Annotated in this window: 54 protein-coding genes and 1 pseudogene (1 of these 55 cut by a window edge); 22 read left to right on the top strand and 33 right to left on the bottom strand. The window is 66.1% G+C overall.

Annotated features, from left to right (window positions below; all coding sequences use genetic code 11):
* The 4 genes in view from GPA25_RS03495 to GPA25_RS03480 are tightly spaced (at most 11 nt apart) and all read left to right on the top strand, a layout consistent with a single transcriptional unit that may run on beyond the window.
* On the top strand, positions 1 to 373 hold the 3' portion of the coding sequence (locus tag GPA25_RS03495) for a (2Fe-2S)-binding protein (protein ID WP_169258972.1). The gene continues 101 nt to the left of window position 1, outside the view; the window shows 373 of its 474 coding nt (coding positions 102-474); its start codon lies off the left edge, out of view; it ends in the stop codon at positions 371 to 373.
* On the top strand, positions 370 to 2580 hold the full coding sequence (locus tag GPA25_RS03490; RefSeq protein ID WP_169258971.1) for a xanthine dehydrogenase family protein molybdopterin-binding subunit: 2211 nt from the start codon (positions 370 to 372) through the stop codon (positions 2578 to 2580). Before GPA25_RS03495 ends, GPA25_RS03490 begins: the two co-directional genes overlap by 4 nt.
* 11 nt (positions 2581 to 2591) lie before the next feature.
* Positions 2592 to 3614, top strand: coding sequence for an XdhC family protein (locus tag GPA25_RS03485; RefSeq protein WP_169258970.1), 1023 nt, complete (start codon positions 2592 to 2594; stop codon positions 3612 to 3614).
* Positions 3611 to 4180 carry a nucleotidyltransferase family protein gene (locus tag GPA25_RS03480; RefSeq protein WP_169258969.1) on the top strand — a complete coding sequence of 190 codons (570 nt, stop codon included), beginning with the start codon at positions 3611 to 3613 and terminating at the stop codon, positions 4178 to 4180. The genes GPA25_RS03485 and GPA25_RS03480 overlap by 4 nt, the downstream gene beginning before the upstream one ends.
* A gap of 138 nt (positions 4181 to 4318) precedes the next feature.
* Here GPA25_RS03480 and GPA25_RS03475 read toward each other — a convergent pair whose 3' ends face one another.
* Positions 4319 to 6430, bottom strand: a complete 2112-nt coding sequence (locus GPA25_RS03475) for a TonB-dependent receptor (RefSeq protein ID WP_169258968.1) — start codon at positions 6428 to 6430, stop codon at positions 4319 to 4321.
* A 442-nt stretch (positions 6431 to 6872) separates the two neighbouring features.
* Here GPA25_RS03475 and GPA25_RS03470 point away from each other — a divergent pair, with 442 nt between their 5' ends.
* The 4 genes from GPA25_RS03470 (at position 6873) to GPA25_RS03455 (ending at position 11422) form a co-directional block, all read left to right on the top strand.
* The gene (locus GPA25_RS03470) at positions 6873 to 8999 is read left to right on the top strand and encodes a TonB-dependent receptor (protein ID WP_169258967.1); all 2127 of its coding nucleotides are present in this window, start codon (positions 6873 to 6875) and stop codon (positions 8997 to 8999) included.
* 7 nt (positions 9000 to 9006) lie between these two features.
* On the top strand, positions 9007 to 9648 hold the full coding sequence (locus tag GPA25_RS03465; RefSeq protein ID WP_169258966.1) for a PepSY-associated TM helix domain-containing protein: 642 nt from the start codon (positions 9007 to 9009) through the stop codon (positions 9646 to 9648).
* Positions 9649 to 9780: 132 nt separating this feature from the next.
* Entirely contained in the window at positions 9781 to 10248 is a 468-nt protein-coding gene (locus GPA25_RS03460) for a rhodanese-like domain-containing protein (RefSeq protein WP_169258965.1), read from the top strand.
* A 262-nt stretch (positions 10249 to 10510) separates the two neighbouring features.
* The gene (locus tag GPA25_RS03455) at positions 10511 to 11422 is read left to right on the top strand and encodes a bestrophin family protein (RefSeq protein WP_169258964.1); all 912 of its coding nucleotides are present in this window, start codon (positions 10511 to 10513) and stop codon (positions 11420 to 11422) included.
* Positions 11423 to 11441: 19 nt separating this feature from the next.
* Here GPA25_RS03455 and GPA25_RS03450 read toward each other — a convergent pair whose 3' ends face one another.
* From GPA25_RS03450 to GPA25_RS03420, 7 genes are all read right to left on the bottom strand, one after another.
* Complete coding sequence (locus GPA25_RS03450; RefSeq protein ID WP_169258963.1) at positions 11442 to 11768, bottom strand: AzlD domain-containing protein; 327 nt, start codon at positions 11766 to 11768, stop codon at positions 11442 to 11444.
* Complete coding sequence (locus GPA25_RS03445) at positions 11765 to 12466, bottom strand: AzlC family ABC transporter permease (RefSeq protein WP_169258962.1); 702 nt, start codon at positions 12464 to 12466, stop codon at positions 11765 to 11767. The genes GPA25_RS03450 and GPA25_RS03445 overlap by 4 nt, the downstream gene beginning before the upstream one ends.
* Before the next feature lie 79 nt (positions 12467 to 12545).
* Positions 12546 to 12995: a c-type cytochrome gene (locus tag GPA25_RS03440; RefSeq protein WP_169259086.1), complete on the bottom strand. Its 450-nt coding sequence runs from the start codon at positions 12993 to 12995 to the stop codon at positions 12546 to 12548.
* A 5-nt stretch (positions 12996 to 13000) separates the two neighbouring features.
* Positions 13001 to 13330 (bottom strand): hypothetical protein, encoded by a 330-nt coding sequence (locus tag GPA25_RS03435; protein WP_169258961.1) that lies wholly within the window; start codon positions 13328 to 13330, stop codon positions 13001 to 13003.
* Positions 13331 to 13372: 42 nt separating this feature from the next.
* Positions 13373 to 13834: a DUF411 domain-containing protein gene (locus GPA25_RS03430; protein ID WP_169258960.1), complete on the bottom strand. Its 462-nt coding sequence runs from the start codon at positions 13832 to 13834 to the stop codon at positions 13373 to 13375.
* Between the two features lie 15 nt (positions 13835 to 13849).
* The gene (locus GPA25_RS03425; RefSeq protein WP_169258959.1) at positions 13850 to 15343 is read right to left on the bottom strand and encodes a heavy metal sensor histidine kinase; all 1494 of its coding nucleotides are present in this window, start codon (positions 15341 to 15343) and stop codon (positions 13850 to 13852) included.
* Positions 15343 to 16014, bottom strand: a complete 672-nt coding sequence (locus GPA25_RS03420; protein ID WP_169258958.1) for a heavy metal response regulator transcription factor — start codon at positions 16012 to 16014, stop codon at positions 15343 to 15345. Before GPA25_RS03420 ends, GPA25_RS03425 begins: the two co-directional genes overlap by 1 nt.
* Before the next feature lie 157 nt (positions 16015 to 16171).
* Between GPA25_RS03420 and GPA25_RS03415 the strand changes: the two genes are divergently transcribed.
* The 4 genes from GPA25_RS03415 (at position 16172) to GPA25_RS03400 (ending at position 22886) form a co-directional block, all read left to right on the top strand.
* Entirely contained in the window at positions 16172 to 16519 is a 348-nt protein-coding gene (locus GPA25_RS03415; RefSeq protein ID WP_169258957.1) for a copper-binding protein, read from the top strand.
* A 114-nt stretch (positions 16520 to 16633) separates the two neighbouring features.
* Positions 16634 to 17974: a TolC family protein gene (locus GPA25_RS03410; RefSeq protein WP_169258956.1), complete on the top strand. Its 1341-nt coding sequence runs from the start codon at positions 16634 to 16636 to the stop codon at positions 17972 to 17974.
* Positions 17971 to 19539, top strand: coding sequence for an efflux RND transporter periplasmic adaptor subunit (locus GPA25_RS03405; protein WP_169258955.1), 1569 nt, complete (start codon positions 17971 to 17973; stop codon positions 19537 to 19539). The genes GPA25_RS03410 and GPA25_RS03405 overlap by 4 nt, the downstream gene beginning before the upstream one ends.
* A gap of 155 nt (positions 19540 to 19694) precedes the next feature.
* Complete coding sequence (locus tag GPA25_RS03400) at positions 19695 to 22886, top strand: efflux RND transporter permease subunit (RefSeq protein WP_169258954.1); 3192 nt, start codon at positions 19695 to 19697, stop codon at positions 22884 to 22886.
* Between the two features lie 317 nt (positions 22887 to 23203).
* Here GPA25_RS03400 and GPA25_RS03395 read toward each other — a convergent pair whose 3' ends face one another.
* The 4 genes from GPA25_RS03395 to GPA25_RS03380 form a co-directional block, all read right to left on the bottom strand.
* Entirely contained in the window at positions 23204 to 23683 is a 480-nt protein-coding gene (locus GPA25_RS03395) for a hypothetical protein (protein ID WP_169258953.1), read from the bottom strand.
* Positions 23680 to 23979 carry a nucleotidyltransferase domain-containing protein gene (locus GPA25_RS03390; protein WP_169258952.1) on the bottom strand — a complete coding sequence of 100 codons (300 nt, stop codon included), beginning with the start codon at positions 23977 to 23979 and terminating at the stop codon, positions 23680 to 23682. The genes GPA25_RS03395 and GPA25_RS03390 overlap by 4 nt, the downstream gene beginning before the upstream one ends.
* A gap of 67 nt (positions 23980 to 24046) precedes the next feature.
* A complete protein-coding gene (locus GPA25_RS03385) occupies positions 24047 to 24433 on the bottom strand; it encodes a type II toxin-antitoxin system VapC family toxin (protein WP_169258951.1) in 387 nt (128 codons plus the stop codon).
* Complete coding sequence (locus GPA25_RS03380; protein WP_169258950.1) at positions 24430 to 24678, bottom strand: type II toxin-antitoxin system Phd/YefM family antitoxin; 249 nt, start codon at positions 24676 to 24678, stop codon at positions 24430 to 24432. The genes GPA25_RS03385 and GPA25_RS03380 overlap by 4 nt, the downstream gene beginning before the upstream one ends.
* Before the next feature lie 471 nt (positions 24679 to 25149).
* Between GPA25_RS03380 and GPA25_RS03375 the strand changes: the two genes are divergently transcribed.
* Both GPA25_RS03375 and GPA25_RS03370 read left to right on the top strand, forming a co-directional pair.
* Positions 25150 to 25596 (top strand): pilin, encoded by a 447-nt coding sequence (locus GPA25_RS03375; RefSeq protein ID WP_169258949.1) that lies wholly within the window; start codon positions 25150 to 25152, stop codon positions 25594 to 25596.
* A 458-nt stretch (positions 25597 to 26054) separates the two neighbouring features.
* Positions 26055 to 27833 (top strand): hypothetical protein, encoded by a 1779-nt coding sequence (locus tag GPA25_RS03370; protein ID WP_169258948.1) that lies wholly within the window; start codon positions 26055 to 26057, stop codon positions 27831 to 27833.
* Positions 27834 to 28229: 396 nt separating this feature from the next.
* On the opposite strand, the gene GPA25_RS03365 is transcribed toward GPA25_RS03370, so the two are convergent.
* From GPA25_RS03365 to GPA25_RS24180, 4 genes and pseudogenes are all read right to left on the bottom strand, one after another.
* Positions 28230 to 29354: an ISAs1 family transposase gene (locus tag GPA25_RS03365; RefSeq protein ID WP_169258947.1), complete on the bottom strand. Its 1125-nt coding sequence runs from the start codon at positions 29352 to 29354 to the stop codon at positions 28230 to 28232.
* A 336-nt stretch (positions 29355 to 29690) separates the two neighbouring features.
* Positions 29691 to 30719 (bottom strand): IS110 family RNA-guided transposase, encoded by a 1029-nt coding sequence (locus tag GPA25_RS03360; protein WP_169258946.1) that lies wholly within the window; start codon positions 30717 to 30719, stop codon positions 29691 to 29693.
* A 513-nt stretch (positions 30720 to 31232) separates the two neighbouring features.
* The gene (locus GPA25_RS03355) at positions 31233 to 32204 is read right to left on the bottom strand and encodes an IS110 family RNA-guided transposase (RefSeq protein ID WP_211162928.1); all 972 of its coding nucleotides are present in this window, start codon (positions 32202 to 32204) and stop codon (positions 31233 to 31235) included.
* 198 nt (positions 32205 to 32402) lie between these two features.
* Positions 32403 to 32543 (bottom strand): annotated as a pseudogene (locus GPA25_RS24180) (helix-turn-helix domain-containing protein); the annotation flags it as partial.
* A 317-nt stretch (positions 32544 to 32860) separates the two neighbouring features.
* On the opposite strand from GPA25_RS24180, the gene GPA25_RS03345 reads away from it, so the two are divergent.
* Complete coding sequence (locus tag GPA25_RS03345; protein ID WP_169258945.1) at positions 32861 to 33094, top strand: type II toxin-antitoxin system Phd/YefM family antitoxin; 234 nt, start codon at positions 32861 to 32863, stop codon at positions 33092 to 33094.
* A complete protein-coding gene (locus GPA25_RS03340) occupies positions 33091 to 33477 on the top strand; it encodes a type II toxin-antitoxin system VapC family toxin (RefSeq protein ID WP_169258944.1) in 387 nt (128 codons plus the stop codon). The genes GPA25_RS03345 and GPA25_RS03340 overlap by 4 nt, the downstream gene beginning before the upstream one ends.
* Before the next feature lie 99 nt (positions 33478 to 33576).
* Here the strand turns inward: GPA25_RS03340 and GPA25_RS03335 are convergent, their stop codons facing one another.
* The 4 genes from GPA25_RS03335 to GPA25_RS03320 form a co-directional block, all read right to left on the bottom strand.
* Complete coding sequence (locus GPA25_RS03335; protein WP_169258943.1) at positions 33577 to 34968, bottom strand: sigma-54-dependent transcriptional regulator; 1392 nt, start codon at positions 34966 to 34968, stop codon at positions 33577 to 33579.
* On the bottom strand, positions 34965 to 36539 hold the full coding sequence (locus GPA25_RS03330; RefSeq protein ID WP_169259085.1) for a sensor histidine kinase: 1575 nt from the start codon (positions 36537 to 36539) through the stop codon (positions 34965 to 34967). The genes GPA25_RS03335 and GPA25_RS03330 overlap by 4 nt, the downstream gene beginning before the upstream one ends.
* A gap of 13 nt (positions 36540 to 36552) precedes the next feature.
* On the bottom strand, positions 36553 to 36750 hold the full coding sequence (locus GPA25_RS24175) for a PP0621 family protein (RefSeq protein ID WP_343034827.1): 198 nt from the start codon (positions 36748 to 36750) through the stop codon (positions 36553 to 36555).
* A gap of 101 nt (positions 36751 to 36851) precedes the next feature.
* Positions 36852 to 38009: a pyridoxal phosphate-dependent aminotransferase gene (locus tag GPA25_RS03320; RefSeq protein ID WP_169258941.1), complete on the bottom strand. Its 1158-nt coding sequence runs from the start codon at positions 38007 to 38009 to the stop codon at positions 36852 to 36854.
* A gap of 134 nt (positions 38010 to 38143) precedes the next feature.
* On the opposite strand from GPA25_RS03320, the gene mtnA reads away from it, so the two are divergent.
* Positions 38144 to 39211, top strand: a complete 1068-nt coding sequence (gene mtnA / locus GPA25_RS03315; protein WP_169258940.1) for an S-methyl-5-thioribose-1-phosphate isomerase — start codon at positions 38144 to 38146, stop codon at positions 39209 to 39211.
* Positions 39208 to 39867: a class II aldolase/adducin family protein gene (locus GPA25_RS03310; protein WP_169258939.1), complete on the top strand. Its 660-nt coding sequence runs from the start codon at positions 39208 to 39210 to the stop codon at positions 39865 to 39867. Before mtnA ends, GPA25_RS03310 begins: the two co-directional genes overlap by 4 nt.
* On the opposite strand, the gene GPA25_RS03305 is transcribed toward GPA25_RS03310, so the two are convergent.
* Together GPA25_RS03305 and GPA25_RS03300 are read right to left on the bottom strand one after the other, a co-directional pair.
* Positions 39864 to 40742: an NAD(P)-dependent oxidoreductase gene (locus GPA25_RS03305; protein ID WP_169258938.1), complete on the bottom strand. Its 879-nt coding sequence runs from the start codon at positions 40740 to 40742 to the stop codon at positions 39864 to 39866. The two genes, GPA25_RS03310 and GPA25_RS03305, sit on opposite strands and share 4 nt — an antisense overlap.
* Positions 40742 to 41626, bottom strand: a complete 885-nt coding sequence (locus GPA25_RS03300) for a 2-hydroxy-3-oxopropionate reductase (RefSeq protein ID WP_169258937.1) — start codon at positions 41624 to 41626, stop codon at positions 40742 to 40744. The genes GPA25_RS03305 and GPA25_RS03300 overlap by 1 nt, the downstream gene beginning before the upstream one ends.
* Before the next feature lie 49 nt (positions 41627 to 41675).
* On the opposite strand from GPA25_RS03300, the gene ybiB reads away from it, so the two are divergent.
* Entirely contained in the window at positions 41676 to 42596 is a 921-nt protein-coding gene (gene ybiB, locus GPA25_RS03295; RefSeq protein ID WP_169259084.1) for a DNA-binding protein YbiB, read from the top strand.
* A gap of 120 nt (positions 42597 to 42716) precedes the next feature.
* Here ybiB and GPA25_RS03290 read toward each other — a convergent pair whose 3' ends face one another.
* Both GPA25_RS03290 and GPA25_RS03285 read right to left on the bottom strand, forming a co-directional pair.
* A complete protein-coding gene (locus GPA25_RS03290; RefSeq protein ID WP_169258936.1) occupies positions 42717 to 43607 on the bottom strand; it encodes a pirin family protein in 891 nt (296 codons plus the stop codon).
* Between the two features lie 103 nt (positions 43608 to 43710).
* Positions 43711 to 44310: an FMN-dependent NADH-azoreductase gene (locus GPA25_RS03285; protein ID WP_169258935.1), complete on the bottom strand. Its 600-nt coding sequence runs from the start codon at positions 44308 to 44310 to the stop codon at positions 43711 to 43713.
* 304 nt (positions 44311 to 44614) lie between these two features.
* Between GPA25_RS03285 and GPA25_RS03280 the strand changes: the two genes are divergently transcribed.
* The gene (locus GPA25_RS03280; RefSeq protein WP_169258934.1) at positions 44615 to 45121 is read left to right on the top strand and encodes a disulfide bond formation protein B; all 507 of its coding nucleotides are present in this window, start codon (positions 44615 to 44617) and stop codon (positions 45119 to 45121) included.
* A gap of 24 nt (positions 45122 to 45145) precedes the next feature.
* Here the strand turns inward: GPA25_RS03280 and GPA25_RS03275 are convergent, their stop codons facing one another.
* The 6 genes from GPA25_RS03275 to GPA25_RS03250 form a co-directional block, all read right to left on the bottom strand.
* Positions 45146 to 45454, bottom strand: coding sequence for a PilZ domain-containing protein (locus GPA25_RS03275; RefSeq protein WP_169258933.1), 309 nt, complete (start codon positions 45452 to 45454; stop codon positions 45146 to 45148).
* Between the two features lie 108 nt (positions 45455 to 45562).
* Positions 45563 to 45787, bottom strand: a complete 225-nt coding sequence (locus GPA25_RS03270) for a YgaP family membrane protein (protein ID WP_211162927.1) — start codon at positions 45785 to 45787, stop codon at positions 45563 to 45565.
* On the bottom strand, positions 45784 to 49038 hold the full coding sequence (locus GPA25_RS03265; RefSeq protein ID WP_169258932.1) for an efflux RND transporter permease subunit: 3255 nt from the start codon (positions 49036 to 49038) through the stop codon (positions 45784 to 45786). Before GPA25_RS03265 ends, GPA25_RS03270 begins: the two co-directional genes overlap by 4 nt.
* 11 nt (positions 49039 to 49049) lie before the next feature.
* Positions 49050 to 50108 (bottom strand): efflux RND transporter periplasmic adaptor subunit, encoded by a 1059-nt coding sequence (locus tag GPA25_RS03260; RefSeq protein ID WP_169258931.1) that lies wholly within the window; start codon positions 50106 to 50108, stop codon positions 49050 to 49052.
* A 55-nt stretch (positions 50109 to 50163) separates the two neighbouring features.
* A complete protein-coding gene (locus GPA25_RS03255) occupies positions 50164 to 50550 on the bottom strand; it encodes a sirohydrochlorin chelatase (protein WP_169258930.1) in 387 nt (128 codons plus the stop codon).
* Complete coding sequence (locus GPA25_RS03250; protein WP_169258929.1) at positions 50547 to 51368, bottom strand: tRNA threonylcarbamoyladenosine dehydratase; 822 nt, start codon at positions 51366 to 51368, stop codon at positions 50547 to 50549. Before GPA25_RS03250 ends, GPA25_RS03255 begins: the two co-directional genes overlap by 4 nt.
* A gap of 144 nt (positions 51369 to 51512) precedes the next feature.
* On the opposite strand from GPA25_RS03250, the gene GPA25_RS03245 reads away from it, so the two are divergent.
* Entirely contained in the window at positions 51513 to 52142 is a 630-nt protein-coding gene (locus tag GPA25_RS03245) for a tetratricopeptide repeat protein (RefSeq protein ID WP_246265298.1), read from the top strand.
* Between the two features lie 37 nt (positions 52143 to 52179).
* Here GPA25_RS03245 and GPA25_RS03240 read toward each other — a convergent pair whose 3' ends face one another.
* Entirely contained in the window at positions 52180 to 53145 is a 966-nt protein-coding gene (locus GPA25_RS03240) for an MBL fold metallo-hydrolase (RefSeq protein ID WP_169258927.1), read from the bottom strand.
* A gap of 113 nt (positions 53146 to 53258) precedes the next feature.
* On the opposite strand from GPA25_RS03240, the gene GPA25_RS03235 reads away from it, so the two are divergent.
* Entirely contained in the window at positions 53259 to 54416 is a 1158-nt protein-coding gene (locus tag GPA25_RS03235; protein WP_169258926.1) for a MalY/PatB family protein, read from the top strand.
* Positions 54417 to 54494: 78 nt separating this feature from the next.
* Here GPA25_RS03235 and ssb read toward each other — a convergent pair whose 3' ends face one another.
* Positions 54495 to 55007, bottom strand: coding sequence for a single-stranded DNA-binding protein (gene ssb / locus GPA25_RS03230; RefSeq protein WP_169258925.1), 513 nt, complete (start codon positions 55005 to 55007; stop codon positions 54495 to 54497).
* Between the two features lie 22 nt (positions 55008 to 55029).
* Positions 55030 to 55951 (bottom strand): MFS transporter (locus tag GPA25_RS03225; protein ID WP_169258924.1); only part of this gene is annotated, 922 nt, incomplete at its 5' end.

Raw genomic sequence — 55951 nt, 5'->3', positions numbered from 1 at the left:
CAAGTTCGGCTGCGGCATGGCGCTGTGCGGCGCGTGCACCGTGCATGTGGACGGCCAGCCAGTGCGCTCCTGTTCGACGCCCGTGTCCGAGGTCGCCGGCAAGCGCGTGACCACCATCGAAGGCGTTGGCGCCGTGCGCGTCGGGGCGGCGGTGCAGGCAGCCTGGCAGAAGCTCGACGTGGTGCAGTGCGGCTACTGCCAGTCCGGCCAGATCATGTCGGCGACCGCGCTGCTGACTTCCAACCCCAAGCCAAGCGATGCCGACATTGACGCCGCGATGAGTGGCAACCTGTGCCGCTGCGCCACCTACGTGCGCATCCGCGCCGCCATCCACGAAGCCGCCCGGACGCTGGCGAAGAGGAGCGCAGCATGAACCGCATCGCCAACGCGTCGCGCCGCGACTTCCTGAAGGCCGGCGCCGGCCTTACCCTCGCCCTCGTCTTGCCCGGCGCTCATGCCGCCAGTACCGGCGCCCCCGGCATCGCCGGTGCCGCGGCGGGCAGCACCGCAGGCAGTGCCGAGTTCGCACCCAACGCCTTCGTGCGCATCGGCACCGACAACAGCGTGACGGTGATCGCCAAGCACCTCGAGATGGGCCAGGGCACCTACACCGGCCTCGCGACGCTGGTCGCCGAGGAGCTCGACGCCGACTGGGCGCAGGTGGTCGTCGAAGCGGCACCTGCCGATGCCGCGCGCTACAACAACCTGTCCTGGGGGCCGGCCCAGGGCACGGGCGGCAGCAGCGCGATCGCCAACTCCTTCGAGCAAATGCGCCAGGCCGGCGCAACCGCGCGTGCGATGCTGGTACAGGCCGCGGCCGAACGCTGGAAAGTGCCGGCCGGCGAGATCCGCGTGAAGGCCGGCGTTGTCAGCCACGCGAAGAGCGGTCGCAAGGCGCGCTTCGGCGAACTCGCCGAGGCCGCCGCCAGCCAACCCGTGCCGCAGCAGGTCACGCTCAAGGACCCGAAGGACTTCCAGCTGATCGGCCGCCACGCGCCGCGCAAGGACAGCGTCGCCAAGACCACCGGGAGCGCGCAATTCACGCAGGACGTGAAGCTGCCCGGCATGCTCGTCGCCGTCGTCGCGCACCCGCCGCGCTTCGGCGCGACCGTGAAGAGCGTCGATGAGCAGGCCGCGCGCGCAGTCGCCGGCGTCGCGGACGTGGTGCGCATTCCGACCGGCGTCGCGGTGCTGGCGCGCGACTACTGGACCGCGAAGAAGGGCCGCGACGCGTTGAAGATCGACTGGGATGAGTCCGCAGCCTATCGCGGCAGCAGCGAGCAGATCCTCGCCGACTACCGCAAGCTCGCCGCCACCCCCGGCGCCATCGCCCGCCGCGACGGCGATGCGGACGACGCGCTGGGCAAGGCGACAAAAGTCTTCGAGGCCGAGTTCGCCTTCCCCTTCCTCGCCCACGCCGCGATGGAGCCGATCAACTGCGTGATGCGCCTCGACGCGAACGGCTGCGAAGTGTGGAACGGCGAACAGTTCCAGACCGTGGACCAACGGACCGTCGCGGGCGTCCTCGGCCTCAAGCCCGAACAGGTGAAGCTCAACATGTTGTTCGCCGGCGGCAGCTTCGGCCGCCGCGCCAACCCGCAGTCCGACTACCTCGTCGAGACCGCCCACATCGTCAAGGCGATCGGCGGGCGGGCGCCGGTCAAGCTGGTGTGGTCGCGCGAGGACGACATGCGTGGCGGCCACTATCGCCCGCTCTACCTGCACCGCCTGCGCGCCGCGCTCGATGCGCAGGGCAAACCGCTCGCGTGGGCGAACAGCATCGTCGGCCAGTCGATCCTCACCGGCACGGCCTTCGAGGCGGTGGGGGTCAAGGACGGCGTCGACGGGAGTTCCGTCGAGGGCGCCGCCAACCTGCCCTACGCCATTCCCCACCTGCAGGTCGAGCTCCACACCACCAACGCGCAGGTGAAGGTGCCGGTGCAATGGTGGCGCGCGGTCGGTTCGACGCATACCGCCTTTGCAACGGAAGTCTTCATCGACGAGCTCGCGGTCGCCGCCGGTGCCGATCCGGTCACCTACCGTCTTGGACTCCTTGGCGCCCATCCGCGCCACGCCGGCGTGCTCAAGCTCGCGGCCGACAAGGCGGGCTGGGGCAAGCCCCTCGCTCCGGCGAAAGCCAGCCGGCGCGCGCGCGGCGTTGCGGTACATGAATCCTTCCACACCTTCGTCGCCCAGGTGGTCGAGGTCACGGTCGCGCCCGACGGCAGCTTCAAGCTCGATCGCGTGGTGTGCGCGGTCGATTGCGGCGTCGCCGTCAATCCGGATGTGATCCGCGCGCAGATGGAAGGCGGCATCGGTTTCGGCCTGGCCGCGGCGCTCTCCGGCGCGATCACGCTGAAGGACGGGCTCGTCGAACAGTCGAATTTCCACGATTACCCGGTGCTGCGCATCGACCAGATGCCGAAGGTGGAAGTGCACATCGTGCCCTCCGCCGCCAAGCCCACCGGCGTCGGCGAGCCGGGCGTGCCACCGATTGCGCCTGCGCTGGCCAATGCGCTGTACGCTGCCACCGGCAAACGCATCCGCACATTGCCGATTGGTGAGCAGCTCAAGGCCTGAGGAGAACCACCATGGACAGCCTGGATCTCGAAGTCCTGACTCGCGCCCGCGCCTGGCTTGACGACGGCCACCGGGTGATGCTCGCCACCGTGGTGCGCACCTGGGGTTCGTCGCCGCGCCCGCCGGGCGCGCTGCTCGCGCTGCGCGACGACGGCCGCGCGGTGGGTTCGGTGTCCGGCGGCTGCATCGAGGATGACCTGATCTACCGCCTGCAGCGCGATGGCATGCCCGAGTCGCCGCAGCATGTGAGCTACGGCGTCGGCGCCGAAGATGCACGCCGCTTCGGCCTGCCCTGCGGCGGCACGATGGAACTGGTGCTCGAACCCTTGCGCGACGCGGCGCCACTCGATGCACTGCTCGCGCGCCTTGCGGCCGGCGAACTGGTCGAGCGCCGGCTGGATATCGCCAGCGGCCGCAGCACGCTCGCTGCCGCACACCCCGAACAAGGCACCGCCTTCGACGGCGAAACCCTCACCAGCGTCTTCGGGCCGCGCTACCGCCTGCTGCTGATCGGCGCCGGCCAGCTCTCGGCGAGCCTCGCGCGCATCGCGCAGGGCCTCGATTTCGCGGTCACGATCTGCGATCCGCGCGAGGAATACCGCGAGGAATGGAATATCCCCGGCACGACGCTGACGCGCGAAATGCCCGACGACGTCGTGACCGCGATGCGCCCCGATGCGCGCATGGCGGTGGTCGCGCTCACCCACGACCCCAAGCTCGACGACCTCGCGTTGATGGAAGCGCTGCGCTCGCCCGCGTTCTACGTCGCCGCCCTCGGCTCGCGGCGCAACAATGCGGCGCGGCGCGAGCGCCTGCGGGAATTCGACCTCAACGCGGAGCAGGTCGCCGCGCTGCGCGGCCCGGCGGGCCTGTATATCGGCAGCCGCACACCGGGCGAGATCGCGGTATCGATCGCCGCCGAACTGGTCGCAGTCAAGAATGGCGTCGCCGCGGAACGCGTGCTCAAGGTCGCGACCGCCAAGGCGGCACTCGACATCGCCGCCGACACCCTGTCGGCCTGCGCGACGCGATGATCCGCGGCATCCTGCTGGCTGCCGGCTACGGCCGGCGCTTCGACGCCAGCGGCCGGCAGGACAAGCTGCTCGCGCCGCTCGCCGATGGGCGGCCGGTGCTGTGGCATAGTGCCCGCGCCTTGTGCGCCGCCCTGCCCGGCAGCCTCGCCGTCGTCAGACCGGGCCATGCGGAGCGTGTGCGCTGGCTGATCGAAGCCGGCTGCGCGGTATTGGAATGTCGCGAGGCCGAACTCGGCATGGGCAGCGCATTGGCACAGGCGGTGCAGGCCAGCGCAGGCGCTAGCGGTTGGGTGGTGGCGCTCGCCGACATGCCGTGGCTGCCGCCCGCGGTGATCCGCGCGGTCGCCGACGCCATCGACGCGCCCGCGCGCGTGGTCGCCCCACTGCATTCGGGACAGCGCGGCCATCCGGTCGGATTCGGTGGGGACTGGGGCAACCGGCTCGCGGCCCTGTCAGGGGACGAGGGCGCACGCACGCTGTTGCGCGAAGCGACGATTCAGTTGCTCGAAACCGATGAACCCGGCGTGCTGACGGACGTCGATACGCCCGCGGATCTGCGCGACTGAAACGCCAGCGATGCGCGCAGAGGACACGCGCTGTCAGGCCAGCCCGGTCCGCGCCCACCGCCGCGCCAGCGGGGCCGGCCATCGTGCCAGGATGGCCGGCCGGCTACCTGGTGGATAGCGCGCACGGCTTGCGGGGTATCAGAACGCGGTGCTGAGGGTCAGCTTCGCGTTGAGCGGCGCCCCGGGGCTGATGTTGGTGTCGCTATGCGCGGTCGGGTAATACTTCTTGTCGAACAGGTTCTCGACATTGAGCGCGAGGCGCGTCTTGCCGCCGGCAAAGCTGTAGTACAGCGCACCGTCGACACGCGTGAAGGCCGGCAGCTTCACCGCGTTGCTGAACGACGTGTAGACCGACGACTGATGTACGACCCCCAGGCCGGCCCCCCAGCCGCCGCCGAAGTCAAAGCGGTTCCACAGCGACGCCATGTGCTCCGGCACGAGGCCGACCTTGCTCCCCTTCGGCGCGCTCGACGTCGTCTGCGTGATCTCGGCGTCCAGATTTGCGTAGCCGGCATAGACCTGCCACCACGGCGTGATCCGCCCCTGCAGGCCGACTTCGACGCCTTCGGTGCGCTGCTCGCCGGACTGCACCAGGCGGCCGCTCGCGGGGTCACGCGGGTCGGCGACCTTCATGTCCTCGCGATCGAGGCGGAACAGCGCGGCAGACAGCGTGAGTTCCGGCGCGAGGTCCCAGCGCGCGCCGATCTCGTAGTTGACCGCCTTTTCCGGCGCCAGATCGTCGGTATTCGCGGCGAGGCTCAGCTGCTCGCCCGACGGCAGGAAGGCGTAACTGTAGCTCGCGTAGTAGGTCTGTGCCGGGGTCGGCGTCCAGATCAGGCCGGCGCGCGGGCTGACTTCGTTATCGGTGCGCGACAGGTCCTGGCGCGTCGTGGTCGTGCGCTTGTCATCGAGTTCGACCTTGAACTGGTCGTAGCGCAGGCCGGCGAGCACCTTCCAGTGTTCGGAGAGCGCGATCTGGTCCTGCAGGTAGGCCGCGAAAGTGTCCGAGGTCACGGTGTTGTTCGCGTCCGTGCCGTTGAAGCGGAAGCTCGTCGCCCTCGCGAACGGGTTCGCCGCCGACACGGTCGCGTTCGCCGCGTTGCCGAAGAAACCGGTATTGCGTTCGTTGTCGCTGTCCTGATGGCCGAGTTCGACGCCGGCGAGCAGAGTGTGCTGCAGTCCGCCGGTGGCGAACCTGGTCGTCAGGTCGGTCTGGTTGAAGAAGTTGGTGCGCAGGTTCGAGCTGTTGTACGCGGAGATGCGGACGGTGCCGGCACCATTGACGGCACCGCCGGCGAAGACGTTCTGGTAGAACTTGTCGTACTGCGTGACACGGAAGCTGTTCTTCAGTTGCACACCGCCGAAATCGTGCTCGAGCACCGCCGAAATCGCGTCCACCATCGCCCGCGACTTGCTCTGGTCGGCGTTGCCGAAGAAGGTGCTGCGGCGGGTGTCGAACGGGCGATCGCCCTGCGACGGGATGCCGCGGTCGGCGGTGCGTTCGTCGTAGAGCCGCTCGTACGCCAGGGTCAGCGCGGTGTTGCCGCCCGGGGTCAGCGTGACGCTCGGATTGAATGCGTAGCGCTTCAGGTCGACGCCGTCGCGGAAACTGTCGGCGCGTTCCGCCATCGCATTCAGGCGCCATGCCGCCGCGTCGTTGAGCTTGTTGCCGACGTCGACGGTGCCGCGCAGCTGGTCGAAACTGCCGACGGTGACGCCGACCTCGGCGACGAGACCGAACACCGGCCGCTTCGTCACGCGATTGACGACGCCGCCGGCGCCACCGCGGCCGAAAGTCATGCCGCCCGGCCCCTTCAGCACCTCGACGCGCTCGAGGTTGTACAGGTCGCGGAAGATCTGCGCGTCGTCACGGATGCCATTGACGAAGAAGTCGGCCGTCGTGTTGTTGCCGCGGATCACCATCTGGTCGCGGTTGCCTTCGCCCTGCGCGGCGGTCGTGCCCGGCACGTAACGCAGCACGTCCGACATGCCGCTCATCGCCTGGTCCTTGATCAGGCTCTCGGGCACGACGGTGATCGACGCGGGCACCTCCTTCAGCGGCGTGTCGGTTTTGGTGAAGGTGGCGGAACGCGTTGCGCGGTAGCCCTGCACCGGGCCGTCGGCGCGCTCGGCCTCGCCCTGGACGAGAACCGGCGACAGCACCGCGTCGGCGGCATGCACGAGACTGCCGGAACCGAGAACGGCGAACATGGCAAACGCGACCGGCTTCAGTCGAAAATCGAACGACATCTATCTTGCTCCTGTGTGAATCGTGGCTGGCTGGGAGAGATGTCGCCTGGCTTGCCGGTGATTGAAAAATTCGTGAGGGATCGCCCTGGAGGTGAAATGCGTTTGTAACAATTGAGAACGGTTCGCATCCTAAACGATAACGATTCGCACTTGCAACTCTTCTGCCGTCACGTTCAGCGGCTCGCCCGGCAGCCTGACCCGGATGTGCCGCGCCGACGACGCCGTTTGCGCCACGCCGGCGCGGGGCTTGGCAATGCGGCTTGAACACTGCATCACTGCTGCACCGCTTCCGTCCGCGCACGAGGATGGGCCGCTGCTCGGCATGCCACAATTGCGATTGATTCGCATTTCTACATCGCGATACAATCCGCACACACTCAGCCAGCCACTCCGCCTTCTCCGGCCGGATCGCCAGCCAGCAACCTTCCCGACCGGAGCTCCGATGCGTCTTACCACCCTCAGCGTGGCGCTTATGGCTGCGCTGCCCGCGCTGGCCGCGGCCCAGGCCACCTTGCCCGCCGTGACCGTCACCGCCGAACAGGCGGGTGCCGCCCCGTCGTACAACCCGCTGGTGTCGTCCTCGGCAACCAAGGGGGCCGCACCGCTGCGCGACATCCCGCAGACCGTGAACGTCGTCGGACCCGAGCTGATCGCCGACCAGGGCGCGCGCTCGCTCGCCGATGCGCTGAAGAACGTGCCGGGCGTGACGCTCAACATGGGTGACGGCCAGCGCGACCAGTTCGCGATCCGCGGCTTCACCGCGATCGGCGACAATTTCCTCGACGGCGTGCGCGACGACGCGCTGTATTTTCGCGACCTGTCGAACACCGAGCGCATCGAGGTCCTCAAGGGCCCGGCCGCGGTGCTGTACGGGCGCGGCTCGTCGGGCGGCATCATCAACCGCGTCAGCAAGCTGCCGACGCCGCAGGCGATCCGCGAAGTCACGCTGCAGCTCGACTCCCAAGGCGAGAAACGCATCAGCTTCGACACCGCCGGCGCGCTCGGCGAGAACGGCCACGCCTTCCGCCTGACCGGCGCCTTCGAGGACTCGACCGGTTTCCGCGACGAGTCCTTCATCAAGCGCGAGGCGATCGCGCCCTCGCTCGACCTCAAGCTCGGCGAGGACACCCGCCTGCTGCTGCAGCTCGCGCACAACCGCGACCGGCGCCCGACCGACTTCGGCATTCCCGACGACTACGGCCGCCCGCTCGACGTCGATCACGACACCTATTACGGCTCGGGCGACGCGGAGCGCGACGACACGACCACGGCGACGATGAATACCGCGACCGCCACGCTGTCGCACCGCATCGACACCGATTGGTCGCTGCGCAACGTGCTGCGCTATTACGACTTCAAACTCGATCGCGACAACACCCTGTACCGCTCCGGCAGTGCCTACACGCTGGCAAATGGCGAACTGTTCATGCAGCGCACCCACGGCCATGTCGTCCGCGACGAACACGGCTGGTTCAATCAGCTGGAACTCACGCAGCGGCTCAAGCTGGGCGGCATGACCCACACTCTGCTGTACGGCATCGAACTCGGCAGCCAGGACAAGAGCCTCGACATCGACAACTGGATCGGCATCGACCGCGTGCCGCTGTTCAACCCCGGCGGCGCGATCCCGCCCTATGCCACGACGGCGCCGAACTCGCGCACCATCGACAATGTCACGCGGCAGGACAGCAGCGCGTTCTATCTGCAGGACCAGATCGCGCTGGGCGAGCGGTGGAAAGCGCTCGTCGGCATCCGCCACGACGAATACCGCCAGAAGACCACCGAGCCCGGCAAACCGGACTTCGCGCGCACCGACCGCGAATGGAGCCCGCGCGCGGGGCTCGTGTGGCAGCCCGATGCGATGCAGTCCTACTACGTCTCGGTGTCGCGCTCCTTCCAGCCTTCGGGCGAGCAGTTCCAGTTGAGCGCGTCCAACGTCGACAGCGATCCCGAGATCACGACCAACCGCGAGATCGGCGCCAAGTGGGACTTCCTCGGCGGCGCGCTGTCCGCCGGCGCCGCAGTCTTCCAGCTGGTGCGCAGCGACATGAAGATCACCGAGCCGGTCACGCGCCAGACCCTCAACGCCGGCAAGCAGCGCACCAACGGCCTCGAACTGTCGCTCTCCGGCCGTCCCGCCGCCGGCTGGCAGATTCACGCCGGCTATGCGTATCTCGATAGCGAAACGGTCAAATCCACTGCCACCGGCGGCACGAATTTCGGCACACAGCGCGTGACCGTGCCCTTCGAAGGCAAGGATGCCGCGCTGACGCCGCGCCACAGCGGCTCGCTGTGGGTGACGCGCGAACTCGGCCGCGGCTGGAGCCTCGGCGGCGGCGTGCACGCGCAGTCTTCGCAATACGCCTCGCCCGACAACCTCGTGCGCCTGCCCGGTTTCGCGGTGTTCGACGCCGCGTTGCTGTACCGCAGCCAAGCCTACGACCTCGCGTTCAACCTCAAGAACGCGTTCGACCGCGAGTACTGGGCAAGCGCGCACGGCAGCGTCAATGGCCTGAACCAGCCGGGCGCGCAGCGCACCCTGCAGGCGACCGCGACCTTCCACTTCTGAGCAAACAATGATCCACCGTCACCCCGGCCCTGCCGCCAGCCGCGGCAACTCGCAGAAATGGCTACGCCGCATCCACGCCTGGTTCGGCCTCGGCCTCGCGGCGATGCTGCTGCTGTTCGCGTGCACCGGCTTCCTGCTGAACCACCGCGCGCAGATGAAGATCCCCGCGCTCGACCGCAAGGAAATCACGCAACTGCTGCCGGTGGAGGCGACGCCGGCCGACCCGCGCGCGCTCGCCGCGGCACTCGCGCCAGCGCTCGGCGTCGATGCGGCCGCCCTCACGCCGCGCGTCGAGCCGGCCCGCGTCGTGAGTTGGGACGGCGGCGAAGTCCGTCAGCCCGAGCGCTGGACCTTGCGCGCCGACACGCCGTCCGAGTCGGTGCAGGTCGAGTACTGGCGCGGCAGTCATCAAGCCGAGGCGAAGCGCACCAAGCCGAATGTGTGGCTGTATCTCGCGCGCCTGCACATGGCGATCGGTACCGGCCCGGCATGGGTGCTGCTGTCGGACGCCGCCGCGCTGGGGCTGGCCTTCCTCGGTTTGTCCGGCTTCTGGCTGTGGGGGCGGCTGCACGGCTCGCCGCGGCGACTCGCGGGGCTCGCGAGCGGCGGGCTGGCCCTGGCCGGCGGACTCGCCTGGCTAGCGGGCTAACGGACCGCTCGGTGACAGGCAGTGGCAGCGGCAGGCACCAGAGTAAGCATATGCTAATATGACGAACTCGGAAGCCAACGGCCGGTCTTAAAACCGTTGACCACCTGCCTCACCCGTTTACCGGAGTTCGCCATGTCGATCCCTGTTCGTCTTCTGAGCCGTCGCGCGCTGCTCCTCGCCGCGGCCGCTGTGCTGCTACCCTTTTCCACCGCCCAGTCCCAGCAGGGCGCGACACCCGAAATCAGCCCCGCCGAGGCACGCGCCCGCGCCAGCACCGGTGAAATGACGCTGATCGACGTACGCACGCCCGAAGAATGGCGCGAAACCGGCATCGCGCCCGGCGCGACGCCGATCAACATGTATCACCCGGGCGGCGCCGAAGGTTTCACCAAGGACGTGCTCGCCCGCGTCGGCGGCAAGCGCGATGCGCCGATCGCCGTCATCTGCCGCAGTGGCAACCGCAGCAGCCAGGTGCAGCGCCTCCTCGCCGCGCAGGGCTTCACCCGTGTGTATAACGTCAGCGAAGGCATGAGCGGCAGCGCCGCCGGTCCGGGCTGGGTCAAGCGCGGTCTGCCGGTCGAAACCTGCAAGACCTGCTGATCGCACACCGGCGATCGTCACCGAAGGAGCCGCGACTCACCACCGCGGTGGGCGCGCTCCACACCGTTCCACGACACCGCGGCCGGATCGCCCCCCCGCCGCCACGGACGACGGTATTGCCGCGGCACGCCGGCCGGCATAGCGGACGCCCGACGCACTCGTCGCACTTCCAGTGTGCAGTGCACAAAATTTTCCATTGCGGCTTCACAAAACCTGCGAAAATTCTCGCTTCGTCGCGCCGCGACATGCCTGCTCCCGAGCCGTGATCGTCCGTCCCCGCCCGCATTGGGTCCGTCTGCTGTTCGTTCGCCGCGGGTCGCTGGTTCCCCGCATTCTCTCCCAACAGTTGTTCATCATCGCGCTCTCGTCCGCGGTCGTGCTGTTCCACGGGCAGCTGTTCCACTGGAAAGTCACGCTGAACTCCGCGCCCTTCTCGCTGATGGGCGTCGCGCTGGCGATCTTCCTCGGGTTCCGCATCAACGTCAGTTATGACCGCTACTGGGAAGCGCGCAAGCTGTGGGGCGCAGTGCTGGTCGAATCGCGCAACCTGGCGCGGCAGGCCTTGACGATGACAGGGCGCGGCGTCGAACCCCGGCCTTTCGTCCTCGGACTGATCGGCTTCGCGACCACGATGCGCAACCAGTTGCGTGGCAGGCCGCGCGACACCGCACTCGAGGGTCTGCTGCCTGCCGACTTGCTCAGTCGCCTGCGCGATGCGCGCTTCGCCCCCGCACTGGTACTGCTGTGGCTCGGCGAATGGCTGCGCGAGCGCCGCACGGCGGGCCAACTCGAACCGATCGCCGCGCAGCAGATGGAACAATCGCTCAACGAACTGTCCGGCGCGCTCGGCGGCTGCGAACGTATCGCCAACACGCCGCTGCCCTTCACCTATTCGGTGATCCTGCACCGCAGCGCCTATCTCTACTGCATGCTGCTGCCCTTCGGCCTGGTCGACTCGATCGGCCTGATGACGCCGCTGGTGGTGGCCTTCGTGTCCTACACCTTCTTCGCGCTGGAAGAGCTCAGCGACGAGATCGAGGATCCGTTCGGCACCTTGGCCAACGATCTCGCGCTCGACACGCTGGTCGCCGGCATCGACGCGAGCCTGCGCGAAATGCTCGGCGAAACGCCGCCGCCGGCGCCCGTGCCGGACGCAAATTTCATCCTGACCTGAAGCCCTGCGGGCCGGCCGGCTACCAGCCCAGCCCCTTGCGCAGCAGCAGCAACACCCCCATGCCGGCGATGAAGGGTAGCCACGGATTACGCGAGCGCGCGGCGGCAACGATCACCACGAGGCCCGCGACGAGCTTCGGATTCAGCGGATCGAACGCGCCCGCATCGAGCAGCAGATCCGGCACGATCAGCGCCGACAAGGCCGCGGCCGGTGCATAGCGCAGCGCGCGCTGCAGCGCCGGCGGCAGGCGCGTGCCCTCGCCGAGCAGGATGAAGCTGCCGCGCGGCAAGATCGTCGCCGCCGCGATCAGGCCGAAGGTGATCCACAGCCACACGCCTTCGATCATGCCTGCCCCCGCCTGTCGTGCCAGTCGGCCGCGAAGCCCGCGGCGATGCCCAGCGCGATGCCGGCGATGACGCCCAGCTTGAGCGGCAGGCCGCGCAGCGCCACCGCCCCGAGCCCGCCGACCAGCGCCGCGACCATCATCGTGCGCAGCTGCGCCATCGGCACCAGCATCACCGTCAGCGCGATCGTCGTCATGAATTCCAGCGACCAGTCCTTCGGAATCACGCCGGCCCCGAGCACCCCGGCCAGCCCGCCGAGCTGCCACACGAACCAGCACCACAGCGCCGGTGCGAGGTAGAAGCCCCAGCGCCATTGCGGGTCATCGGAATTGAAGAGCTTTTCGGAACACAGGATGAACACGCCATCGACCAGCAGATAGCTCGACGCGATGCGCCGCGACCACGACTGGCCATGGAAAGCGGGCGCAATCGCCGCGCTGAAGATCACGAAGCGCAGGTTGAGCACCAGCGCGGTCAGCACGATCAGCCACAGCGGTGCGCCGGACGCGATCAGCGGCAGGGTGCCGAGCTGGGCGGTGCCGGCGAACACGATCAGGTTCATGCCCATCGACTCGAGCGCCGACAAGCCGCTCGAGCGCATCGCCACGCCGGTGACGATGGCCCACGGGATGAGGCCCACCGACATCGGCAGCATCAGCCTGAAGCCCTCGCGGGCGCCGCGCTTGAAGGATTCGTTCATTGGGGACTATCCGGCCGGAGCGGGAAAAGCGCTCAAGGATACCAGCGCCAAGGCCATGCCGGCATCCTGACTTTTCGGCTCAGCGCCGCTGCTGCGCCATCTGCTCGCGCGCGCTCCACACCTCGGCCGGCCAGCTGCTCTGGATGAACGCGAGCACGGCGCGAATGTCCTCCTCGCTGAGCTTTCCGGCAAACGCCGGCATGTCGCTCGCGTAGCCGTCGGGCGCCCACGGCGGCACCATGCCGTCGCGGATGATGTTGATCAGCAATTCGTTCGGATGGTGCCAGGTGTGGCCCGACGCATCGTGCGGCGGCGCCGGCAGGCGTCCGTTGGCCAGTCGCCTGCGCCACTCCGGCTGGCCTTCGCGCTGCGCGCCGTGACACGCGGCGCAATGCTGGCGGTAAAGCGCCTCGCCGCGCACAACCTGCCCGCGATTGGCGGGATCGATGCCGCCGTCGGCCGGCGCGGAACAGCCCGCCAGCGCCAGCAGCACCGTCGCGACAATACCGGCGACAAAACCGAACCGCATCACGCTTACGGCCGGCTGCCGCAGGGATGGCGATCCGCCCCGCAGTGCTGGAAGTCGCCGAGCGGCCGGTTGAAGGTGTATTCGAAGGGCTTGCCGACCAGTTCGTGTGCGGCGTCCCCTGCCGAGCCGGTCGGCAGCGTAAAAGGTAGCGACACGACGAACACCGCCGCCCCGATCACCGTGCCGACGATCCCCAGTGGCCGCACGAGCACCAGATCCGCCGTCATGTCCCCCGCGCGGTCGCCGGTGACCGTGTCCGGTTGCTGCGCGACAACCGTCGCACTGGAGGACAACAGAAGCACCGCGCTGAGCGCGGCCACGAAGCTCTTGTACATGATCCGCTCCCGCGGGGCGCTCCGCCCCATCTCACTCGGCACTCAGTGCGACGCAAATACCCGCGTCTTGCCGTCGCCGGAGAAGCTCACCACCTCGTAGCGGTCGGCCGGATACGGCCCCTCCATCCCGGGCGAACCCTGCGGCATGCCCGGCGCGGAAATGCCTGCGACTTTCGGCTTCTCGGCGAGCAGGCGCTTCACGTCGGCCGCTGGCACGTGGCCCTCGACGACATAGCCACCGACCTTCGCGGTATGGCACGACCCCAGCGCCTGCGGCACGCCCGCCTCGCGCTTCACCGTGCTCATCTCGGTGCTCTTGACTTCCTTGACCTTGAAGCCGGCGGCGCGCATGTGCTCGGCCCATTTGCCGCAGCAGCCGCAATTGGGATCCTTGTACATCACCACTTCGTCGCCGGCGGAGAAGGCCGGCGCGGCGAAGGCCGCGGCGAGCGCGAGTGTCGCGATGAGGGCAAGCGGGCGACGCGACGGGGTATGAGACTTCATGACAATTCCTCGATTTCAGACGGTTGACGATAATTGGTCGGTGCCGGGCGGCGGAGGTTCCGCGCGCCGGGTATTCGCGGCAAGTCCGGTGGCGCCGGCGCTCGCAAGCGGCAGATGGAGCGTGAAGGTAGTGAGGCCGTGCGCGGATTCGACCTCGACGCGGCCGCCATGCGCCTCGACAATCGAGCGCGTGATCGCGAGGCCCAGCCCCGCGCCGTCGCTCTGCCGCGCGCGCGCCGCATCGACGCGGTGGAAACGGTCGAAGATGCGCGCCAGGTGCTCGGGCGGGATAGCCTCGCCGGGATTGCTCACCGCAAGCCGCGCCACGCCCGTGCCGCCGTCGCCGACCGTGTCGATCGCGATCCTCACGGTGCCTCCCGCCGCGGTATGGCGCAGTGCGTTGGACAACAGATTCGACAGCGCGCGTCGCAACATCAGGCGGTCGCCGCGCACCGTCGCATCACCCGCAAATTCCAGCCGCAGCCCCCTTTCCTCCGCCAGCGCCTCGTAAAAATCCGCCAGCGCCCGCGCCTCGTCGGCGAGCGCCAGCGTCTCCGCGGGACGCGGCAGCAGCCCGTTGTCCGCCTGCGCGAGGAACAGCATGTCGGCGATCATGCGCGCGAGCCGCTCGTATTCCTCCAGGTTCGACAGCAGGATCTCGCGGCAGGCGTCGGGATCGCGCGCCCGGCTCAGCGCGACCTGCGTCTGCGTCATCAGGTTGCTGATCGGCGTGCGCAACTCGTGCGCGATGTCCGACGAGAACTCCGACAGCCGGCGGAAACCGTCCTCCAGCCGCGCCATCATCGCGTTCAGTTCGCCCGCCAGCGCCTCGAGCTCGACCGGCAGATCCGCCATCCCGATGCGCGCGTGCAGGTGCTTGGTCGAGACACCGCGCGCGACCTCGGCCATATTGCGCAGCGGCGCCAGACCGCCGCGCGCCGCGACCGCGCCGAGCAGGCCCGTCGCGACAATCGCCAGCGCCACCGCGAGCCATAGCGACCGCTCGAAATCGCGCATGAAGACGCGGTGATGCTCGATATCCATCGACACCACGACGCGCGCCGCCGGCGCGTCTGCAATCCCCGTCCGGGCGCTCGCGACGACGCCGCGGTAGCTGTGTCCGTCCTGCTCCCACACCCGCGCCGCCGGATAGGCCGTCGCGTCGGCAACAGTCGCCTCGCGGACCACGCGCTCCGGAAATCCGGCCCCCGAGGACGCGAACAGGATCTCGCCGGCGCCGCCGTCGCGCACCACCGCAATGGACAGGCTGTGGTGCCCCACCAGCGCGCTGTCGAGCTGCTGCGCGACGTTCGCGAAATCGGCCTCGTCGCGCACCTGCGCGAGCACCGAACGGGCGAGCTCGAGCTTGCCGTGCAATTCGACCAGATCGCCCTCCTCGAAGTGGCGCTCCACCGTCGCCGAGATGTAGGCCCCCAGGCCCAGCAACACCGCGGCGAAGAGCGCACCGAACAGCAGCGTCAGGCGCAGCGTGAGCGACAGCCTCGGCATCACGGCGCCTCGAGCACGTAGCCCATGCCGCGCACGGTGCGGATCAGCTTGGGCTCGAAGGGGTCATCGACTTTCGCGCGCAGCCGGCGCACCGCCACTTCGATCACATTGGTGTCGCTGTCGAAATTCATGTCCCACACCTGCGAGGCGATCAGCGATCGCGGCAGCACTTCGCCCTGGCGACGCAGCAAGAGTTCGAGCAGGCCGAATTCCTTGGCCGTCAGGTCGATGCGCTGGCCCGCGCGCATCACGCGGCGGCGTAACAGGTCCAGTTCGAGGTCCGCCGCGCGCAGCACGTCGGGTTCCTTCGACTTGCCCCGGCGCAGCAGCGTGCGCACGCGTGCGAGCAGTTCGGAGAACGCGAAGGGCTTCACGAGGTAGTCGTCGGCGCCGAGTTCCAGCCCGCGCACGCGGTCCTCGACCTGGTCACGCGCCGTCAGGAACAGCACCGGCAGTTCCTGCCCGGCGCGCCGCACCGTCTGCAGCACACTCCAGCCGTCGAGCGCCGGCAGCATCACGTCGAGTACCATCAGGTCATAATCACCGGTCAGCGCCAGATGCAGGCCATCCATGCCATCGCGCGCGAGATCGACGACAAAGCCGGCCTCGACCAGGCCCTGGCGCAGATAATCGCCGGTCTTGGGTTCGTCTTCGACGATCAGGATCTTCACCGCGGGCTCCTTGCCACCAACTCGCTATGGAACGCATTGTGCCCGGCCTCGGCAGGCGCCGTTCAAGATTACAAAGATGTAACCCTCGGGTCAGGTTTCTGTCCGGCGCCATTTTTCATACTGCAGGCAATCCCCGGCCCTACACGGAGCACGCACCATGAAAACCTCCCTCCTCGTCGCGACCCTCGGCCTGTTCGCGCTGACGTCCACCCCGGCGCTGGCGCAGAGCGGGCACCACGGACAGCATGTCGCCGCGGCAAACGTCGCGCCCGCCAGCGCAATGAAAATGTCCGACGGCACCGTGCGCAAGGTCGACAAGGCCGCCGGCAAGATCACCATCGCTCATGGCCCGCTCGAAAACCTGGGCATGCCGGCGATGACGATGGCTTTCCGCGTAGGCGACGCGGCGATGCTCGACAAGGTCAAGGCGGGCGACAAAATCCGCTTCGTCGCCGAACGCGTCGACGGCGTGTTCAGCGTCAAGCAACTGGAAATGGCCCAGTGATGGAAACGACTGCCATGGGTCCGGCCCGCCCCCCGCCGGGGGCCACCCCTTGCGGGTAACAAGAAGAAGCGCCTTCGCACCTACCTAAGTCACGCTCTACCGGAGTTCCGTCGAATGACCCCGTCAATCGCAGGCGCATGCGGAACACGCTTGATCGCACAAGTGCTGATCGCCGCCACGGTGTTTTCGGGCACTGCGGCTCGTGCGCAGGAAAGCGTACAGACTTTCCCCGTCGCCCCTTCCTATCCCGCCGCGATGCCCGCCTCACCGCTTGGCGCGAGCGTCAGCGCCCTGCTCGACCATGCGCGCACGACCAACCCGGCGTTCGCCGCCCAACGCGCGGAAACCGCGGCGGCGCGCGAGCGCATCGAATCGGCCGGGGCGCTGCCCGACCCGAACTTCCAGGTCGAGCTGATGGACTTCACCAACACCATGCGCGGTGGCGGCACCACGCTGCTCCCGGGCCAGGTCGGCGAGACCCGCTACCGCATCATCCAGCCGCTGCCCGGCTGGGGCAAACGCGAGCTGCAAAGCCGCGCCGCCGGCGCCAAGGCCGATCAGGCCGCGGCCGGGCTCGATGCCGCGTGGCTGGATCTTGCCACCGAAATCAAGAACGCCTGGCTGCGCTACTACACCGCCGACCGCGAAGCCGCCCTCGCGCGCGAATCGCTCGCGCTGCTCGGTGGCCTCGAAGAAGCCATGCTCGCGCGCTACCGCCAGGGCCTGGCGCCGCAACAGGCGGTGCTGCGCGCGCAGCGCGAGCTCACCAGCCAGCGCCTCGCACAGGTCGGCATCGAACAGCGCCGCCGGGGCGCCGCCGCCGCGCTCAACGGCCTGCTCGCACGCGCGCCCGACGCCCCGCTCGCCACGCCGGCCGACCCGGCCGCGCTGCCCGCGGCGCTCGAACTACCCGCCCTGGTCGCCCGTGCCCGCGCCCGGAATCCCGCACTGACTGCCGACGAGCGCGGCATCGAAGCCGCGCGCCTCGAACGCGAACGCACCTGGGCCGACCGCTACCCCGACTTTTCGATGGGTCTCACGAACAACCGCCCGCGTGGCGAGAGCCAGTCCTGGGATCTGATGTTCGAAGTGATGATCCCGCTGCAGCAATCCGCGCGCCGCGCCCGCGAACGCGAAGCCGAACACATGCTCGCCGCCGCCGACGCGCGCCGCGACGCGACAGGCTCGCGCCTCGCCGGCGAGATCGGCGCCGCCTACGCCAATTTCACCAGCGGGCAGGAAACGCAACGCCTGATCCGCAGCACGCTGCTGCCGCAGGCCCGGGCGACCCGCGATGCGACGCGCGCCGCCTTCGAGACCGGGCGCGCCGACTTCGACGCCGTGCTCGAAGCCGAGCGCCAGCTCGTCGACACCCGCATGGCGCTGCTGCAGGCCGAAGTCGAATCCCGCATGGCCCTGTTCGAACTCGAAAAACTGGTCGGAGACGCATTGTGAAACCCGCCGCGCAACTCACTATCGCCGCCGTCGCGGTCGCTCTCGCGCTCGGCGCCGGCTACTGGGCTGGCACCCACAACGCGCCCCCGGCCGCCGCAAACCCGGCCGGATCGACCGCCACGCCACCCGCAGCCGATGCCACCGGCGACAAGAAGCTCCTCTACTACCGCAACCCGATGGGCCTGCCCGACACCTCGCCGGTGCCGAAAAAGGACTCGATGGGCATGGACTACATCCCCGTATACGAAGGCGAGGATGCCGGGCGCGGCGACAGCGGCGCCGTCACGGTCAGCCCCTCGCGCCTGCAGACCCTGGGCGTGCGCACCGCCGAGGCCGAACTGCGCACGCTCGACGAACCGGTGCGCGTCGTCGGCCGCGTCGCGATCAACGAACGCAGCATCGTCGACGTCGCACCGCGCTTCGAAGGCTGGATCGAACGACTGCACGTCAGCGCCAGCGGCGACCCGGTGCGCCGCGGCCAGCCATTGTTCTCCGTGTATAGCCCGGAACTCGTGTCGGCCGGCGCCGAACTGCAGATCGCCGAACGCCTGCAGCGCGAAGCCGCGACCGATCCCGCCGCGGCCGCCGCCGCGCAGCGCCTCGCCGACGCGACCCGCGCACGCGTGTCGAACTGGCAGATGAAGCTGCCCGAGGGCGCCAAGGCCGGCAACGACCGGCCTACCTCGACCTCTCCCGGCAACGGCCGGCTCACCTTCACGTCTCCGGCCAACGGCATCGTGCTGGAAAAGAAGGCCGTCGCAGGCATGCGCTTCATGCCCGGCGAGGCGCTGTACCGCATCGCCGACCTGTCCTCGGTGTGGGTGCTCGCCGACGTCTATGAACGCGATCTCCCACGCGTAAAGGCCGGCCAGGTCGCGACGGTGACGCTCGACGCCTTCCCCGGACGCAGCTTCGCCGCCAAGGTCGCCTACCTGTACCCGACGCTCGACGCCGCGACGCGCACCACGCAGATGCGCCTCGAACTCGCCAATCCCGGGAACCTGCTGCGCCCCGGCCTGTTCGCGCATGCCGAAGTCGCCACCGGCACGACCGCGCCGGCGCTGACGGTGCCCGCCTCGGCGCTGATCGACAGCGGCGAACGCCAGGTCGTGCTGCTCGCGCAGGGCGAAGGCCGCTTCGTGCCGAAGCCCGTCACCGTCGGCCGGCGCGGCACCGAGCACATCGAGATCCTCGAAGGCGTCGCCGCCGGCGATCGCGTGGTCGTGTCGGCGAACTTCCTCATCGACGCCGAAAGCAACCTGCGCGCCGCGCTCGCGAGCTTCACCGCCGGCAAGGATGGCGCCACCGACACCACAGCGTACTCGGGCGAAGGCACGCTCGACGCCATCGATACCGCCGCCGGCAGCGTCAGCATCACCCACGGCGAGATTCCCGCACTGCAGTGGCCGGCGATGACGATGGACTTCGCGCTGGCATCCCCCGACGTCGCCAAGGGGGTCGCCCCGGGCAGCGCCATCCGCTTCGAGTTCGAGCAGCGCGCACCCGGCGAATTCGCGGTGACACGCATCGCGCCCGCCGCAGCGGCCGACCACAAAGGCCACTGAGATGAAACAACCCCCACGCTCTGCGAGTTCGCGAAGGGCCGGCTTTGCACAGCCGGCCCGTTCGGCAGGCACGGCGCAGTACGCCGTGAAACCCCTGCCTCACCCCCCCGAGGGGGCGCAGGCCTCCCTCGGGGCGGCCCAGCGGGAGGCCTGACATGCTCAACCGCCTCATCGACTGGTCGGCACGCAACGTGTTCCTGGTGCTGCTGGCGACGCTGTTTGTCAGCGCCGCGGGCCTCTATGCGCTGAAGAACACGCCGGTGGATGCGCTGCCGGATCTCTCCGATGTGCAGGTGATCGTCTATGCCGACTACCCCGGCCAGGCGCCGCAAGTCGTCGAGGACCAGGTCACCTACCCGCTGACGACCGCGCTGCTCGCGGTGCCCAAGGCCAAGGTCGTGCGCGGCTTTTCGATGTTCGGCGCGTCCTACGTGTACGTGATCTTCGAGGACGGCACCGACATCTACTGGGCGCGCTCGCGCGTGCTCGAATACCTGTCCTCGGCCGCCGGGCGCATGCCCGCCGGCGTCGCGCCGCAGATCGGCCCGGACGCCACCGGCGTCGGCTGGGTCTATCAATATGCGCTCACCGGCAAGGACCGCTCGCTCGCCGAACTGCGCAGCCTGCAGGACTGGTACGTGCGCTACCAGCTCACCAAGGCGCAGGGCGTCGCCGAAGTCGCCAGCCTCGGCGGCTTCGTCAGGGAATACCAGGTCACCGTCGACCCGCACCGCCTGGCCACCTACGGCATCCCGCTCGAGCGCGTCGCGCAGGTGATCCGCGCATCGAACCGCGACGTCGGCGGCCGCGTCGTCGAACTGGCCGAAACCGAATATATGGTGCGCGGGCGCGGCTACCTGCGGAACGCGCAGGACATCGCCGAGCTGGTGCTGAAAAGCGAAGGCGGCACGCCGGTGCTGGTGCGCGACGTCGCGCGCGTCGAGATGGTGCCGGCCGAGCGGCGCGGCATCGCCGAGCTCAACGGCGAAGGCGAAGTCGCCTCCGGCATCGTCATGGCGCGCTTCGGCCAGAACGCGCTCGAGGTGATCGCCAACGTCAAGACCAAGATCGCCGAAATCTCCGCGGGGCTCCCCGAAGGCACCTCCATCGTGCCGGTCTACGACCGCTCCACCCTGATCGAACGCGCCATCGCGAACCTGAAATGGACGCTGATCGAGGAAAGCCTGATCGTCGCCGCCGTCTGCATCATCTTCCTGATGCACGTCAGGAGCGCCCTCGTCGCCATCATCACCCTGCCGATCGGCATCCTCATCGCCTTCATCGCGATGCGCTCGCTGGACCTCGGCTCCAACATCATGAGCCTCGGCGGCATCGCGATCGCCATCGGCGCGATGGTCGACGCCGCGATCGTGATGATCGAGAACGCCCACAAGCGGCTCGAACAGCTGCATCAACTCAAGCCCGAGGGCACCTCGCCATCCGAACGCGCCGAAGCGATGATCCGCGCGTGCAAGGAAGTCGGCCCGGCACTGTTCTTCTCGCTCTTGATCATCACGGTCTCCTTCCTGCCCGTGTTCACGCTCGAAGGCCAGGAAGGCCGCATGTTCTCGCCGCTCGCCTTCACCAAGACCTTCGCGATGGCGGGCGCCGCGCTGCTGTCGGTGACGCTGGTGCCGGTGCTGATGATGCTGTTCATCCGCGGCCGCATCATGCCGGAAGCGAAAAACCCGGTGAACCGCTTCCTGATCTGGACCTACCGCCCGATCATCGCCGCGGTGATGCGCCACCGCTGGCTCACCATCGCCGCCGCGCTCGCCTCGATGGCGATCACGATCTACCCGGCGAACCGCATCGGCGCCGAATTCATGCCGACACTCAACGAAGGCACGCTGTTCTACATGCCGGCCTCGCTGCCGGGCATGTCGGTCACCAAGGCCGCCGAACTGCTCGCTACCACCGACCGCATCATCAAGACCTTCCCCGAAGTCGAATCCGTCTACGGCAAGGCCGGCCGCGCCACCACCGCCACCGACCCGGCGCCGCTGGAAATGTTCGAGACCATCATCAACCTCAAGCCCGAGTCCGACTGGCGGCCCGGCATGACCACCGACAAGCTCATCGCCGAGATGGACGCCGCGCTGAAATTCCCCGGCCTCGCCAACTCCTGGACGATGCCGATCAAGGCGCGCATCGACATGCTGTCGACCGGCATCCGCACGCCGATCGGCGTCAAGGTCTTCGGCAAGGACCTCGCCGTCATCGAGCGCGTCGCGCGCGAGATCGAAGCCACGGTGCGCGACGTGCCCGGCACCACCAGCGCCTACGCCGAACGCGTCACCGGTGGCTTCTACCTCGACATCGTCCCCGACCGCGCCCAGCTCGCCCGCTACGGCATCACCGTCGACGACTTCCTGATGGTCGTCGCCACCGCCCTCGGCGGCGAGCCGGTCACCACCACCGTCGAGGGTCTGGAACGCTACAACGTCGCGGTGCGCTATCCGCGCGACCTGCGCGACGACCCGCGCCGCATCGCAGCGGAAGTCTTCGTGCCGCTACCGGGCGGCGGCAACCTGCCCCTCGGCCAGCTGGCGAAAGTCGCGCTCACCAAGGGCGCGCCCGCCATCCGCACCGAGAACGCGCTCCTCGCCGCCTACGTGTTCGTCGACATCCGCGACCGCGACATCGGCTCCTACGTCGCCGACGCGCGCCGCGCCGTCGCCGAAAAGGTCAGCTTCCCGCCTGGCTACTACGCCACCTGGAGCGGCCAGTTCGAATACATGGAACGCGCCAAGGAAAAGCTCGCCGTCGTCGTACCGCTGACGCTCGCGATCATCTTCCTGCTGCTGTACCTCAACTTTCGCCGCCTCACCGAAACCCTCATCGTCATGCTGTCGGTGCCGTTCGCGCTGGTCGGCGGCATCTGGCTGATGTGGTGGCTCGACTACAACATGAGCGTCGCCGTCGCCGTCGGCTTCATCGCGCTGGCCGGCGTCGCCGCCGAAACCGGCGTCGTCATGCTGATCTACCTCGACCACGCGTGGGAAGCCGCCAAGGCGAAGCGCACCGCCGAAGGCCGCCAACCCGACGCCACCGACCTCTACCACGCGATCATGGAAGGCGCCGTCGAGCGCGTGCGCCCCAAGATGATGACCGTCGTCGCCATCATCGCCGGCCTGCTGCCGATCATGTGGGGCAGCGGCACCGGCTCCGAAGTCATGAGCCGCATCGCCGCCCCGATGGTCGGCGGCATGCTGTCCTCGACCGTGCTGACGCTCGGCGTGATCCCGGCGATCTATGCACTGGTCAAGGAATGGCGTCTCAAGCGCGGGCTCGAACAGGCCATCGCCCAGCCCGCAGTCGAACAGACTTCGCTTTTGCCCGGGTGAGCGAGGCATCATCCGCGCTGACCTCGAATAAAAAAGGCACACCCGTCGGCGGCAACGATCTGTGAATAGCGGCGCAAGCACTGGCTCTGGACGCCACTTTGGTCACCGATAATGTCCGCGAGTTTTCCCGCGTGGAAGGGCTTCGCGTCAAGAACTGGCTGGAACCCAAGTCAGTCTGATTGCCGCCGAGACACGAGAAATCCAGCGCAGCCCCGTTTACATACCTTTTATCGTTCTCAATTGCGATACACAATGAATGCTGATCCAGCGGGGTAGAAATCGAGCCTGGCCCCCTTTTTCCCTTTTCCCCGCAGCGTTCATGCCCACCCGCGCCGACCAGCCTCCGCGACGAATCTGTCGGCCACGCCGATGAGCGCCGGAACGAACGCGTGCCCCGCCAGCAGCGCAGAACACAGGATCGTCGGGTCTTCGACGTACTCATGAACCATCTGGTTTCTGAGCTTGCGCATCACCATCCAATCGTCCACCGAATCGAGCAACCCCAGTCGCTCGGCGCGATCCAGGTTGTCGATGGCCGCCCCCGCCGTCTCGCCCAGCGCAATCAGGAAGACGGGCAAGAGCTTGTCGCCCACGGTGTCCTGCAGCCGGCTGAAGCGGCCGACAAAGGCGTCGACACGTTCGGCAAGGTCCGGCTCCGATTCGAGCCGAACCGCATCTTCCTGAGTAAAGCCGCCCGCGAACAGCCGTCGGTCCGTCGCAGCGAGATGCCCCGCTTCCTTGCGCACCACGCGCACGAGAAACTGCATGCGGCTGGCAAAGCCAGGCTCCAGCATCATAGCAACACCCCCTCCTTGATCGCGATGTCGTGGATCGCAAGGTGCTTCAGGTTGGGGGCCGCAAGCACCACGTCCACCCGCCGCCCCTGCATCAGACGCGAAACACGCGCCGCCACGCGCGCACTCAGGAGCGCCGGGTTATCGACGGGATCCGGCAGCTCCAGCAGCAGATCGAGATCGCCCCCGCGCGCCGAGTCGTCGAGCCGCGACCCGAACAAGCGGACGCGCGCCAGCGGCCCACCGAGTTCGCGAGCGAGGTGATGGATGGCTTCCGCCTGCTGTGCGCTCAGGCGCATGGGACAAACCTCCAGTTCATCGACGAGAAACAGCGCAAAGTATCACCTATGCCCATTATCCCATCCGTCAAATCTTGATGGCCGTGTCGTTGTAGAGCGCCACCAGCGGATCGTGAGTCATCAACCGCATCGGCTCCACAAGCGCCTGTGCCACCAACATCCGGTCAAAGGGGTCTTGGTGATGCGCGGACAAGTCCTCAACAGCGACCGCGTGTTCTGCCTCGATGGGAAGGATGCGATACCCGGACTCCTGGAAATAGCGCACCGCGTCCTGGCTCGACACAGGCATATCGCCTCGACCCAGCGCATGTTTGATCGCAATTTCCCATACGCTTGCGGCACTGACCCATACCGTCGTTTTGGGCGACGCGATCACATCACGCGCCTTCTGCGGTAGTTTCGGACTGTCCGTGATCGCCCACAGGGCGACGTGCGTATCGAGCAGCAGGTTCAAGACTGCACCCCGCCCATGAACAATCGAGCCACCTCATCGTTGTGGGCGTCGATACTGTCCGGCACCTCGAACATGCCTTTTGCCACGCCGATGCGTTTGCCTGCCGGAGCCGCATCGATCGGCACCAGTCGGGCCGCGGGGCGTCCATTCCGGGCGATAACGATTTCGCGTTCTTGCCCTTGTTCGATGGCCTCCACCAAGCGGGATAGCGTGGACTTGGCTTGCAGCATATTGACGGTTTGCATCGAATCTCCCGTTAAACTCGCACCTAGCCAAGTCTAGCTAAGCCCAAGACGGCGCGCAACGGCAATATGCCTCGGCCCCTGCCCGCAAGGCATCGGCCCCTCATGGGTGTCACTTGCTCGGGACTCAGTCGCATACGGTTAATCCTTGAAAACCGCTCCTGCTGATTCTGCATCCTGCGCCACGACTCGCCGGAGACCCGTCACACCGCGCCGTGCCGCGTGACATTGTCAACATCTGACACTCGTAGCACCCGCCCTTGTCGTGGCTTGACGCAGATTGTGACAATTTTCACGGATGCGGCTGACGGAGGGCTCCTGCCCGGCAGACTCGCAAATTGCGCTATATATTTGTTTTTACGCGTGTTTATTTATTTTCAGATTCGGCGCGCGCGCATTTCCCGGAAGCTGGCACAGCAGTTGCCTTAGGGATACCAAGCGGGTTTTCCGTGGTTTCCCTCAAGGAGATGCATCATGAAAAAGGTTCAGCAAGGCTTTACCCTGATCGAACTGATGATCGTCGTGGCGATTATCGGCATTCTGGCGGCGGTGGCGCTGCCGGCGTATCAGGATTACACGGTGCGGGCGAAGGTGAGCGAGGGTTTGACTCTCGCCTCGTCGGCCAAAGTTTCAGTCGCGGAAAACGCTGCAAACGGCAAGAACTTTGATGCTGGCTGGTCGGCACCCTCGGCGACTCCGAACATCGCGTCGGTGGCAATCGACCAAACGACTGGCAAGATTACCATCACGACGACGACGGCAATCGATGGCGGGAAAACGATTGAAATGGTGCCAACTTCGGGTGCGAGTGCTTTGGCAGGAACGGCGACAGCCTCGACGATTCCGACTGGCGGTTCGATTTCCTGGGCCTGCACGGCCGGGACGCTCAATGCGAAGTATCGTCCGTCAGTATGCCGCTAAGGGAAGTTTGGGATAAACCACGATTCTCCGGTTTTCCCCACAGCTTTTGAACGAAGGAGACCGCTGCGGCGGTCTCTTTTCTTTATGAGTACAAGTTTTTACTACTATTTTCGGTCAGTGTAGTGCCCCCGAAGCTATGCCTTGACTCTGCCACTATCCAAACCGTCATCGTGCGCCTGTTGCTATGGCAAGAGATACGGACTGGAAACCGCAACACTTCGCTTGCAATGATAAACAAAGCCGCAGTCACTCGTCGCTCTATCCTAACGCTCGCAGCGCTAGCCGCTGCGTGTCTTCTGACGGTTCTGGCATATTTCCCCGGACTCGCCGGCGATTTCCAACTTGATGACTTTTCGAACCTGAACAAACTCGATGCGTTTCTCGCATCGCCTTCACTCGAATCGGCTTGGGTATTCGTGTCAGGCAATCACTCAGGCCCATCCGGGCGGCCCATATCGATGGCCAGTTTTCTGCTCGACGCGCTCAACTGGCCGGACGATGCCGGCCCCTTTCGCATCACGAATCTCGCCTTGCACCTTTGCAATGGCTTGCTGATCTACCTGCTCGTTTCGCGAATTGTCGCGATTGCGAGCCCAATCTCTCGCTCAGCCGCATTCTGGATCTCCGCACTCTGGCTGGTGAATCCCGCACACACGGCGACGACACTTTACGTCGTGCAGAGGATGACGCTTCTCAGCACATTCTTCATGCTGGTCGGCCTCATCGCTTATGTCGCGGGTCGGCATCGCTATTACGAGGAAAAGCGCGCCGGCATCGGGCTCATGCTTGGAGGCTTGGCGGTAGGCGCGATCATCGGCTCTCTCGCAAAGGAGAATGCCGCCACCCTCCCGCTGATAGTGCTTGCATTCGAGTTCACGATCTTCGGCGCTAACGCTGCAACACCCTTCATCCGCGCATGGAGGGTCACAATGCTGGCACCCTACTTTGTCCTGCTTGCCACACATCTGATTCCATGGTCGAAATACGTCGATTCGTTCGCATGGCAGCCCTTCACGTGGTGGGAACGGATACTCACGCAACCGCTCGTAGTAGGGACTTATGTCAAGAACACACTCGCCCCCTCGGCACAGAAGATCGGTATCTTCAACGACCAGTTTTCAGTGGTCAGCAACATATTCTCGGAACCCGTTGCCCTTTTTTCGTTAGTTGCAGTTGGATTGGCCTTTGCGCTCGCAATACGGGTGCGTCGCAAGTATCCGGTCGCGGCGCTCTGCGTCCTGAGTTTCTTTGCGTGCCACGCACTCGAATCGTCCATATTTCCGCTGGAGCTCTATTTCGAGCATCGCAACTATTTGGCGTCAGCCGCTGTAATCGCGCTTGCCTACATGTTGCTCGTCAGCGGCCTGCCTTCGCTTAAACCCGGCGCCAAGGCGGCGGCCGGGATTGGAACCTTAGCGGCTTCCGCATTTATCACGAGCGGAATTGCGGCCCCTTGGGGCGATCCGACCCTCGGCGCTATCGTATGGACCAGTCATTTTCCGGATTCCGTCCGAGCGCGCCTGATGGCCGCGGCCACCTGGAGCAGACAAGGACAGTTCGTGCAAGCGGAGCGGGAATTGACCGAGGGTTTTCGACGGAACCCATCCTACCTCGCTCTCAGACTGCAGGCACTCAAGATGCGCTGCATGGCAGGGGAAGACGTCACCGAGCAGTTAATGGCAGTTCGCCAGTCAGCCCGTTCAGCCATCATCGAACGCCTATCCCTTGACACCCTGACGTATCTCCAAGGGCTTGCCCAGTCGGGCGAGTGCAGCGGGCTAACCATCGAAGCAATCAACGACGTCGCTTCACAACTCATCCAGAACCCGCAGATCAACAAAGCTGAGTTTCTTGGGGCCTATGTATGGTTCATCATTGGGGAAACCAGCTCGGACTTGGGGCGACTCGATGCCGCTTTCGAAGCCATGGACAAGGTCGAAGCGTACCGTGGCGACACCAGAACGGCTTTCTGGAAGGCAGTCTGGTCGATCAACAACGGGAATCCGGAGCGCGCCAACGAAGTCTTGAGCCAAACGCGCACCGGAACCCAAGGCAATACAACGGAGGACGGTAAATCGCGAGAAGCTGTCGTCATCGAACGGATAATCAATGCCAACAACAGTACATCACCTAATTTCAGCATTGTCGTCGACCCGGTAAAACTCGAACAAGGGGCGGCCAACATAGAAATCCGACCGCGTGGAGACAAACAGAATCGCATCGTCGTCGCGCAATAGAGACAAGAAACCAGAGGAATAAACAAAGAGGTAAAGAGGTAAACTGAGAAACAAAGGGACACCCACTTAAAAGGAAACAGGGAAAAATAGGGAAAAATGGGGGACAGACCACGATTTCCCGGCCTTCCCCTTTCTCCCGAAAAGACCGCTGCGGCGGTCTTTTTCTTTTCCAAGTGAAAAAATGGGCTCAGACTCGATTTTGAAGTGAAATAGGGACATGAAATAGGGACACCCATTAGCCGGCCGGCGTCAAGCGAGCAAACGATTCCATGGCGGCGCCGGCCGCCAGTTTTCAATCTTTCCCTACGCCACTCACAGTTGCCGATCGCGCCCGTTTCTTCAAATCATGGCTGCGACGAATCGCGCCAGACACCCATCAGGACAGGGTCATCGCACTTATATGTCGTGAATCGGCGTAATCCCGAGCATCGCCATCCTGTAGTCGTCGTCCCAAGAGGCGAGTTTGCGTTTCTTGGCGAGGCTGATCTTGCCGAAGGAGGCCGTCGCGGTCTCGACCTTCAGGAGGTTGAGGACGATGCGCTTGAGGCGGGAGAGGTTGTCGGCCGCATTGTCCTTGCGTACGGTGGCGGCGTCCTCGCGGAAATTCACGTCGAGCATCCAATGCACGCTGTTCTCGATACCCCAGTGCGCCCGCACGGCAGATGCGAAGGCTTGCGCCGAAAGTATGCGGGAACTGATGTAGTAGCGGCGTTCCGGCTCCGACTCCTTGTCGCCTACCTTGCGCAGCGATTCAACCATGCCCAGCATCCGGCAGCCCGGCCAGCGTGCGGTGTCCACCTCGTCCGCGTTGGATGCGACCCAGAAGCCCTGCCAGACAAAGCGGCCGTGGGATTGCTCGGAGCACCGGGCAGATTGTCCTGCCAGTTCCAGCGCGTGCCGCTGGGCGACACCGAAGCGCTCGTGCAGCACGCTCTGCAGGCCGGGCTGATTGCCTTTGACGGCCAGCAGGTAGTCGGCCTTCTTCTCCAGGATCTTGGCGGCGATCTCGCTCTGGCAGCCCATCGCGTCGAGGCTCACCAGGTAGCCTTTGATCAGCAGCGCGTCGAGCAACTCGGGAATGGCGCTGATCTCGTTGCTCTTGCCATCGATCTTCTGCTGCCCCAGTACGAGGCCGCATTCCGTGGCAAACGCGCTCACCACATGGATGGGGCCGTTCTTGCCGTCGCCCGAGCCGCGCACGGTCTTGCCATCAACGGCGAGCGTGCCGCTGCCCACCGCCGGCACGATCCCGCCCACCCAGCGCCGGAAGGCGTCTTCGAAGGTGCGCGGATCGAGAATGCGGAACACCCGATTGAAGGTGTCATGGGACGGGATGCCGCCCTCGAGCTTCAGAAAACGCTTGAGCCAGGCCACCTTGTGTTCGGCCCAGAACGCCATGTCTTCGAAGCTGTTCACGTCGCACAACACTGCACAGACTGCGATCGCCCGGATTTCCTCCAGGTCATGGCGACACGCGTAGCCCGCCCGGCGCGGGTCCTCGATCTGGGCGAGGCAACTCATCAAGGGCATCGGCGCCAAGCGTTCAGTCGATGAGGCGAGAAGGTGAGGATTGCAGCCATACATCCGGACTTTGATTGGGCGTTACCCATGTCCCTGATGGAATGCGCTGGACGACGCCCTATTAGAGTAACGGAATCGAAATTCCAACGTCTTTTCCGGGTTATGCCGCCCACGGTCTTACCTGTCTTGCCATCACTTCATGATTGCCTGAGCAACCCTTGGAGTACCTCCGTCACGAAACTATTGCTGTTATGCAACGATGCTTCGTGGATATCCACAGGCGCTCGCCAGCGCGCCTCCTACGCTGGCGGGCGAGTGCCTGTGGATATCCCGTGTTCAAGCTGCCGGCCCGTAGCCCGCCGCGTAGCGGCGATCATGCGCCAACAGCGCCCAGACGATGCGTGCGTTTTTGTTGGCCAGTGCCACCGCCGCAACGTTCTTGTTCCTCCGGCCCAAGAGACGCTTGAGCCACTCGTCCGCCTGATTGACCTTGTGTTCCACTACTCGAATCACCGATCGGGCGCCGTGGATGAGCAAGGTGCGCAAGTAAATGTCGCCCCGCTTGCTGATGCCCAGCAACGTCGGCTTGCCGCCGCTGGAGTGCTGTCGTGGCACCAGCCCGAGCCAGGCCGCCATCTGTCGTCCATTCTCAAAGCTCTTCGCATTGCCGACCGAGGCTACCAGGGCGCTGGCCGTGATCGGGCCAATGCCGGGAATCTCGGCCAACTTTCGGCTGGCTTCGCTTTCGCGATGCCAGAGCTGGATTTGCACTTCCAACTCACCGACCTGCCGCTCCAGTTCTTTCAGGTGATCGCCAAGCCGCTGGATCAGCTGGCGGAACATACCGGGCAAACTGTTTTCTCCGTCCTCCAGAATGTCCGGCAAGCGCTTGGCAATATTGCCGATGCCCTGCGGTATGACGATACCGAATTCGGACAGCAGACCACGAATCTGGTTGGCCTGCGCGGTACGTGCTTGAACCATTCCTTGTCGTGCTCGATGCAGTGCCAGCACCGCTTGCTGATCACCGGTCTTCACCGGCACGAAGTGCATGTTTGGCCGCCCCACCGCTTCGCAGATCGCTTCAGCATCCGCCCCGTCGTTCTTGTTCGACTTGACATACGGTTTGACGAACTGCGGCGCCATCAGCTTGACCGTGTGTCCCAGCGCAGAAAGCTTCCTCGCCCAGTAATGAGCACTGCCGCAGGCTTCCATGCCGATTACGCACGGCGAGAGGTTCGCAAAGAACGCCGCCATCTGATCCCGCCGCAATTGCTTCCTCAACAGTACCTTGCCTCGCTCATCCACGCCGTGCACCTGAAACACGTTCTTTGCCAGGTCAATCCCAATCGTCGGAATCTTCATTTCGGTCGCCTCTTCCGTTCGTGGAAACATTCCATTCCCACTTTGGCACATCGATGCCGGTTAGGCAGGGGCGACCATTCCATTAGAGTAGACGCCTTTTACGCGCGGTCCACAAGATGCCTGTGCAAGTGCTTGAGTGTGAACGGCTTTCATGTTCCGCGCATGCAATTAGGATATGCGAGGCGCTCGATGACAATTAAGTGCGTTGGCCCTGCCCATCAGGATCAAGCGAGCGGCGATGAATCTGGCTGTCGCCCTGGCTGCTTCGCCGCCCCAGAAGAACGTTGGTGCCGCAACGCGTCCACTGGATTCCTCACAGACCCGTGGCTACCGACATCGGTGCCAATCCCTGGCTGGCTCGCGTTGCGGGCGATCCGCTTTCGCTGCAAATGGGTGACGGCACCCGGTGTCCAATTCAGACCAGTCGGTTCAACCCCAGTCCCCATTTCTGGCTCGCCGGTGCCGTCGAAACTCATGTGAAGCAGCGCGTCACGTCAAACGGTTTGCGCTCCTTCAGAATGTGAAAGCACGCCCGCGCCAACTTGTGCGCCAGCGCCTTGATCGCCACCGCGTTGTTCGTCTTGCCTTCTTTCGCTCGTAGAATCGCTTCGCCTCGGCACAGTAGCGCAGCGCAAAGTTAGCCGCCTCGACGAAGGCCCAGGCCAAGTACTTGTTGCCGTTCTTGGTGTTGCCTTCCCCCTTCTTTTTGCCGTTGCTGGTGAGCACGCTATCGACGCAACGCGCGTAGGAAGCGAAATTGCCGGCGGCGGCAAAGCGCTCGATCGGCCCCGTTTCCAGCAGGATCGTGGTCGCCAGCACTTGACCGATGCCCGGTACGCTGGTGAGCAGTCCATACTCCGGTCGCGCCACCACCTTTTCCTGCAGACGCTTTTCAAGGAGGTCGATCTGCGTGGAAAGCGTCGTGATGACCGCCACGTTGGCCTTGATCGCCAGCGCCACATCGTCCGACAGCGGCATCTGATCGACGCTCTCGGCCGTCAGATGCTTGACCTGGTTGCTGCTGATCCGGGCACCATGCTGGCGGGCGGTAATGTTCTCGACGGCCAGAATGTGGGCGGTGCGACTACGCACCAGTTGCATGCGTTTCCTGCTTAGGTCGCGCACGGCGCGTTGGTCCGGCGGCAGGATGGTTCCCGTCGGCAGTATCCCCAGTCGCAGCAGGTGGGCAAGGTAACGCGCATCGGCTTCGTCTCCGCTGTGCTTGAGCCCTTCGTACTTCTTGATCGCCGTGGTGTTGGCCAAATGCACCCTGAAGCCCGCCGCTTGCAGACCATCGACCAGCCAGTACCAGTTGAAGGTCGATTCAACGACAACTCCCGCCAGATCGTCTTGCCACGGCGACAGAAATCCAAGAATTTTCGGTAGATCGTTGGGCAGTCGCTTTTCTGACACCACACGATCTTCGTCGTCGGTCACGGTCACCACACTGTTGTTCGAGTGAAGGTCAATTCCGCTATATTTCATCTCCGGTCTCCCGTTGGCTAAAGCAGTTCGCAAACTCACTTTAACCCCGCCGTACTACGGCGGCGGGAGGCCGGTTAGATGATTTTCAGACCACGATTCTCTGGCTCTTCCCCCTTCCCGAAAGAGACCGCTGCGGCGGTCTCTTTTTTGTTGCGGCCGAGTCTTAACAGAAGCCCGCAAAACCGGCCCCGGAGCGCCTCACTCCAATCCCCACTTCTCCAGCCGGTAACGCAATTGCCGGAGCGTCATGCCCAGCCGCCGCACGGCTTCGGATCGGTTCCAGCGGGTGTCGTCGAGCATGCGCAGCACGCGGATGCGTTCGTCGTCGCTGTCAGTGTCCGGGTCGTGCCACCATCGTGGTCGAAATGGGGGCAGACTCAATTTATTGCGGCTCACCAACGTCCCGCGGCCAATGGTTCAAACGCTCCGCACCGTGCCGACACCGGCCGCCCACGCCGCCATGCTCAAGGCCGCATTTTTAGTGGCAACGGGCAACGTCCTTCGCAGGCAACGCCGCAATAAGCCTGGCCACTGGAACACCGCGGGTACGTAATCGACATCGCCTTGCTCCGCTGCAGCAGCCCGTGTCGCGAGCCGTCATTTCGCGACGACCATGCTAGACTTAGTCCATGCACTAAGTCATTCAGGAGGACAGAATGAGCGTTGTCGTGAACGTCCATGAAGCCAAGACGCATTTTTCCCGTTTGCTTGAACGAGCCCATGCGGGACAGGAGATCATTCTGGCCAAGGCCGGAAAACCGTATGCGCGCTTGATGCCTCTCGCACCGGCGGCAACGAAGCGGTGCCCGGGGCGCCTCGCCGGGCGCATCGGCGACGCCTTCTTCGAGCCGCTGCCGGACGCGGAACTCGACGCATGGGAGGGTCGATGAGAGTTCTGCTCGATACGCACGCGTTGCTGTGGTGGTTCACCGATGACCCGCGCCTGTCACGGATTGCACGCGACACGATTAGCGACGAAGCCAACGCGATACTCGTCAGCGCCGCAAGCGCATGGGAAATCGCGACGAAACACCGACTCGGAAAATTGAATGAAGCAGTCGATGCTGTGCGCCGTTTCGATGAATTAGTCGCGGCCGACGGTTTTGAGCATATGTCGGTAACTCATTTTCACGGCCTGAAAGCGGGCGGTTACGCGGTCGAACATCGCGACCCTTTCGACAGGATGCTGGCGGCACAAAGCGAACTGGAATCCGTGCCCCTCATGACTTGCGACCCGGCTTTTACTGCGTTCGGCATACGCACCGTGTGGTAGGAAAGCGGAAAAGATCGTGTTCCCGGGCATGGATCAAGAGGGGGCGGGATTGGTGGATAGCTTCGAACCCGACCATAGTTCGGGACCGCGACGACCGCCTCACTCCATGCCCCACTTCTCCAGCCGGTAACGCAACTGCCGGAGCGTCATGCCCAGCCGCCGCGCGGCTTCGGAGCGGTTCCAGCGGGTGTCGTCGAGCATGCGCAGCACGCGGATGCGTTCGTCGTCGCTGTCAATGTCCGGGTCGTGTTCGCCACGGTCGTGGTCGTGCAGGGGGTTGCCCGAAGCGAACGGCGGAAACGGCTGCGCGATGCCTTCGGTCGGATGCAGGTTGATGTCGTCAGCGGTGATCTCGTCTCCGTCGCACAACGCGCAGGCGCGTTCGAGCAGGTTCTCCAGCTCGCGCACGTTGCCTGGGAAGGCATGCTGCCGGAGCGCAGCGATCGCGCCGGCGGTAAGACGGCGGGGGGTGCCGCCTTCGCGTTCGGCGAGACGGGCGAGAATGTGATTGGCGAGGTCGGGAACGTCTTCGGGGCGTTCGCGCAGTGGCGGCACGCGCAGCGTAATGACGTTGATGCGGAAGTAAAGATCCTGGCGGAACTTGCCGTCGGCGACGAGTTGCGCGAGGTCGCGGTGCGAGGCGGACAGGATGCGCACGTCGACCGATTCCTCGGCATGCGCGCCGACCGGGCGCACGGCGCGTTCCTGGATCGCACGCAGCAGCTTGACCTGCATCGCCAGCGGCAGGTCGGCGACTTCGTCGAGAAACAGAGTGCCGCCGCGTGCCGCTTGGAACAGGCCGTCCTTGTCGAACACCGCGCCGGTGAAGCTGCCCTTGCGGTGACCGAAGAACTCGCTTTCCATCAATTCCGGCGAGATCGCACCGCAGTTGACCGGCACGAAGGGAGCCGCGGCGCGCGGGCCGAGTTCGTGAATGAGGCGCGCAATGACTTCCTTGCCGGTGCCGGATTCGCCCTGGATGAACACCGGCGCCTGGTTGCGTGCGAGCTTGGCGATCTGTGCGCGCAGGTGTTCAAGCGCAGCGGAAGAGCCGATGAGACTGCGCCCGCCTGCCCCCCCCGGCGTGGCCGGCGCTGTTTGCAGGTTGAGGGCGTGACTGACGAGTTCGCGCAGCGCCTTGAGTTCGACCGGCTTGGTGACAAAGTCGAACGCGCCGCACTTGAGCGCGCGGATCGCGGTTTCGATGCTGCCAAAGGCGGTGATGACAGCGACCGGCAGGCCGGGGATGTGGGCCTGGATATGCGCGACGAGTTCCAGCCCGTCGCCATCCGGCAGACGCATGTCGGTGAGACACAGGCGGTAGGTCTTGTCGCCGAGCAGACGCCGCGCGTCGGCGACGGTGCCGGCGGTGTCGCACGCGAGCCCCATGCGCAGCAGCGAGAGTTCGAGCACCTCGCGGATGTCCTCTTCATCGTCGACCACCAGTACGTCGGCGCCGACGGGACGATTACGGCGTTCGGATCTAATCATGGCTGACTCCGTCCGGTGAGCACGAAATGGGCGCCGGGGGCATTGTCGCGCAATTCGAGCGACGCGCCATTGGCTTCGGCCAGTTCGCGGGCGATATACAGCCCGAGGCCGGTTCCTTTGGGATGAGTGGTGAAGAAGGGTTCGAACACGCGCCCGCGCTCGGACTCGACGATACCCGGACCGTCATCGAGCACGTGCAGCGCAATCCGGCCAATGCCTTCGGCGGACACGAAAACACGCACGGACCCGGGCTTGCCCGAGCAGTAGCGTCGGGCGTTGCCGATGAGGTTGTCGAGAATCTGGTGCAGGTGCGCGCGATCAATGGCGAAGGTCGCCTCGTGCGGGATGTCGGCGCAATAGATCTCGCGCTCGGCCCCGCTGGCGAGGGCGAATTCATCGATCAGACTGGACACGAAGGACGCGAGCGGCAAGGCTTCCGGCAGCGCTTCCTCGCGCCGCCCGAGCGCGAGCACGTCGCGAATCATGCGTTCGATGCGACGCGCGTTGTCATTGATGATGCGTATCAGGCGCGTCTGCACTTCGCCGCGCTTTTCCTCGGTCAGCAGTTCCGCCGCCTGGGTGACGGCCGACAGCGGGTTGCGGATTTCGTGCGCCATGCTGGCGGTGAGGCGCCCCAGCGCGGCAAGCTTGAGTTGCTGGACGTGTGTCTGGATCTCTTCAAAGTCGGTGAGATAGATCAATGTCTCACCGCCTGCCCCGTGCCCGGTCTCGTTCGCATCATCATCGAGCGCGCCCAGCGCGCGGCAACGCAACAGTTTGCCGGCCGGACCCAGACGACGCAGGCTGCCTTCCGGGCCGCCACACAGACCATGCACATCGGCGAATTCCTCGTCGAGATCGGCCAGGCGCAGGCCTTCGAGTTGATACACCCCGAGCAGTTCGGCAGCGCGCGGGTTCGCCTGGCGCACGATGCCATCGGCGCCGAGCACCAGCACGCCGTCCTGCATGTCGCGGATGATGCGTTCATTGACCGCCTGTTGCGTGGCAAGCGCCTCGCCACGCGACACGGCCAGTGATTCGTTGGTCCGGGCGCGCAGCGCCAGCAGGTGCGCGGTGATCGCAATGCCGAAAAAGCCGATGCAGACGATGCCGACCTGCAGGAAATCCCCCGGCGTACCACCGCTGAAGTAACGCCAGACGTTTTCCGCGAGCACCGCCACCGTCGCCAATGCAGCATAGAACAGCACCATCCGTCCCTGCGCCACCAGGCCGGCGCCGGCAAGGATCACCATCATCAGCACCGGCATGCCACTGCGGTAGCCACCGCTGGCCCACATGATGAGGGTCAGCAGGACGATGTCGATGATGACCTGCAGGCTTATCAGGCGGTCGATGCCGAACCGGCGTGCTGCGTCGGGAAAGCCGAGCGCCAGCACCGCGCCGACGTACGCCAGGGCCGCACCGTTAAAGACCTTCGGCGCATCGCTTCCGAGATTGAGCTCGAGGCCGGCGACGAGGAAGAAGCCGGCGATGATCAGGCGGAAAAAATTCAGGTAGCGCAGCGGCACCCAGCGTGTCGCGTCGAATCCATCTGCTGCCGTGGCGCGCATCGGACGCGCGTCTCTAGTGCCGCGCACCCAGGCGCCGATGTTCGTCGCAGCAGAAGAAGGCATCGCCATCGCGCACGCCTTCGCTTTCAGGAACATGCAGGCCGCAGTGCTCACATCCGAGCATGCGTTCGGGTTCTGCGAGCGCGCGCGGGCGCCCGCTGCCGCCGGCCTTTGAATCACCGCGACCGATCCGGCTCAGGGCGCGACGCACCCACCAGATACCGACAAGAACAAGGATGAAGATCAGCAGATTGCGCACGATGCAGGATGTAACCCGAATATCAGCCCGATGAGTTTAGCACGCACCCCGTTTCATACCCGCCGCAGCTTCTCGCACGCTGCCGCGAGCGTCGCTTCGTTTTTCGCGAAACAAAAGCGGATCACGCGCTCATCGCGCCCGTCGGCGAAGAACGCCGACACGGGAATCGCCGCAACACCGGTGTCACGCGTGAGGCGCTGCACGAAGGTGCTATCCGCTTCCCCGGAGATTGCGCCATAGCGTGCGAGCTGGAAATACGTCCCGCTCGAGGGCAGCAGTTCGAAGCGCGAGCCGGCCAGCGCATCGCGGAAGTAGTCGCGCTTGCCTTGGTAGAACGCGGCGAGCCGCTCGTGGCGCGACGCATCGCCCATGTAGTCGGCCAGCGCCAGCTGCACCGGTGTATTCACCGTAAAAACGTTGAATTGGTGCACCTTGCGGAACTCCGCCATCAGTTCGCGCGGCGCGACGACGTAGCCCACTTTCCAGCCGGTGATGTGATAGGTCTTGCCGAAGCTCGACACGACGACACTGCGCGCCGCCAACTCCGGATATTGCGCACAGCTCTCGTGCCGCAGGCCGTCGAACACGATGTGCTCATAGACCTCGTCCGAGACGATGACGATACCGGTGCCGCGTGTCAGCGCCGCGAGCCGCGCCATGTCCTCGGACGACCACACGGTCGCGGTCGGGTTGTGCGGGCTGTTGATCATGATCATGCGCGTACGCGGCGTGATCACGGCCGCGACGGCATCCCAGTCGGGCCGGTATTCGGGCGCCGCAAGCTGCATGCGCACGACGCGCCCGCCCTGCAGCTCGATAGCCGGCGCGTAGGAGTCGTACACCGGCTCGAACACGATCACCTCGTCGCCGGGATGCACCAGCGCCGCAACCGCCGTGAATAGCGCCTGCGTCGCGCCCGCGGTCACCGTGATCTCGGTCTCGGGATCGAAGTCGGTGCCGTACAGGCCGGACACCTTGCGCGCGATCGCCTCGCGCAGCGGCGCCACGCCGCCCATCGGCGCGTACTGGTTGTGGCCGCTGCGCATCCAGTGTGCGACGCGCTCGAACAACACGTCTTCCGCGTTGAAGTCGGGAAAGCCCTGCGACAGGTTGATCGCACCGCACTCCTGCGCCAGGCGCGACATCACGGTGAAGATCGTCGTACCGACGTTCGGCAGGCGGGATTCGATCGGTGAAGGAAAATGGGGCATGGTTTCACAGAGGCGTTCTGGCGATCAAGGCATTCTCGCAGAGCGCCCGCCGATCACCAATCTCCAGATCATGGACCACCACGGCGGCTGACCCGTGGCGGCGCATTCGTCCGCCGGGCAGGTAAAATAGCCCGATGTTTACCCAGCCCATCCCCACGATCAAACGCGACGGCAACACCGCCGTCATCCTCGACCAAACCCTCCTTCCGCACCGCTGCGAAGTGCGACGCCTGACGACACTCGACGAAGTCGCCACCGCGATCCACGCGATGCAGGTGCGCGGCGCCCCGCTGATCGGCGCCACCGCGGCCTTCGGCGTCGCGATCGCGCTCGTCGCCGACGCCAGCGACGCGCAACTCGAACACGCGCTGACGGCCCTCGCCGCCACCCGCCCCACCGCGGTCAACCTGCACTGGGCCCTGGGCCGCATGGCCGGGCGCCTGCGTCCCCTCGCTCCGGCAGATCGGCTCGACGCCGCGTGGCGCGAGGCCGAAGCGATCCGCCGGAATGATGCCGAAATGTGCGCCGCGATCGGCCGACATGGCTACGCCATCCTCGAACGCCTTGCCACGGGGCTCGACCGGCCGCTGCGCGTGATGACCCACTGCAACGCCGGCTGGCTCGCGACCTGTGGCGCCGGTACCGCGCTGGCCCCGGTGTATGAAGCGCAGGCGCGCGGTCTGCCGGTCGAGGTCTGGGTCAGCGAGACGCGCCCGCGCAACCAGGGCCTGCTCACCGCGTGGGAACTGCGCGAAGCGCGCGTGCCGCTGCGCCTGATCGCCGACAACGCCGCCGGCATCCTGATCGCGCGCGGCGACGTCGACGTCGTGATCACCGGCGCCGACCGCGTCGCCGCCAACGGCGATGCAGCGAACAAGGTCGGCACCTATCTGAAGGCACTCGCAGCGCGCGAACACGGCGTGCCCTTCTACATCGCGGCGCCGTTCTCGACAGTCGATTTCGCGTGCGCGGACGGCGCCGCGATCCCGATCGAAGACCGTGGCGCCGGCGAAGTGTGCACCGTGCTGGGGCTTGCCGACGACGGCGCGGTACGCAGCCTGCGCCTTGCTCCGGAATCCACTGCCGCGGCAAACCCGGCGTTCGACGTGACGCCCGCACGCTGCATCAGCGGCATCATCACCGAGCGCGGCATCTGCGAGCCGGCACGGCTGCGCGACCTGTACCCGGAAGCGCAGGCATGACGGACTCCGCCCCCCCCGAAGCGCAACGGCGCGAGGAACTGCTCGCGACCGCGCGCGCGATGAGCATCGCGCGGCTCAATACCGGCACGGCCGGCAACGTCAGCGTGCGCACGGCCGACGGCATGCTGATCACGCCCAGCGGCATGCCACCGGACGCCTGCTGCGCCGACGACATGGTTGCCGTAAGCTCCGACGGCACGCCGACCGGCCGTCTCGCCCCGTCAAGCGAATGGCGCTTCCACCACGACCTGTACTCGCGACGCCCCGAGTCCGGGGCGATCCTGCACGCGCACGCGCCCTTCGCCACCGCGCTCGCCTGCCAGCGGCTGGAGATCCCGCCCTTCCACTACATGATCGCGCGCTTCGGCGGCAACACGGTGCGCTGCGCGGATTACGCGACCTTCGGCACACAGGCACTCTCGGACAACATCCTCGCGGCGATGGAAGACCGCTCCGCGTGCCTGATGGCCAACCACGGCATGCTGGTGTTCGGCCGCAACCTCGCCAACGCGCTGGCGCTGGCAATCGAATTCGAGACGCTGTGCGAGCAGTACTGGCGCACCCGCCAGCTCGGCGAGCCGGTGCTGCTGTCGGACGCGGAAATGGCCGAAGTGGTCGAACGCTTCCGCTGGTACGGCAAGCCGCAGGCGCGTTAGTCCCGCTTTGCGACGCTCACCTCCAGCACGCGCAGCAAGCTGGAAGTGTCGTCGCGCCCGCTACCGCTCGCCATCAGCGCATTCAACTGCTGCCACACCTGCGCGGCGATCGGCAGCGGCACGCCAAGCTTCACCGCCTCGTCCATCAGGATGCCGAAATCCTTGTGATGCAGGCGCGCCTCGACGCCGGCGGCGAAGTCACGGCGCACCATCCGATCGCCCATCACCTCCAGCACGCGCGACGCCCCCGATCCTCCCATCAGCGCGCTGCGCACCGCGGCGAGATCGACGCCGTGCGCCCGGGCCAGATGCATCGCTTCGGCGCAGGCCTGGATCGCCGCCACCATGATCATCTGGTTGCAGGCCTTGGCCACCTCGCCGGCACCGTTGTCGCCGACGTGCACGATTGCGCGTGCAAAGCATTCCAGCAGCGGACGCACGCGCTCGAGCACGGCCGCGTCGCCACCGACCATCATCGCCACCGTCCCCGCCTCGGCCGCGGTCGATCCGCCCGACACCGGCGCATCGAGCATCGCCGCGCCGTACCCGGCGAGCGTCGCGGCGATGCGGCGTGTGCAGTCCGGCGCGATGGTACTCATGTCGACATGCACCCAGCCGGGGTGCGCCCCTTCGATGAAGCCACCCTCGCCGAGCGCAACGCGTTCGACATCCGCACTGGTCGTGATGATCGTGAACGCCACCTCGGTCGCCGCGGCCAGCGTGGCCGGCGTCGCATGCACCACCGCGCCACTGCCGGCGAACGGCACGACGCTCTCCGGGCGCCGCGCCCACAGGTGCAGGCGATGGCCCGCGCGCTGCAGGTGCTGCGCCATCGGACGCCCCATCGCCCCCAGACCGACGAATCCGACCTCCATCAGCCCTGCTCCTCCCCGCCGCTCATGCGTTCCAACAACTTGAGCATCGCGATCGAGTCGTCCTCGCCGAGTCCGCTGCCGACCATTGCGTTGAACATCTGCGCGGTGGCCGCCGACGACGGCAGCGCCAGCCCCAGCCGGTGCGCCTCCTCCATGACGATACGCATGTCCTTCTGGTGCATCCACGCCTTGAAACCGGGCTTGAAGTTGCGGTCTAGCATGCGCTGGCCGTGATTTTCCAGCACGCGCGAGTAGGCAAAGCCGCCGAGCAGCGCTTCGCGCACCTTTCCGGCATCGACGCCGCTCTTGCGCGCGAAATTTAGCGCCTCGGCCACCGCCGCGACGCCAACCCCGGTGAGGATCTGGTTGCACGCCTTGGCGACCTGGCCGGCGCCGCTCGCGCCGATCAGCGACACGGTCTTGCCCATTGCTGCGAACAGCGGCTTGGCGCGCTCGAAGGCCGCGGCATCGCCGCCGACCATGATCGTCAGGTTCGCGTTGATCGCACCGACCTCGCCGCCGGACACCGGCGCGTCGAGCATCTCGATACCTCGCGCCTTGAGTTTCGCCGCGATCGCCTGCGCCGCCGCCGGCGCGATGGTGCTCATGTCGACGAAGATCAGGCCCGGCCGTGCGCCGTCGGCAACGCCATTCGGCCCGAGCGCGACGTGTTCGACGTCCGGCGCATCGGCGACCATGCTGATGACGACTTCGGCGTGCGCCGCAAGGTCGGCTGCGCTCGCGCAATCCCCCGCGCCGGCGTCGAGCAGCGGCTGCATCGATTCGCGCCGACGACTCCACACATGCACCTGATGACCTGCACGCAACAGATTCAGCGCCATCGGGCGCCCCATCAGACCGAGTCCGATGAATCCGACTTCCATGATCGATTCTCCTGTGGCTGGAACGCACATGGCGACGCATAATCGCGCCATGACCTACGCCCCCATCATCAAGGAAATCGGCCGCGGCGCCAAGGGCGCGCGCGACCTCGACGCGGCCCAGGCGGAGCATCTGTTTGGCGACATTCTGGATGGCAAGGTGCCAGACCTCGAACTCGGCGCGATCGTCATTTCGCTGCGCATCAAGAGCGAGTCGCGCGACGAGTTGCTCGGCTTCAAGCGCGCGATCGACGCACGCTGCCCGCAGGTGGCGGTGCCGCCAGGGCCGCGCTGCGTGATCCTGCCGACCTACAACGGCGCGCGCCGCCAGGCCAACCTGATGCCGCTGGTAGCCATGCTGCTCGCGCGCGAAGGCGTGCCCGTCCTCATCCAGGGAAGGCACGATTTCGAGTCGCGCGTAAGTCCGTTCGAACTGCTCGCGGCGCACGACATCCATCCGGCCCTCGGTGTCGGCGAGGCCCATCGCACCTTGACGGAGCGGCGCATCGCCTGCCTGCGCCTCGACGAACTGCTGCCGGGCATGGATCGCCTGCTGAGCCTGCGCCTGCGCCTGGGCGTGCGCGGCAGTGGCCACACGATGGCGAAGCTGATCGACCCGTGCGCCGGCCGCAGTGTACGCGTGGTCGCCGTGACCCACCCGGAGTACCTCGAACGCATGCACGAGTTCCTCGTCGCCGACGGCGGCCGCGCGCTATTGATGCGCGGCACCGAGGGGGAGGCCTACGCGAATCCGCGCCGCCGTCCTGCGATGCAGGTATTCCGGGACGGCGTCGCGGAACTCGCGTGGCCGGCCGAGGAAGGCGGCGCACCGCCGCTCGAGAGCGTACCGGACGCACCCGCGGTCACGGAAAATGCCGCGCTGATCCGCGCGATGCTAGCCGGCGAGGTCGCCGTCCCGCAACCGGTGCGGGACCAGGTCGCGGCGCTGGTCCGGCTCGCCAAGGAAGATTGATCGCCGCGTCAAGGCATCCCGTAGGCGCGGTCAGGGTGAGCAAGGAAATTCGCGCCTGAAGCCGCTCCTGCAAGGACACGGCGTACGGCGGGCGGGGGCTTGCTCGCGCCCCCCTTTTCGTCACGCTCCGCCGGCAAATCGCCCTTCGCGGAAATCCATCACCGCTGTCTGCAATTCGGCCTGGGTGTTCATGACGAACGGGCCGTACTGTGCGATCGGCTCGCCGAGCGGGCGGCCGGCGACCAGCAGCACGCGTGCCGGCGCGTCGCCTGCTTCGATCACGACGCCATCAGCCGTCGCGCTGCTGGCAAGGATCGCCATGCGCTGTTCGGTGACGCTCGTGCCGGACACCTCGACCTTGCCGCGATACACGTACACAAACGCGTTGTGCCCCGCCGGCAGCGCCTGTTCGAAGCGTGCGCCTGCCGGCAGATGGACGTCGAGATACAGCGGTGCCGTCGCGTCGCGCGTCACCGCACCCGTGACACCGTGGCTTTCACCGGCAATCACCGTCGCCTGCACGCCGTCGTCGGTCATAAAGGACGGCAGCTCCGCCGCGGCGAAATCGCGATACCAGGGCGCACACATCTTGTCGCGCGCCGGCAGGTTCAGCCACAGCTGGAAGCCTTCCATCACGCCGTCCTCCTGCTCGGGCATCTCGGAATGGATGACGCCGCGCCCGGCCGTCATCCACTGCACGCCGCCGTTCTCGAGCAGGCCTTCGTGACCGGCGCTGTCGCGATGACGCATGCGTCCGGCGATCATGTATGTGATGGTCTCGAAGCCGCGGTGCGGATGATCCGGAAAACCCGCGAGGTAGTCGCCAGGATCGCTGCTGCCGAAGGCATCGAGCATCAGGAAGGGGTCGAGCCGGCGCTGCAGCGGCTGGGTCAGCACACGCGTAAGCTTGACCCCCGCACCGTCGGAGGTGGCCTGACCGGCGACCAGACGCTCGACGTTGCGGGGCTGGGTAACGCATTCGGCTTGTAGGGCGAGTCGTTCGACGGACATGGAGCAATCCTCCTCGGTTCGGGCAAAGGCGGCATCACCACCCGCGCCCGGACTGAGGCCCGGGGCGGGCGCCGCATCACTATTAGGGTCGCGGCGATGCCGTTCAGGCGAACGCCGCCTCGATATCGCGTTGGGCTTCGGCAAAGGCCTGTTGTTCCGCGTCCGGCCCCATCGCCAAGCCCTCGGCGAAGGCGAAACGCACGTCGGTCATGCCGAGGAAGCTGAAGACGGCCGTTAGGTAGGGCACCTGCGAATCCAGCGTGGTGTCACGGTAGCGACCGCCACGAGCGAAGGCGACGTACACCGTCTTGCCCTTGAGCAGCCCTTCCGGCCCGTTCGCCGTATATTGGAAAGTGACCTTGGCGCGAGCGATCGCGTCGATCCAGTTCTTCAACTGCGCCGGTACGCCGAAGTTGTACATCGGCACGCCGATCACCACCGCGTCGGCGGCCTGGATCTCGGCGATCAGGGCGTCGTCGAGGGCCACGCGCGCTGCCTGTTCCGGCGTGCGCTGTTCGGCCGGGGTGAACAAGGCGCCGAGTGCGGCTTCGTCGAGCACCGGATGCGGGTTGCGGGCGAGGTCGCGAACCACCACGCTTGCGCCGGCGTTTTCGGCGCGCAGGCGCTCGACGATCGTGCCGGCGAGTCGGGTGGAGTTGGAACCTTCGCTACGGGCACTGGAATTGATCTGCAGGATGTTCATGACGTTCTCCGTGGTGTTGGCTTGTCGATGGGGCAACTTTAGGCGATTAATTGTTGCCAATAAAAGCCGCACTCACGCATAACACTATTGCTCCAATTGCAGCAATTCAGCCTGCGCGTCGTGGATCACTACGCACGACTCGATCACGCAAATCGGGTCCGGCAGCCAGATCAGGCGCCACCCCCACGGCGATGCCGTGAGCATGCACCGGAAAATCGCCCCGCGCCGCTGAACTTTTCCGTCCTGGCGGCGACGAACCCGCCTGACTGCCCTACAATCGCGCCTCGTTCACACGCTCAACTCGATGATGAATCCATCCACCCTGTCACCTCGCGTCCTGTTCCTGAGCCTGTCCGCCGTCTGCGTCGGCTTGCTGGGATTCGGCCTGTACCTGCAGCACTACGTCGGGCTCGACCCCTGCCCGATGTGCATCATGCAGCGCTACGCCTTCATCGCCATCGCCGTCACCGCGCTGGTCGGCGGACTGCACAATCCGGGTCGAACAGGCACGCGGGTTTACGCCGGTCTGACCCTGCTGGCTGCGCTGACAGGTGGCGGCATCGCGGCTCGCCAGAGCTGGATCCAGATCTACCCGCCGGAAGTGGCCGAATGCGGCCCGGACCTGGAGTTCATGCTCGGCAGCTTTCCGCTGGCCGATGCATTGCCGATGATTTTTCAGGGGTCGGGCGACTGCACCAAGGTCGACTGGAGTTTCCTCGGCCTGTCGATTGCGAACTGGTCGCTGGTGACGCTGACGCTGATCGCCGTGGGCGCGATCGCCCTGATGCTGCGGCGCGAATCGCGCGCCTGAACCCGCCAAGGGATGACGGGCGCTTCAGCCAACCACGCGAACGGTGGTGCCGCCGATCTCGTATATCCCTTGCCCGACTGAGTGGCAGCGCTTGACTTCGAGCCGTGTCACCAGCGGCGGGCGGGACACCTGGCCGGCAGGCGAGGCGACCGCGACTTCGAGCACCTCCAACTGGCCCGGTACGTAAGCGGCGCGCAGCGTCATGCCGCCGACGCTGATTTCGATGCATTCGGCCGGAATCGTTTCGCCGCTCTGCAGCCGGATGCTTGCCGGGCAACCAAGCGGAATGCGACGGTCAAGCCGCCGTTCGATGTGGGATACGCGATCGTTCATGAGGCTGCATGCAGACTGAGAGGTCGGTAACGGCCTGATTGTAGCCTTACGGCATCGCGAAATCCGAATCCTTTCTTGGCCTGTCCCGCCGCAGGCGCGTTCCGCGTATCAATGGCAGGCGGGGCCGTCCGGAACGCCAGCCTTGCGCAGGAAGATTTCCAGCGGGCAGAAGCGTGTGAAACCACTCTGGAACAGGTTCGCGCCGACGAAGACGGTAAACCACAGGAAGTTCTTGCTGACGAACAGCGGCGAACCCTCGACTCCGAGCGCGAGCGAGATCAGCACGAAGGCGCCGGCAAAGATGCGGACGAACTGGTTGACGGTCAGGTTCATGGTGTTTCTCCCTTGAGTTGCGCGACGCGGTTGCGCATCGCGGCGAAATACAGCACCGGAATGACGACGAGCGTCAGCACGGTGGATACGAAGATGCCGAAGATCAGGCTGATCGCGAGCCCGTTGAAGATCGGGTCGTCGAGGATGAACAGCGCGCCGATCATCGCGGCGAGTGCGGTGAGGCCGATCGGCTTGGCGCGCACCGCGGCGGCGCGGATCACCGCCTCGCCCAGCTCCATGCCGGCACGTACCTGCTGGTTGACGAAATCGACGAGCAGGATCGAGTTGCGCACGATGATGCCGGCGAGCGCGATCATGCCGATCATCGAGGTCGCGGTGAATTGCGCGCCGAGTAGCGCGTGGCCGGGCATCACGCCGATGATCGTCAGCGGAATCGGCGCCATGATGATCAGCGGCGCGAGATAGCTGCGGAACTGCGCGACCACCAGCAGGTAGATCAGGATCAGCCCAACCGCATAGGCCGCGCCCATGTCGCGAAAAGTTTCGTATGTGACTTGCCATTCGCCGTCCCACTTCACGCTGTAGCCGGCGTAGGGGTCGGTGGGCTGGCGGATGAACCACTCGCCGAGCGTGCCAGCAAGCCCCGCCGCACCGTCGAGCGGCATACCATTGATCTGCGATCGGATGTCGAACATGCCATACAGCGGTGAGTCGAGCCGCCCACCCATGTCGCCGGTCACATACACCACCGGCAGCAGATCCTTGCGGTAGATCACCTGTTCGCGCGCGGTCTCCTGCACACGCACCAGCTCCGACACCGACACCAGCGTGCCGTCGCGCGCGCGCACCTTCAGCGCGAGGAGGGCGTCGACGCTCGACTGACGCTCCGGCGGCAACTGGATGCGCACCGGGATCTCGTACTTGTTGTCGCCGCCGTGAATCGGCGTGACGTCCTCGCCCGACAGGCCCAGGCGCACCACCTCGACGATGTCGGCCTGCGCGACCCCCATCCTCGCCGCCTTCGCCTGATCGACGCGCAGCAGGAGTTTCGGCGCCGCCTCATCGACGGTGTCATCGACGCCGACGATGTCCGCCGTGCCCTCGAAGGCCGTACGCACCTTGGCCGCGACGGCAACCTGCCCGGCGTAGTCCGGCCCATACACTTCGGCGACGATCGGCGAGAGCACCGGCGGCCCCGGCGGCACCTCGACGACCTTGGCGTTGCCGCCAGCCGCCAGCGCGATGCGCGTGACTTCGTCGCGCACCGACACCGCGATCTCGTGGCTCTTGCGCTCACGATGCGCCTTGTCGACGAGATTCACCTGGACATCACCCATCTCGGGCGCACTTCTCAGGTAGTACTGGCGCACCAGGCCGTTGAAGTTGATCGGGCTCGCCGTCCCCGCATACGCCTGCCAGTCGCTGACTTCCGCAACGCCGCCGAGATGCTCGCCGATCGCGCGCAGCACGCGCGCCGTCTCCTCGACGGGCGTGCCCACCGGCATGTCGAGCACGACCTGGAACTCGCTCTTGTTGTCGAAGGGCAGCATCTTCATCACGACCAGTTGCACGGCCGGGAGCGCCACCGACACGACAATCAGCACCAGCACCGCGAGCCACAGCTTGAGCCGCGCGCGACCGCCCTTCAGCGGGTCGAGCATTGGCGTCATCGTCTTGCGGAAGACGCGGTCGAGCCTGGCGGTGAGCTTATCCTCGCCCTCGTGGTGGTGCGCATCGACCGACTTCAGCAGCTTCTGCGCGAGCCACGGCGTGACGACGAAGGCGACCGCGAGCGAGATGAACATGCCCATCGACGCGTTGATCGGGATCGGGCTCATGTAGGGCCCCATCAGCCCGGTGACGAAGGCCATCGGCAATAGCGCCGCGATCACCGTAAAGGTTGCCAGGATCGTCGGCCCGCCGACCTCATCGACGGCGCGCGGGATCAGCTGCCACAGTTGCGTGTCCGGCTCCAGGGTGTGCCAGCGGTGGATGTTCTCGACGACGACGATCGCGTCATCGACGAGGATGCCGATGGAAAAGATCAGCGCGAAGAGACTCACCCGGTTCAGCGTGAAACCCCACGCCCAGGACGCGAACAGCGTCGCTGCGAGCGTCAGGCCAACGGCGACGCCGACGATCAGCGCCTCGCGCGCGCCGAGCGCGAAGAACACCAGCAGCACCACCGCGGCGGTCGCGAACACGAGCTTGCCGATCAGGGTGTTCGCCTTGTCATTGGCGGTCTTGCCGTAGTTGCGCGTGACCGTGAACTCGACGCCATCGGGAATGATCTCGCCCCGCAATGCCTCGGCACGCGCGACAACATTGTTGGCGACATCGGCGGCGTTCGCACCGGGCTTCTTCGAGATTGCCAGCGTCACCGCCGGGAACACGCCGGCTTCCGCAATCCCCGCCTGCGCTGCGGCCGCGCCGGTGCCGAACCACACGTACTGCGAAGGCTGATCGGGGCCATCCTCGACGCGCGCGACGTCGCGCATGAACACCGGCTTGCCGCCGGCGACGCCGACGACGAGACTGCGCACGTCATCCGCCGACTCCAGGTAGGTGCCGGTCTGCACCAGCACCTCGCGGTTGCCGGCGACGAGGTTGCCGGCCGGCTGCGACGCGTTCGCGAGCTGCAGCGCCGCGCGCGTGTCCTGCGCGGTCACGCCATGCGCGTTCATGCGCTGCGTGTCCATCAGCACGCGGACCACGTGACCGGGACCGCCGATGGTCGTCACGTCGCGCGTGCCGTCAACTCGTTTCAGCTCCAGTTCGACCGCGCGCGACACCTGCTGCATGTCGAAGCCGGCGCGCTCGGGGTCGGCGGTCCAGAAGGTCAGGCTGACGATCGGCACGTCGTCGATGCCCTTCGGCTTGACGATGGGTTCGCCGACGCCCAGTTGCGGGCTCAGCCAGTCCTTGTTGGAGTGGATCGTGTCGTACAGCTTGACCAGCGCGTCCTGGTTCGGCACGCCGACCTCGAACTGCACCGTGATCACCGCCATGCCGGGGCGCGACACCGAGTACACGTGCTCGACGCCGGCCATGCGCGACAACACCTGCTCGGCCGGCCGCGCGACCAGCGCCTCGACGTCGCGCGCCGACGCGCCCGGGAAGGGCACCAGCACGTTCGCCATCGTCACGTCGATCTGCGGCTCTTCCTCCTTGGGCGTGATCAGCGTCGCGAACACCCCCAGCAAAAGCAGGATCAGCGCCAGCAGCGGGGTCAGCGCGTTGCGCTGGAAGGCGCCGGCGATGCGGCCGGAGATGCCTAGCGGAGTGCTCATGATCGCCCCCGTCAGCGCGCGGCCGCGGCCGCGGTCCGGGCAGCCCGGGCCGCGATGCCCGCCTGCACCGGATCGAGCGCAATGTCCTCGCCACCGCCGAGCCCTGCGAGCACCTCGACGCTGCCGTCGGCGAGCGGTTCGCCGGCACGGATCTGGCGCAGACCGAAGCCCCCCTTGCCGTCGGCGACATACACGCCGGTGATTTCGCCACGACGCAGGATGGCCGTGGCCGGCACTGCGATGCGCGAGCCTTCGCCGGTGGTGAAATGCACGCGCGCGAACATGCCCGGCACCAGCCCTTCGGCATTCGCCGGCAGATCGACGCGCACGCGCACGGTGTGGGTACGCGGATCGGCCGCCGGCAGCACCGTGACGCCCGCCGCGTCGAACCAGCGGCCGGACTCCGGCAACTCGATGCGAGCCTTCAGCTGCCCGTCGGCAAGTCCACCGAGGCGCTGCTGCGGCACGTCGACCACCGCACGCATCGCAGCCGGGTCATACACCGTGACCAGCTGCCGGCCCGGCTGGGCCATCTCGCCTTGCTCGACATGGCGCGCCGCGACCAGCCCGGTCATCGGCGCGAGGATCGTCGTATAGCCCTGCGCCGTCGCTGCCTGACCACGCCCCGCACGCGCCGCGCGCAGCTGCGCCTCGGCCGCATCGAAGGCCGCCTTCGCCTGATCGAGCGCCGACCGGCTGACAAACTTGCGTTCGACAAGACTGCGCGTGCGCTCGTAGGCCGCCTTCGCATTGATCTGATTGGCCTGCGCCTGCGCGACCCCGGCTTCAGCACCGGCGACTGCCTGGCTGGCTTCGGCCGCATCGATACGCAGCAGCACGTCGCCTTTCACCACGCGATCGCCCGCATCGACGTTCAATGCGACGATGCGCCCCGGCACCTGCGCCGCCAGCGTCGCCTGATGTACGGCTTCGAGCGTGGCCTCTGCCGGATGCGTCAATGCGACCGCACGCGCCTCGACGCGCTGGGTCGGCACCTGTGCCTGCGCCATGCCGGCAAGTGCCAGCGCGAGCGATGGCAACACGAATCGGATGATGGAATATTTACACATGAATATCAGTTTATTCTAATATTCATGCAAGTCAACACCCCGGAATGCTCACTCCTCAGGTTAAGGGGGCGGTGACACAGCGGTGCGCGTACGCAGCCATGGCCGCGATTACGCTGTCGGCTTCCCCCACCGCAAGCGCCTGTACGATCTCGCATTCGGGATGGCGCGCGCGCGCCTCGGCGACCAGCTTCGGCACGTCGCTCTTGAGGTGGCCGCCTTGCGCGATGAACATTGGCACCACGGCTATCCGCCGCACCCCCTGTGTCGTCAGCTTGTCGATCACGCCTTCGAGCGTCGGCTGCATGAATTCGAGGAAGGCGAGTTCGACCTGCAGGTCCGGCGCCAGGGCCAGCAGGCGCTCGCGCGTGCGCTGCATCGGCCGCGCCCACTCGGGGTCGCGCGCCCCATGTCCAAACAGCACCACGGCGTTTTTATCATTCATGCTTGCGTCTCGACAGGATCAGGACTCGCGTCGACCGGCGCCGCGAGCAGACGTTCGATCGCACGCGCCGCCGCGAACATGCCGACGCTCGCCGTCACCGCCACGCTCGACCCGTAACCCGCGCAGGCGAGCCCCTGCGGCCCGTGCGGCAGATCGCAGGCGAGGTCGTCGAGGCGCAGCGGCTCGCACGAGTACACCGCCTCGATACCGAACGGGCGTTTCGGATTGCGCGGGAAGCCATGTTCGGCGCGCAGCCGCTTGCGCACCTTCGCGAGCAACGGATCCTGCTCGGTTCGTGACAGGTCATCGACGCGGATCTTCGCCGGATCGGTCTTGCCACCCGCTCCGCCGGCGACAATCAGCGGAATGCGACGTCGCTTGCACACCAGCACGATCGCCACTTTCGCCCGCACGTTGTCGATCGCATCGACAACGACGTCGAAATCCCGCAGCAATTCATCAGCGTTGTCGGGCGTGACGAAGTCCTCGACGGTCGCGACGTGTGCATGCGGATTGATTGCGCGGATGCGCTCGGCCATCGCGAGCACCTTGGCCTGCCCGAGTGTCGGATCGAGGGCATGGATCTGGCGATTGATGTTGGACTCGGCGACGTGGTCGAGGTCGATCAGCGTGATCTGCCCGACACCACTGCGCGCAAGCGCTTCGGCAATCCACGAGCCGACGCCGCCAACGCCGATCACGCACGCGTGCGCACGCTCGAGCCGGGTCGGCGCCGCCGCGCCGTACAGACGGGCGATGCCGCCAAAACGCCGCTCGCGGTCGACGTCGGCAGTGGTTTCGATGCTCAGGCCGGACATGGAATCCGCAGCAATATGAAGAAGGCTGGATGTTACCGCAGCGCGGGCCCGCTGAACTCCGCCGCGCACCTTCGCTCCAACGGTGCGAAGGGAGGATCCACAATGCGCCGCACGGCTTACCGAGCCTTACTCTGCGTTGGACTGTTGGCCGTCATCACCCCCGTCCGGGCGGAAAGCACGCCCCCTGCAGTGCTCGCGGAAAATGCGGTCGGAGCCTATGAGGCGGGCCGCCTCGACGAAGCCGCACGCCTGTTCGAGCGCGCTGCGCGCGCTGGCAATCGCCTCGCGCAATTCAATCTCGCAATGATGCTGTATCGCAAGGAAACCACCGACGCGGAACCCGATGCCGCGTGGCGTTGGCTGCGACGTGCGGCCACCGCCGGCCTGTCGCAGGCGCAATTCAATCTGGCCCTGCTTTATGACCATGGCAACGGCGTAAAAAAATCACTGCCGACTGCAGCCGAATGGTATCGCCGCGCCGCCGAACAAGGCCACACCGAAGCCCAAATCAGCCTGGCTTCGATGTACTTCGTCGGCCAGGGCGTTGCACGCGACTACGCAGCGGCGGCACGCTGGTACCTCGCCGCCGCACGCAGCGGCCATGTCGGCGCGCAGTACATCATCGGATCCATGTACGAGGCCGGCGACGGCGTCGCAGCCGACGTGCAGCAAGCGGCCCACTGGTATCTCCAGGCGGCGCAGCAGGGCGACATCGTCGCGCGCGAAAAGTATCAGGCACTCAATGCGCAACCGGAGCCCGCGCCGACACAATGACGCCCGCACAGCCCCCCAGTGGTACGCCCAGGCGGGCTCAGGCCGACGTCAGTTCACGCAGCGCGCAGTCATCCAGCCAGATCCCCAGCCCCTGCGCATTGAGCTCAAGGTCCGTACGCAGCACCTCGAATATCTCATCCTCAGTCAGGCACCAGCCCTGACGCTCCGCCTCTTCGCGCACGATTTGCTCCAATCCGGCAAGGATCTCGACATGCCGCGCCACACCGTCGCCGCGCGCGGCACGCGCCACGGCGACCTGCGTATCGATCAGCCGGTGCAGGTCGGCCGCCAGGCGCTCGACCTCGGTGACGCGGCTGTAATGCGTGAGATACATCGCTTCGGGATGGAAACTCATCAGGCGGTCGATCGACGCGTGCAGCGCGTCCGGATCGAATTGTGTCGGCGTCGTCGTCGGAAACACGAAAGCACGGCCTTCGACATCCAGCTCCCGATATGACAGACCGAAGACATCCCCGGTAAAGAACGCCCGCGCCGTTTCATCCCAGATACAGATATGGTGTTTCGCATGCCCTGGGGTCTCCAGAATGCGCAAGCGACGACCCGCCAGATCCAGCTCAAGCCCCTCGTTTGCCTCGACGATGCGCTCCGCCGCAACCGGGGCAAGCCGGCCATACAGCGCGAAAGCGCGTTCGGCACCGTACACTGCGGAAGTCCCCTCCCACAGTTTTGCGGGGTCGATCATATGGCGTACACCGCGCGGATGAACCACCAGCATTGCATTGGGAAACGCGCACATCAGGCTGCCCGCGCCGCCGGCATGATCCAGATGGATGTGCGTCAGAATCACCCACAGCACCTGTTCCGGTGCGATGCCCGCTGCAGCCAGTGCCGCCAGCACCTGCGGCGCCGACGCATTGGTGCCGGTGTCCACCACCGCCGCACGGCCGTGATGGATGATGAGATGGATCGCCGCCAATCCGGGCCGGCAATAACCGGAGTCCACCGCGAGAATTCCGTCCGGGTGGGCGGTCAGGTGTTGCACGATTGTGTTCCTCCGACAGGAGCGAGTAATTTTTGTTAATTGTATCCCTCGCACGTCAATATCGCCCGGCTAGGCCACCGAACTTGCACACGGCAACAACAAGGAATTGACGCATGCCCCACGCTTCATTCGACTTCGACAAGGTCCCCGATCGCAGCCTCATGCCCGGCGAGAAGTGGGGGCGCTATGCAGGTCTTGATGTCCTGCCGCTGTGGGTCGCCGACATGGACTTCGCCGCCCCGCCGGCGGTGATCGACGCCCTGCACCGGCGCATCGACCACGGCGTATTCGGCTATACCGATGCCTGGCCCGGACTCATCGACGCGGTCGTCGAAGGCGTCGCCCGCGACCATGCGTGGCACATCGGAGCGGACTGGCTGGTGTGGCTGCCCGGCGTCGTCACCGGCTTCAACCTCGCTTGCCGCGCCACCGGCGAAGCCGGCGACGAAGTATTCACCGCCACGCCGGTCTATCCGCCGTTCCTCACCGCCCCCGCCAACAGCGAACGCCGCCTCGTCACCCACCCGCTGACACTTGCCGACGGACGCTGGGGCTGGAACCGCAGCGCCGTCGAGGCCGCGATAAGCCCGCGCACCCGCCTGCTGATGCTGTGCAACCCGCACAACCCGGTCGGTCGCGTATTTGACCGCGATGAACTCGAGTGGATCGCCGGACTCGCGGCACGCCACGACCTCGCCATCTGCTCGGACGAAATCCACTGCGGACTGGTGCTCGATCCCGCCACGCCGCACATCCCGATCGCCGCACTCGACGCGTCGACAGCCCGCCGCAGCATCACGCTGATGGCCCCGTCGAAAACCTGGAACATCCCCGCGCTGTACTGCGCCTTCGCGATCATCCCCGACCGCAAACTGCGCCAGCGCTTTCGTCACGCGATGCGCGGCATCGTGCCGCACCCCAACGTGCTCGGCATGGTCGCCACCGAAGCCGCCTACCGCGACGGCGGCCCCTGGCGTGCGGCGCTGCTCGATTACCTGCGCCACAACCGCGATCTGGTGATCGACGCCGTCGCCACCATGCCTGGACTCTGTGCCACCCCGCCCGAAGCGACCTACCTCGCATGGATCGACTGCCGCGACGCGGGCCTCGACGAGCCGGTGAAGTTTTTCGAGACTGCCGGCGTGGGCCTGTCCGACGGCACGCCCTTCAGCATGCCCGGTTTCGTGCGCCTTAATTTCGGCTGCCCACGCGCGCTGCTGAACGAAGCACTACAGCGAATGCAACGCGCACTGCACACACGTCGCGTGTAGAGCGCCGAGGACTCCCGCCAAATGAAAAGCCCGCACAGCGGCGGGCCTTTACTCTACATCTGCGACCTTAGCTGCGCGTCAGAACGGGATGTCGTCGTCAAAATCCCCGAAACCACCGCCCGACTGACTCGGAGCCTTCGGCGCGGCCGGCTGCTGCGGCGCCTGCCGCGCCGGGGCCTGCGCCTGTGCCGGCGCTGCATCGTAGCCACCACCACCCTCATACTGGCGCATCGGCGCATCACCGCCGCCCGCCCCTTGGCGCGAGCCGAGCATCTTCATCTCGTCGGCACGGATCTCGGTCGTATAGCGGTCCTGCCCGTCCTTGTCCTGCCACTTGCGCGTCTGCAGACGCCCTTCGACGTACACCTGGCTGCCCTTGCGCAGGTATTGCGCGGCGATCTCTGCCAGCCGGCCGAAGAACACGACACGATGCCACTCCGTCTGTTCCTTCTTCTCGCCAGTCGCCTTGTCTTTCCAGGTCTCGCTGGTGGCGATCGTAAGGTTGCAGATCGCATCACCGCTGGGCGCGTAACGGGTTTCCGGGTCCTTGCCCAGATTGCCGATCAGAATAACTTTGTTCAGGGAAGCCATCCGGTTCTCCTCGGGTATCAGATTAGTGCGCCGCCGCGGCCGGCGTGACACGGCGGGCGGGCGGGTTCATGGAGGCTGCAAGCAGCAGCCAGGTCAAAGCAAGCAATGCGCAGACAAGATTCACCGCCGCACTGCCGAAATTCTGGGCGATCCAGCCACCGAGCATGCCGCCGAGAAACAGGCCCACCGACTGCAGGGTGTTGTAGATACCCAGCGCCGTACCCTTGGCGTGAGCCGGCGCGATCTTCGAGATCCACGACGGCAGGATCGCTTCAAGCACGTTGAAAGCGACAAAGAACAGCGTCAGCCACAGCGTCAATGCGACGACACTCTGGCCGAAGGCATACAGGCCGATCTGCACGACCAGCAGCAGCCCAATCGCGCCATTGAACACCGCCTTCATTTTGTTGCGCCGCTCGGCCGCAATCACCGCCGGCACCATCACGGCAAACGACACGATCACTGCCGGCAGATACACCTTCCAGTGCTCGGGCAACGGCAGATTGCCGCCCGCGACCAGTGCAGCCGGCACCAGCACCCACATCGCCGTCTGGATCAGATGCAGCACAAATACGCCGACGTTGAGCCGCATCAATTGCCCATTGCGCAGCACATCGGCAAATCGCCCGCCTTTTGCACGCGGCACGGGCGGCGCCACCGGCACCACATACACCACCACGCCGATCGCCGCGAATGCCAGACCGGCCGTCAGCCAGAAGATGCCCCCCATGCCGATCGCGGCATACAGTAGCGGCGCCGCAACCATCGAGGCCGCGAACACCAGACCGATGCTGGAGCCGATCATGGCCATCACCTTGGTGCGATGCTGGTCGCGAGTCAGGTCGGCCGCAAGTGCCGTCACCGCCGCGGAGATCGCCCCCGCCCCCTGCAGCACGCGACCGACGATCACGACGTAAATGCTGTCCGCAAGCGCCGCCACGACG

Source organism: Aromatoleum diolicum, from assembly GCF_012910955.1.
Lineage (GTDB): Bacteria > Pseudomonadota > Gammaproteobacteria > Burkholderiales > Rhodocyclaceae > Aromatoleum > Aromatoleum diolicum.
The sequence above is the reverse complement of the archived record's forward strand: the minus strand, read 5'-3'. Positions and strand labels throughout refer to the sequence as shown.

What these genes read in the sequence shown, in the direction of transcription:
- GPA25_RS03490 (WP_169258971.1), top strand. Translation starts at nt 370, where the DNA reads ATGAACCGCATCGCCAACGCGTCGCGCCGCGACTTCCTGAAGGCCGGC.
- GPA25_RS03485 (WP_169258970.1), top strand. Translation starts at nt 2,592, where the DNA reads ATGGACAGCCTGGATCTCGAAGTCCTGACTCGCGCCCGCGCCTGGCTT.
- GPA25_RS03480 (WP_169258969.1), top strand. Translation starts at nt 3,611, where the DNA reads ATGATCCGCGGCATCCTGCTGGCTGCCGGCTACGGCCGGCGCTTCGAC.
- GPA25_RS03475 (WP_169258968.1), bottom strand. Translation starts at nt 6,430, where the DNA reads ATGTCGTTCGATTTTCGACTGAAGCCGGTCGCGTTTGCCATGTTCGCC.
- GPA25_RS03470 (WP_169258967.1), top strand. Translation starts at nt 6,873, where the DNA reads ATGCGTCTTACCACCCTCAGCGTGGCGCTTATGGCTGCGCTGCCCGCG.
- GPA25_RS03465 (WP_169258966.1), top strand. Translation starts at nt 9,007, where the DNA reads ATGATCCACCGTCACCCCGGCCCTGCCGCCAGCCGCGGCAACTCGCAG.
- GPA25_RS03460 (WP_169258965.1), top strand. Translation starts at nt 9,781, where the DNA reads ATGTCGATCCCTGTTCGTCTTCTGAGCCGTCGCGCGCTGCTCCTCGCC.
- GPA25_RS03450 (WP_169258963.1), bottom strand. Translation starts at nt 11,768, where the DNA reads ATGATCGAAGGCGTGTGGCTGTGGATCACCTTCGGCCTGATCGCGGCG.
- GPA25_RS03445 (WP_169258962.1), bottom strand. Translation starts at nt 12,466, where the DNA reads ATGAACGAATCCTTCAAGCGCGGCGCCCGCGAGGGCTTCAGGCTGATG.
- GPA25_RS03440 (WP_169259086.1), bottom strand. Translation starts at nt 12,995, where the DNA reads ATGCGGTTCGGTTTTGTCGCCGGTATTGTCGCGACGGTGCTGCTGGCG.
- GPA25_RS03435 (WP_169258961.1), bottom strand. Translation starts at nt 13,330, where the DNA reads ATGTACAAGAGCTTCGTGGCCGCGCTCAGCGCGGTGCTTCTGTTGTCC.
- GPA25_RS03430 (WP_169258960.1), bottom strand. Translation starts at nt 13,834, where the DNA reads ATGAAGTCTCATACCCCGTCGCGTCGCCCGCTTGCCCTCATCGCGACA.
- GPA25_RS03425 (WP_169258959.1), bottom strand. Translation starts at nt 15,343, where the DNA reads ATGCCGAGGCTGTCGCTCACGCTGCGCCTGACGCTGCTGTTCGGTGCG.
- GPA25_RS03415 (WP_169258957.1), top strand. Translation starts at nt 16,172, where the DNA reads ATGAAAACCTCCCTCCTCGTCGCGACCCTCGGCCTGTTCGCGCTGACG.
- GPA25_RS03410 (WP_169258956.1), top strand. Translation starts at nt 16,634, where the DNA reads ATGACCCCGTCAATCGCAGGCGCATGCGGAACACGCTTGATCGCACAA.
- GPA25_RS03400 (WP_169258954.1), top strand. Translation starts at nt 19,695, where the DNA reads ATGCTCAACCGCCTCATCGACTGGTCGGCACGCAACGTGTTCCTGGTG.
- GPA25_RS03395 (WP_169258953.1), bottom strand. Translation starts at nt 23,683, where the DNA reads ATGATGCTGGAGCCTGGCTTTGCCAGCCGCATGCAGTTTCTCGTGCGC.
- GPA25_RS03390 (WP_169258952.1), bottom strand. Translation starts at nt 23,979, where the DNA reads ATGCGCCTGAGCGCACAGCAGGCGGAAGCCATCCATCACCTCGCTCGC.
- GPA25_RS03380 (WP_169258950.1), bottom strand. Translation starts at nt 24,678, where the DNA reads ATGCAAACCGTCAATATGCTGCAAGCCAAGTCCACGCTATCCCGCTTG.
- GPA25_RS03375 (WP_169258949.1), top strand. Translation starts at nt 25,150, where the DNA reads ATGAAAAAGGTTCAGCAAGGCTTTACCCTGATCGAACTGATGATCGTC.
- GPA25_RS03370 (WP_169258948.1), top strand. Translation starts at nt 26,055, where the DNA reads ATGGCCAGTTTTCTGCTCGACGCGCTCAACTGGCCGGACGATGCCGGC.
- GPA25_RS03365 (WP_169258947.1), bottom strand. Translation starts at nt 29,354, where the DNA reads ATGAGTTGCCTCGCCCAGATCGAGGACCCGCGCCGGGCGGGCTACGCG.
- GPA25_RS03360 (WP_169258946.1), bottom strand. Translation starts at nt 30,719, where the DNA reads ATGAAGATTCCGACGATTGGGATTGACCTGGCAAAGAACGTGTTTCAG.
- GPA25_RS03355 (WP_211162928.1), bottom strand. Translation starts at nt 32,204, where the DNA reads ATGAAATATAGCGGAATTGACCTTCACTCGAACAACAGTGTGGTGACC.
- GPA25_RS03345 (WP_169258945.1), top strand. Translation starts at nt 32,861, where the DNA reads ATGAGCGTTGTCGTGAACGTCCATGAAGCCAAGACGCATTTTTCCCGT.
- GPA25_RS03340 (WP_169258944.1), top strand. Translation starts at nt 33,091, where the DNA reads ATGAGAGTTCTGCTCGATACGCACGCGTTGCTGTGGTGGTTCACCGAT.
- GPA25_RS03335 (WP_169258943.1), bottom strand. Translation starts at nt 34,968, where the DNA reads ATGATTAGATCCGAACGCCGTAATCGTCCCGTCGGCGCCGACGTACTG.
- GPA25_RS03330 (WP_169259085.1), bottom strand. Translation starts at nt 36,539, where the DNA reads ATGCGCGCCACGGCAGCAGATGGATTCGACGCGACACGCTGGGTGCCG.
- GPA25_RS03320 (WP_169258941.1), bottom strand. Translation starts at nt 38,009, where the DNA reads ATGCCCCATTTTCCTTCACCGATCGAATCCCGCCTGCCGAACGTCGGT.
- mtnA (WP_169258940.1), top strand. Translation starts at nt 38,144, where the DNA reads ATGTTTACCCAGCCCATCCCCACGATCAAACGCGACGGCAACACCGCC.
- GPA25_RS03310 (WP_169258939.1), top strand. Translation starts at nt 39,208, where the DNA reads ATGACGGACTCCGCCCCCCCCGAAGCGCAACGGCGCGAGGAACTGCTC.
- GPA25_RS03305 (WP_169258938.1), bottom strand. Translation starts at nt 40,742, where the DNA reads ATGGAGGTCGGATTCGTCGGTCTGGGGGCGATGGGGCGTCCGATGGCG.
- GPA25_RS03300 (WP_169258937.1), bottom strand. Translation starts at nt 41,626, where the DNA reads ATGGAAGTCGGATTCATCGGACTCGGTCTGATGGGGCGCCCGATGGCG.
- ybiB (WP_169259084.1), top strand. Translation starts at nt 41,676, where the DNA reads ATGACCTACGCCCCCATCATCAAGGAAATCGGCCGCGGCGCCAAGGGC.
- GPA25_RS03290 (WP_169258936.1), bottom strand. Translation starts at nt 43,607, where the DNA reads ATGTCCGTCGAACGACTCGCCCTACAAGCCGAATGCGTTACCCAGCCC.
- GPA25_RS03285 (WP_169258935.1), bottom strand. Translation starts at nt 44,310, where the DNA reads ATGAACATCCTGCAGATCAATTCCAGTGCCCGTAGCGAAGGTTCCAAC.
- GPA25_RS03280 (WP_169258934.1), top strand. Translation starts at nt 44,615, where the DNA reads ATGATGAATCCATCCACCCTGTCACCTCGCGTCCTGTTCCTGAGCCTG.
- GPA25_RS03275 (WP_169258933.1), bottom strand. Translation starts at nt 45,454, where the DNA reads ATGAACGATCGCGTATCCCACATCGAACGGCGGCTTGACCGTCGCATT.
- GPA25_RS03270 (WP_211162927.1), bottom strand. Translation starts at nt 45,787, where the DNA reads ATGAACCTGACCGTCAACCAGTTCGTCCGCATCTTTGCCGGCGCCTTC.
- GPA25_RS03265 (WP_169258932.1), bottom strand. Translation starts at nt 49,038, where the DNA reads ATGAGCACTCCGCTAGGCATCTCCGGCCGCATCGCCGGCGCCTTCCAG.
- GPA25_RS03260 (WP_169258931.1), bottom strand. Translation starts at nt 50,108, where the DNA reads ATGTGTAAATATTCCATCATCCGATTCGTGTTGCCATCGCTCGCGCTG.
- GPA25_RS03255 (WP_169258930.1), bottom strand. Translation starts at nt 50,550, where the DNA reads ATGAATGATAAAAACGCCGTGGTGCTGTTTGGACATGGGGCGCGCGAC.
- GPA25_RS03250 (WP_169258929.1), bottom strand. Translation starts at nt 51,368, where the DNA reads ATGTCCGGCCTGAGCATCGAAACCACTGCCGACGTCGACCGCGAGCGG.
- GPA25_RS03235 (WP_169258926.1), top strand. Translation starts at nt 53,259, where the DNA reads ATGCCCCACGCTTCATTCGACTTCGACAAGGTCCCCGATCGCAGCCTC.
- ssb (WP_169258925.1), bottom strand. Translation starts at nt 55,007, where the DNA reads ATGGCTTCCCTGAACAAAGTTATTCTGATCGGCAATCTGGGCAAGGAC.